At 70.1% G+C, this 57,671-nt stretch carries 38 protein-coding genes (1 of these 38 cut by a window edge); 16 read left to right on the top strand and 22 right to left on the bottom strand.

Translation table 11 applies throughout. From position 1 onward, the window contains the following. Together AB0M73_RS23225 and AB0M73_RS23220 are read left to right on the top strand one after the other, a co-directional pair. Nucleotides 1-340 carry the 3' end of an arabinofuranosidase catalytic domain-containing protein gene (locus tag AB0M73_RS23225; RefSeq protein ID WP_363893739.1) on the top strand. 1,118 nt of this gene lie to the left of the window's left edge, so the window shows 340 of its 1,458 coding nt (coding positions 1,119-1,458); its start codon lies off the left edge, out of view; it ends in the stop codon at nucleotides 338-340. A 71-nt stretch (nucleotides 341-411) separates the two neighbouring features. After that, nucleotides 412-1,689 (top strand): ricin-type beta-trefoil lectin domain protein, encoded by a 1,278-nt coding sequence (locus AB0M73_RS23220; protein WP_363893766.1) that lies wholly within the window; start codon nucleotides 412-414, stop codon nucleotides 1,687-1,689. Between the two features lie 49 nt (nucleotides 1,690-1,738). On the opposite strand, the gene AB0M73_RS23215 is transcribed toward AB0M73_RS23220, so the two are convergent. Beyond that, complete coding sequence (locus tag AB0M73_RS23215) at nucleotides 1,739-3,841, bottom strand: cellulose binding domain-containing protein (protein WP_363893736.1); 2,103 nt, start codon at nucleotides 3,839-3,841, stop codon at nucleotides 1,739-1,741. 260 nt (nucleotides 3,842-4,101) lie between these two features. Here AB0M73_RS23215 and AB0M73_RS23210 point away from each other — a divergent pair, with 260 nt between their 5' ends. From AB0M73_RS23210 to AB0M73_RS23200, 3 genes are all read left to right on the top strand, one after another. Beyond that, nucleotides 4,102-5,514, top strand: coding sequence for an RICIN domain-containing protein (locus tag AB0M73_RS23210; protein ID WP_363893733.1), 1,413 nt, complete (start codon nucleotides 4,102-4,104; stop codon nucleotides 5,512-5,514). 25 nt (nucleotides 5,515-5,539) lie between these two features. Next, nucleotides 5,540-8,212, top strand: a complete 2,673-nt coding sequence (locus AB0M73_RS23205) for an RICIN domain-containing protein (protein WP_363893730.1) — start codon at nucleotides 5,540-5,542, stop codon at nucleotides 8,210-8,212. Nucleotides 8,213-8,384: 172 nt separating this feature from the next. Continuing rightward, entirely contained in the window at nucleotides 8,385-9,128 is a 744-nt protein-coding gene (locus tag AB0M73_RS23200) for a ricin-type beta-trefoil lectin domain protein (RefSeq protein ID WP_363893727.1), read from the top strand. A gap of 8 nt (nucleotides 9,129-9,136) precedes the next feature. Here the strand turns inward: AB0M73_RS23200 and AB0M73_RS23195 are convergent, their stop codons facing one another. Together AB0M73_RS23195 and AB0M73_RS23190 are read right to left on the bottom strand one after the other, a co-directional pair. Next, nucleotides 9,137-11,512: a ricin-type beta-trefoil lectin domain protein gene (locus AB0M73_RS23195; protein ID WP_363893724.1), complete on the bottom strand. Its 2,376-nt coding sequence runs from the start codon at nucleotides 11,510-11,512 to the stop codon at nucleotides 9,137-9,139. Nucleotides 11,513-11,532: 20 nt separating this feature from the next. Then, on the bottom strand, nucleotides 11,533-12,939 hold the full coding sequence (locus AB0M73_RS23190; RefSeq protein WP_363893763.1) for an endo-1,4-beta-xylanase: 1,407 nt from the start codon (nucleotides 12,937-12,939) through the stop codon (nucleotides 11,533-11,535). A gap of 500 nt (nucleotides 12,940-13,439) precedes the next feature. Here AB0M73_RS23190 and AB0M73_RS23185 point away from each other — a divergent pair, with 500 nt between their 5' ends. Genes AB0M73_RS23185 through AB0M73_RS23165 form a run of 5 tightly spaced genes read left to right on the top strand, consistent with a single transcriptional unit; the run spans nucleotide 13,440 to nucleotide 22,623 of the window. Beyond that, the gene (locus tag AB0M73_RS23185; protein ID WP_363893721.1) at nucleotides 13,440-15,278 is read left to right on the top strand and encodes an RICIN domain-containing protein; all 1,839 of its coding nucleotides are present in this window, start codon (nucleotides 13,440-13,442) and stop codon (nucleotides 15,276-15,278) included. A 35-nt stretch (nucleotides 15,279-15,313) separates the two neighbouring features. After that, on the top strand, nucleotides 15,314-17,695 hold the full coding sequence (locus AB0M73_RS23180) for a ricin-type beta-trefoil lectin domain protein (RefSeq protein WP_363893718.1): 2,382 nt from the start codon (nucleotides 15,314-15,316) through the stop codon (nucleotides 17,693-17,695). 12 nt (nucleotides 17,696-17,707) lie between these two features. Then, on the top strand, nucleotides 17,708-19,153 hold the full coding sequence (locus AB0M73_RS23175; protein WP_363893715.1) for an arabinofuranosidase catalytic domain-containing protein: 1,446 nt from the start codon (nucleotides 17,708-17,710) through the stop codon (nucleotides 19,151-19,153). 11 nt (nucleotides 19,154-19,164) lie between these two features. After that, nucleotides 19,165-21,144, top strand: coding sequence for an alpha-L-fucosidase (locus tag AB0M73_RS23170; protein WP_363893712.1), 1,980 nt, complete (start codon nucleotides 19,165-19,167; stop codon nucleotides 21,142-21,144). 12 nt (nucleotides 21,145-21,156) lie between these two features. Next, on the top strand, nucleotides 21,157-22,623 hold the full coding sequence (locus AB0M73_RS23165) for an arabinofuranosidase catalytic domain-containing protein (protein WP_363893709.1): 1,467 nt from the start codon (nucleotides 21,157-21,159) through the stop codon (nucleotides 22,621-22,623). A gap of 186 nt (nucleotides 22,624-22,809) precedes the next feature. Here AB0M73_RS23165 and AB0M73_RS23160 read toward each other — a convergent pair whose 3' ends face one another. The 6 genes from AB0M73_RS23160 to AB0M73_RS23135 form a co-directional block, all read right to left on the bottom strand. Beyond that, nucleotides 22,810-24,120: a PHB depolymerase family esterase gene (locus tag AB0M73_RS23160; protein WP_363893706.1), complete on the bottom strand. Its 1,311-nt coding sequence runs from the start codon at nucleotides 24,118-24,120 to the stop codon at nucleotides 22,810-22,812. A gap of 25 nt (nucleotides 24,121-24,145) precedes the next feature. Further along, complete coding sequence (locus AB0M73_RS23155) at nucleotides 24,146-25,471, bottom strand: ricin-type beta-trefoil lectin domain protein (protein WP_363893703.1); 1,326 nt, start codon at nucleotides 25,469-25,471, stop codon at nucleotides 24,146-24,148. Nucleotides 25,472-25,690: 219 nt separating this feature from the next. Next, nucleotides 25,691-27,613 carry a hypothetical protein gene (locus tag AB0M73_RS23150; RefSeq protein WP_363893700.1) on the bottom strand — a complete coding sequence of 641 codons (1,923 nt, stop codon included), beginning with the start codon at nucleotides 27,611-27,613 and terminating at the stop codon, nucleotides 25,691-25,693. Nucleotides 27,614-27,617: 4 nt separating this feature from the next. Continuing rightward, the gene (locus AB0M73_RS23145; RefSeq protein ID WP_363893697.1) at nucleotides 27,618-28,493 is read right to left on the bottom strand and encodes a carbohydrate ABC transporter permease; all 876 of its coding nucleotides are present in this window, start codon (nucleotides 28,491-28,493) and stop codon (nucleotides 27,618-27,620) included. Continuing rightward, the gene (locus tag AB0M73_RS23140) at nucleotides 28,483-29,364 is read right to left on the bottom strand and encodes a sugar ABC transporter permease (protein ID WP_043714876.1); all 882 of its coding nucleotides are present in this window, start codon (nucleotides 29,362-29,364) and stop codon (nucleotides 28,483-28,485) included. Before AB0M73_RS23140 ends, AB0M73_RS23145 begins: the two co-directional genes overlap by 11 nt. Continuing rightward, entirely contained in the window at nucleotides 29,361-30,692 is a 1,332-nt protein-coding gene (locus tag AB0M73_RS23135; protein ID WP_363893693.1) for an extracellular solute-binding protein, read from the bottom strand. The genes AB0M73_RS23140 and AB0M73_RS23135 overlap by 4 nt, the downstream gene beginning before the upstream one ends. Nucleotides 30,693-30,978: 286 nt before the next feature. On the opposite strand from AB0M73_RS23135, the gene AB0M73_RS23130 reads away from it, so the two are divergent. Beyond that, nucleotides 30,979-31,749 carry a FadR/GntR family transcriptional regulator gene (locus AB0M73_RS23130; protein ID WP_363893690.1) on the top strand — a complete coding sequence of 257 codons (771 nt, stop codon included), beginning with the start codon at nucleotides 30,979-30,981 and terminating at the stop codon, nucleotides 31,747-31,749. Here AB0M73_RS23130 and AB0M73_RS23125 read toward each other — a convergent pair. Beyond that, on the bottom strand, nucleotides 31,746-32,516 hold the full coding sequence (locus AB0M73_RS23125; RefSeq protein ID WP_363893686.1) for an AraC family transcriptional regulator: 771 nt from the start codon (nucleotides 32,514-32,516) through the stop codon (nucleotides 31,746-31,748). The genes AB0M73_RS23130 and AB0M73_RS23125 overlap by 4 nt on opposite strands. A gap of 70 nt (nucleotides 32,517-32,586) precedes the next feature. Between AB0M73_RS23125 and AB0M73_RS23120 the strand changes: the two genes are divergently transcribed. From AB0M73_RS23120 to AB0M73_RS23110, 3 genes are all read left to right on the top strand, one after another. Continuing rightward, the gene (locus AB0M73_RS23120) at nucleotides 32,587-33,405 is read left to right on the top strand and encodes a phytanoyl-CoA dioxygenase family protein (protein WP_363893683.1); all 819 of its coding nucleotides are present in this window, start codon (nucleotides 32,587-32,589) and stop codon (nucleotides 33,403-33,405) included. Then, entirely contained in the window at nucleotides 33,402-33,668 is a 267-nt protein-coding gene (locus AB0M73_RS23115) for a hypothetical protein (RefSeq protein ID WP_043714881.1), read from the top strand. Before AB0M73_RS23120 ends, AB0M73_RS23115 begins: the two co-directional genes overlap by 4 nt. A gap of 322 nt (nucleotides 33,669-33,990) precedes the next feature. After that, nucleotides 33,991-35,022, top strand: a complete 1,032-nt coding sequence (locus tag AB0M73_RS23110) for a LacI family DNA-binding transcriptional regulator (protein ID WP_363893679.1) — start codon at nucleotides 33,991-33,993, stop codon at nucleotides 35,020-35,022. A 6-nt stretch (nucleotides 35,023-35,028) separates the two neighbouring features. Here AB0M73_RS23110 and AB0M73_RS23105 read toward each other — a convergent pair whose 3' ends face one another. From AB0M73_RS23105 to AB0M73_RS23060, 10 genes are all read right to left on the bottom strand, one after another. Continuing rightward, nucleotides 35,029-37,104 carry a beta-galactosidase gene (locus AB0M73_RS23105; RefSeq protein WP_363893676.1) on the bottom strand — a complete coding sequence of 692 codons (2,076 nt, stop codon included), beginning with the start codon at nucleotides 37,102-37,104 and terminating at the stop codon, nucleotides 35,029-35,031. A 55-nt stretch (nucleotides 37,105-37,159) separates the two neighbouring features. Beyond that, the gene (locus tag AB0M73_RS23100) at nucleotides 37,160-38,860 is read right to left on the bottom strand and encodes a cellulase family glycosylhydrolase (protein ID WP_363893673.1); all 1,701 of its coding nucleotides are present in this window, start codon (nucleotides 38,858-38,860) and stop codon (nucleotides 37,160-37,162) included. A gap of 13 nt (nucleotides 38,861-38,873) precedes the next feature. Further along, nucleotides 38,874-40,322, bottom strand: coding sequence for a glycoside hydrolase family 43 protein (locus tag AB0M73_RS23095; protein ID WP_363893670.1), 1,449 nt, complete (start codon nucleotides 40,320-40,322; stop codon nucleotides 38,874-38,876). A 20-nt stretch (nucleotides 40,323-40,342) separates the two neighbouring features. Further along, nucleotides 40,343-42,403 (bottom strand): glycoside hydrolase family 36 protein, encoded by a 2,061-nt coding sequence (locus AB0M73_RS23090; protein ID WP_363893667.1) that lies wholly within the window; start codon nucleotides 42,401-42,403, stop codon nucleotides 40,343-40,345. 32 nt (nucleotides 42,404-42,435) lie between these two features. Next, nucleotides 42,436-44,421, bottom strand: a complete 1,986-nt coding sequence (locus AB0M73_RS23085) for a beta-galactosidase (RefSeq protein ID WP_363893664.1) — start codon at nucleotides 44,419-44,421, stop codon at nucleotides 42,436-42,438. After that, entirely contained in the window at nucleotides 44,418-46,448 is a 2,031-nt protein-coding gene (locus AB0M73_RS23080; protein ID WP_363893661.1) for a glycoside hydrolase family 31 protein, read from the bottom strand. The genes AB0M73_RS23085 and AB0M73_RS23080 overlap by 4 nt, the downstream gene beginning before the upstream one ends. A gap of 66 nt (nucleotides 46,449-46,514) precedes the next feature. Continuing rightward, entirely contained in the window at nucleotides 46,515-47,537 is a 1,023-nt protein-coding gene (locus AB0M73_RS23075; protein ID WP_363893658.1) for a LacI family DNA-binding transcriptional regulator, read from the bottom strand. A 24-nt stretch (nucleotides 47,538-47,561) separates the two neighbouring features. After that, the gene (locus AB0M73_RS23070; protein WP_363893655.1) at nucleotides 47,562-48,515 is read right to left on the bottom strand and encodes a carbohydrate ABC transporter permease; all 954 of its coding nucleotides are present in this window, start codon (nucleotides 48,513-48,515) and stop codon (nucleotides 47,562-47,564) included. A 2-nt stretch (nucleotides 48,516-48,517) separates the two neighbouring features. After that, nucleotides 48,518-49,462, bottom strand: coding sequence for an ABC transporter permease subunit (locus AB0M73_RS23065; RefSeq protein ID WP_363893652.1), 945 nt, complete (start codon nucleotides 49,460-49,462; stop codon nucleotides 48,518-48,520). Then, nucleotides 49,459-51,138 carry a twin-arginine translocation signal domain-containing protein gene (locus tag AB0M73_RS23060; protein WP_363893649.1) on the bottom strand — a complete coding sequence of 560 codons (1,680 nt, stop codon included), beginning with the start codon at nucleotides 51,136-51,138 and terminating at the stop codon, nucleotides 49,459-49,461. Before AB0M73_RS23060 ends, AB0M73_RS23065 begins: the two co-directional genes overlap by 4 nt. 191 nt (nucleotides 51,139-51,329) lie before the next feature. Between AB0M73_RS23060 and AB0M73_RS23055 the strand changes: the two genes are divergently transcribed. Both AB0M73_RS23055 and AB0M73_RS23050 read left to right on the top strand, forming a co-directional pair. Continuing rightward, a complete protein-coding gene (locus AB0M73_RS23055; protein ID WP_363893646.1) occupies nucleotides 51,330-54,116 on the top strand; it encodes a glycoside hydrolase family 3 C-terminal domain-containing protein in 2,787 nt (928 codons plus the stop codon). Nucleotides 54,117-54,130: 14 nt separating this feature from the next. Then, nucleotides 54,131-55,105: an alpha/beta fold hydrolase gene (locus AB0M73_RS23050; RefSeq protein WP_363893643.1), complete on the top strand. Its 975-nt coding sequence runs from the start codon at nucleotides 54,131-54,133 to the stop codon at nucleotides 55,103-55,105. A gap of 49 nt (nucleotides 55,106-55,154) precedes the next feature. Here AB0M73_RS23050 and AB0M73_RS23045 read toward each other — a convergent pair whose 3' ends face one another. Further along, nucleotides 55,155-56,174 carry a lytic polysaccharide monooxygenase gene (locus AB0M73_RS23045; protein WP_363893760.1) on the bottom strand — a complete coding sequence of 340 codons (1,020 nt, stop codon included), beginning with the start codon at nucleotides 56,172-56,174 and terminating at the stop codon, nucleotides 55,155-55,157. 7 nt (nucleotides 56,175-56,181) lie between these two features. Then, entirely contained in the window at nucleotides 56,182-57,663 is a 1,482-nt protein-coding gene (locus tag AB0M73_RS23040) for a cellulase family glycosylhydrolase (RefSeq protein WP_363893757.1), read from the bottom strand. Nucleotides 57,664-57,671 lie beyond the last annotated feature (8 nt).

Here is a 57,671-nt window from a genome sequence, read left to right as displayed (position 1 = left end):
GTCTGCCACCCCCGGCACGCAACTGCAGATCCGCAGCTGCACGGGCCAGCCCAACCAGACCTGGACGCGCACGTCGTCCAACCAGCTGACGGTCGCGCTCGGCGGCACGACGCTGTGCATGGACGCCAGCGGCAACCAGACCAGTCCGGGGACCAAGGTGGAGACCTGGTCGTGCAACGGCCAGGCCAACCAGCAGTGGACCGCCAACTCCGACGGCACGATCACCGGCGTCCAGTCGGGGCTCTGCCTTGACGTGACGGGCGCGTCCACCGCCGACGGCGCACTGGCCGAACTGTGGACATGCAACGGCGGCAGCAACCAGCAGTGGACTCTCGGCTAGGGAGACGCGTGATGTCGAAATGTAGGACCCTGCTCGGGACAGTCGCGGCCGCGGCGGCACTGCTCCTGACCATGACCGGCGCCGCGCAGGCCGCGTCGGCGACCACCACCGGCCCGGCCGCCCACCCGGCGGCGTCGACCGCCGGCTGCGGCAAGGCCCCGACCTTGGCCAGCGGCACGCACACCATCCAGAGCAGCGGCCAGAACCGCAGCTACATCCTGCGGGTCCCGGCCAACTACGACAACAACCACCCCTACCGGCTGGTCTTCGGCTTCCACTGGGTCGGCGGCACCGCCAACGACGTGGACTCGGGCGGCACCGACGGCTACAACTGGTCCTACTACGGCCTGCGGCGGCTGGCCGACAGCGCCGGCAACGGCACGATCTTCGTCGCGCCGCAGGGCATCGGCAACGGCTGGGGCAACTCCGGCGGCCAGGACGTGACCTTCGTCGACGACATGATCAGGCAGCTGGAGGGCGGCCTGTGCGTCGACACCGCCCAGCTGTTCTCGGCCGGCTTCAGCTACGGCGGCGCGATGACCTACGCCCTGGCCTGCGCCCGGGCGACCGTCTTCCGCGCGGTCGCGGTGTACTCCGGCGCGAACCTCAGCGGCTGCAGCGGCGGCACCCAGCCCATCGCCTACATGGGGCTGCACGGCCTGCGCGACAACGTGCTGCCGATCTCCAACGGCCGGGCGCTGCGCGACACCTTCGTCCGCAACAACGGCTGCACGCCACAGAATCCGCCGGAGCCGGCCCAGGGCAGCCTGACCCACATCGTCACCGCCTACTCCGGCTGCAAGGCCGGCTATCCGGTCGTCTGGGCGGCATTCGACGGGGCCGGCCACGACCCCGGCCCGATCGACGGATCCACCGGTGACGGCTGGCACACCTGGACCTCCGGCGAGGTCTGGAAGTTCTTCAGCCAGTTCGACTCCAACCAGCCCCCGCCCCCGCCGCCGCCCGCCGGCAAGCAGCTCGTGGGCACGCAGTCGGGGCGGTGCCTGGACGTGTCCAACACCAACGGCGCCCAGGCGCAGCTGGCCGACTGCGCCAAGCAGGACAGTCAACTGTGGACGGTCACGTCCAGCGGGCAGTTGACGGCCTACGGCAACAAGTGCCTCGACGCGTCCGGCCGGGGCACGGCCAACGGCACCCAGGTGATCACCTGGGACTGCAACGGCCAGACCAACCAGCAGTGGACCGTCAACGCCAACGGCACGATCACCGGCGTGCAGTCGGGCCTGTGCCTCGACGCGACGGGCCAGGGCACGACCAGCGGCACGAAGATCCAGCTGTGGTCGTGCAACGGGCAGGCCAACCAGCAGTGGAGTCTGCGCACCCCGTGACGACCGTGGGAACGGCCGGCGCTCCGATCGCGGAGCGCCGGCCGTTCTGCTACACCGAGGAGCACACGGCTCCGTTGAGGGAGAACACGGTCGGCGCCGGGGCCGCGCCGGTGTTCGTCCCGTTGAAACCGAGCGCCGCCGAGCCGCCGGCGGCGATGGTGCGGTTCCAGTCGGCGTTGGTGACAGTCACCTGCTGACCGGTCTGGCTCCAGGTTCCGTTCCAGCCGGACTGCACCGCCTCCCCCGCGTCCGGCCAGGCGAACGTGAGGCGCCACCCGTCCACCGCCGTCGAACCCCGGTTGGTGACGGTGATGCTGCCGCCGAAGCCGCCGGGCCAACTGCTCGTGACGTCGTAGTGCACGGCACAACTGCTGTCGGCCGGCGGTGGCACGGTGAAGGTCACCGGCGCGGACGGCAGCGATGCGTTGCCGTGGGTGTCCACGGCGACGACGTTGTCGGTGTAGGTGGCGCCGATGGTCAGCCCGGCCAGGGTGACCGAGGTGCCGGTGGTCGTGGTGACCAGCGAACCGCCCGCGTACACGTCGTAGCGCGCGACCGGGTAGCTGCCCGCGGTCGCCGCCGGCCAGCTCAGCACGGCGCCGGTGGAGGTCAGGTTCGACACCGTCGGTTGGCCGGGAGCACCCGGCGCCGTGGTGCCGGTTCCGCCGCTGCCCGGCACCTGCACGACCGTCAGCGAGTACGGCGCGACGGTGACCGAGGTCGCCGAGGACTGGGTGGTGCTGGTGATCGCGGTGCCGTTGTTGGCCAGTGTGAACACCGTCGGCGATCCCGAAGGCGTGAAGTTGTTGTAGTTCAGATTGACCGTGTACGTGGTGCTCGGATCCTCGTTGTCTATCAGCACGTCCAGGCTGCCGTTCGCCCGGCGCACCGCATGCGTGCGCACCAACGCGTTGGCCGACGAGGAGGTGACCATCTGGTCGCCCGGAGAACCCAGCCTGGACAACATCTGGATCGCGTAGTACGGCGAGAACGGCGTGTTCACCGCCGGCTCGGTGACGCCGCTTCCGTTGGCGCCGCTGGAGAAGATGCCCTGGTCGCCGTAGTCCTGCGCGCCGTTGACCACGCTCGGCGTGCCGGGGCCGTTGTGCTCGTTCCACCAGTCCACATTGGTGACGCCGTGCTCCAGCCAGCTCATGTACATGTCCGCGCCGAACAGGGCGGCCGGCTGGGTGTCGAGGTCGATGGTGGAGTTGGTCTCGGTGACGACGATCTTCACCCCGGCCGGGTCGACCTTGGCGTACTGGCTGATCTGCGACCGCAGCGTGGACATGACGCCGGGGATGTCGTTGGGATCGGTCAGCATCCCGGCCGTGGTCGACCCGCCCGGGTAGTAGTGCACGATCACGCAGTCGGTCCTGGCGCCCAGCGCGGTCAACACGGTCTGGTTCCACGGCTGCGGGCTGGTCGTCGGGTTGGTCACGCCGTCCGGCCAGTACCCGGGCGTGGTCAGCACCGCGCAGACGTGGATGTTCGGGCTCGCCGCCTTCATCGCCGTGCTGTACTTCAGCACGTTGGCCGCGTACGTGGCCGGCCCGCAGTTGTAGGTCTGGGCCGGCGCGCTGCCGACGGTCACCGGCTTGCCCGCCGCATCGGTGCAGCGGCTGTCGGCCTCCCAGTTCGCCCCGTAGGTTCCGTTGCCGTAGACCTCGTTGCCCACCTCCCAGTACGAGATCCCGTAGTTGTTGGTGACATCGGCTTCGCGCACCCACGCCTGCGCCAGCGCGTCGGTGCCGGTGCCGTAGTTGACCGTGATGATCGGGTTCGTCCCAGTGGCCTGCGCCGTCTTCATGAAGTCGGCGAAGCTGGTGTTCGGCGCGTCGTATCCGCCCTGGGCCACATTGGTCTGCCAGTTGTAGATGTCCGCGTAGGAGCCGCCGGGATAGCGCAGCGCCGTGATGCCGGCGGCCTTGACTAGGCCGGGAATCGCCGGGTCGTTCATGTGTCCGTCGTAGACGGCGGTGTTGAGGCCGATCGCGTTCGATGGTATGGAACCGAGTCCGCCGGCCGCGTTGACGGAGACCGTGGCGCCGGCCGTGGTCGCGGCAACGGCCGGCCCGGTGAGGCCGGCGGCGGCGAGCGCCATCACGGCGATCCCGGTGACACCGCGGATCCATCGTTCGTTTCTGTCCATTCGATCATTCCCCTTCCGTCGTTCGCCTCGAATTACAAACCCTGCGCGGAGGTGTCCACCGCGACGGCCGACGCAGTGTCGTCGAATCGAGTCGAAGTCGCATGTCAGTCCGGACCAGCCGGCCCAAGGGGCCATGAAACTTACATGCGGCAACGGAAGCCGACCGCGCGAGGCGTGCGCTGCGACCGATGTCCCTGCTACGGTCCGGACGGATCATCGTTGTCCACCAAGGAAATAATGCCGGCGTGGGAGGAATGACCATGAGATCAATCGTGTCGAGGATGGTGGCGGTGTTCGTGCTCGCCGCGGGAACCCTCGTCGCCGGCCAGCACTCGGCCTTCGCGTCCACGAGTCAGTTCCGCGGCGTGAACTGGGCCGACCAGCGGGACAACTTCGTCAACGGCGTGCTGTACGTGTCCGGACTGGGCGCCTCGGACACCTACTCCTCCGCCGCCACCGTGGCCGACCGCGTCGTCGGGCAGCTGGACTCGATCACCGGCGCCAACACGGTCCGGATGCCGATCAACGAGCCGACCGTCGCCAACTACTGGGGCACCTACACCGGCGCGATCGACACCGCGCTGACCAAGGGCCGGGTGATCCTCGCCTACTGGGCCTACACCGGCGGAAAACCGACCAGCACCACCGGGTTCAACCAGATGTGGGACAAGGTCGTCGCCCGGTACGCCGGCAACGCCAACGCCTACTTCGAGGTCATCAACGAACCCTACGGCTACAGCGCCGCATCCCTCGACAACGCCTACAACGACTGGCTGTCCCGCTACTCCAACGTGCCGCGCGGCCGGGTGATCCTCGACGGCACCGGGGACGCCCAGAACGTCGCCGCCGTCGGCAACGACCACCGCCTCGACAACACCCTGCTGGCCGTGCACGACTACTCCTTCTTCGCCGGCTACGAGGACGAGACCGAGTGGGCGAACCACATCGCCAACTCCATCGGCGGCTACGCCAGCCGCACCGTGGCCACCGAATGGGGCGGCCCGATGGGTCCGGGCAGCAAGAACGGCGTCCACTACGACCCCATCGACTACAGCATCCCCAGCGGCTCCTTCTTCGCCGACTACATCCGCGGCGTCAGCAGCGAACTGCGCAACCTCGGCATGGGCAGCGTCTTCTGGCCCGGCCTGCGTGACGGGGACTGGTACAGCCTCACCACCAAGACCGGCGCCGGCGCCAACATCGCGCTGTCACTGGTGAACCCGTCCGGACTGACCCGACTTCAGTACGCGTGGGGTATCGGCAACGGGGGCGGCACGTACGTGCGGATCGTCAACGCCGCCAACGGCCTGTACGTCGACGCCGCCGGCGGCGCCGAGGCCGTCGAGCGCAGCGGCGACAACAGCCGTTACGAGCAGCAGTGGGTCGTCGAGAACGACGGGAACTACGTCCGCGTCAAGAACCGCGCCTCCGGCCTCTACCTCGACGGCCAGGGCAACACGACCGACGGCGCGGTGGTGGGCCAGCGCGGCGACACCAACGCCACCAGTCAACAGTGGACAGTGCTGACCGACGCCAACAACGTGCGGATCAAGAACCGCGCCACCGGCAAGTTCGTCGACGGCATGGGCCGCACCGGCAGCGGCGGCGACCTGGGCCAGTGGAGCGACACCAACAGCGCCAACCAGCAGTGGCGGATCGTCGCCGCCGGCTAGCGACACCCGCGAAAGGGGTTTCTTGATGCGTGAGAACAGCCCTCGCCGGCTATCGCAGCGCTTCGCCCACGCGGCGCTGGCCGGCGCCACACTCCTCGCGATCATCGACACGGCACAACCCGCCGCCGCAGCACAGCCGGCCGTCGCAACACAGCCAGCCCCCGCGGCCGCAGCTGCCGGCGCCGCCGCGATCGCCTCGGTCGACCTGGCCGGGACGTGGAGTTTCACGCCGACGGGTCGAGGGGCGACCTCGATCACCGTGCCCGGCGGCGGCTGGTACAAGCAGGGCTTCACCGACGTGAACGAGGCGGTGTACTCGCGCGACATCACCGTGCCCGACTCGGGTCAGCCGCAGTCGACGTGGATCGAGTTCGGGGCGGTCAATCACCAGGCGACGCTGTCGGTCGACGGCCGGGTGGTGGCGACGCAGACCACGGCGTTCACGCCGTCGAACTTCGACATCACCGCCTACGCGGCCCCCGGCAGCACCCACACGATCAGCGTCGACGTGAAGGGCCGCGGCGCGTTGAAGGCATCCAACGGCCGGTACCTGGTGCCCGACGCCGCCGAGTGGTCCGAGGCGGTCCCCCAGGGGATCTACCGCTCGGCGTTCCTGCGGACGTACCCGGCGGTGGACGTCAGTGACACATTCGTGCGTACGTCGGTGGCGAACAAGACGTTGAGCTACGACGTGTCGGTGCGTAACACGTCGGGCAGTTCCCGGTCGGTGACGTTGACCGGATCGCTGTCCTCCAACAACGCAACGGCTTTCAGCTACCCGGAACTGCCCAGCCGCACGGTCACCGTGGCAGCCCACTCGACCGCGACCGTGACCGTCGGGCCGGTCGCGTGGAACCTCGACAGCACCTCGTACTGGTGGCCCAACGTGCCGTACCGGTCGGGGTACCAGGCGCAGCTGCACCGGCTGACGGTGCATGCCGTCACCGATGACGGGCACACCAGCGACGCCACGTACCGGTTCGGGTTCCGGGAGGCCACCCAGAACGGTGACTACTACTACCTCAACGGCGTGCGCGTGAACTTCCGCGGCGACAACCTCCAGGGTGCCGACTACGACCGGATCAACAACGGCGGCAAGGGCGACGCCTACGACACCCTGCCCGGCTTCCTGCCCCCTTCGTCGAACAACGGCGGCTGGCCCCAGACGGTGGACAACTACCAGCGGCTGAACTTCACCGTGCTGCGCATCCACCAGGAGCCCGCCAGCCCGTACATGCTGGATGTCGCCGACGAGATGGGCCTGATGATCATCGACGAGACCGCGATCCGCGGCTCCCAATCCGGGCAGGACTGGAACGCCGGGCACGACAACATGGTCAACCACGCCCGTGCGCTGGTCCTGCGCGACCGCAACCACCCCGCGGTCATCCGCTGGAGCCAGGTCAACGAGCCGAACCAGAGCGGCCAGGATTCCGAACAGTTCGAGAAGGACCTGTACGCGGCGATCAACGGCGCCGACGGCACCCGGCCGGTCATTGTCGAGCTGGGCAGCGGCGGGAATCTCAACGGGTATCCCGGCATGACGTACGCCAACTTCGCGGTGTTCCCGCACTACGTCGACGGCTTCGGCCGGTACGGGGAGGGCCTGATCACCGTGAATGGGCGGCCCGACGGCGAGGGCGAGTACATCTGGCCGGCATGCGACACCAAGCAGGGCTTCGAGTGGTTCGCCACGGCAACCCTGGCCAAGCGCGGCAAGAACGCCACCGACCTGCGTCCGTACACGCTGCTGTCCGCCTGGGCCAGCGTCGTGCCGGGAGTGCGGACCACCGACTTCACCCCGGAGGAGGGCGGTCGCCCCATCTACGGCGCGGACAACCTGCCGGACCCCTGGAGCAACCCGCAGATCCAGCGCGTGCAGGCGGCGTTCAACCCGGTGGCCGCGGTCGACCTGCCGTTCTGGTCGGCCTCCGGCGTCTCGGACTCCAACGGCGCCTTCCCTCTGCCGCAGGCCGTGCCCAACTACGCCCGGAACTCCACGGTCACCCGCAACATCACCGTCTTCAACGACGACCTCGCCGACACCTCGGTCGGCTTCACCTGGACGGCGCGGCTCGACGCGCCGGACGGCGCGGTCGTGGCGTCCGGAAGCACGACCCTGACCGTCCCGCTCGGCTCGCGGGTCACCCAGCCGGTGTCCTTCACCGCCCCGGCCACCGGCAACCGCGTGTACCTGCAGCTGTCGACCACGAAGTCCGGCAGCCCCGTCTTCACCGACGCGGTGGAGTACTTCACCCTCGCCGGAAGCGGCGGAGACGGACCCGCAGCGGGCAACTACCACATCGTCAACCGCAACAGCGGCAAGCCGCTCGCTGTCGCGGGCAACTCCACCGCGGACGGTGCCAAGGTGGTCCAGCAGAGCGGCACCGCCACCTGGACCATCGCCACGACCTCCGACGGCTCCTACACCCTCCAGTACGTCCCGAGCGGAAAGGTGCTCGACGTCAACGCCAACAGCAGCACGGCCGGGCTGCAACTGCAGCAGTGGACGGCCAACGGCGGCGCCAACCAGATGTGGTATCTGCGGTCCACCGGCAACGGCTACTACACCATCGTCAGCCACGACAGCGGACTGGTGGCGGACGTCAACGGTGCGGCGACGAGCGACGGGGCGCAGGTCGTGCAGTGGGCCGCCAACGGCGGGGCCAACCAGCAGTGGCAACTGAACCGGGCCTGACCGGACGACCCGGTTCGCGCAGCGTCGCCGGCCCAGGTGGCCGCGTCGGCGTCGAAAGGATCGAATACAGCCGATTCGGCTTCCGTCGCGGCAGACTTCCGTTGCGGTAGAACAAAACCAACGGCCCCGCCGGCGTAAGGCCGGCGGGGTCGTCGCGTAAGCTGCGCGCGCTATGGAGCCCTTCGACGATCAGCCACGACACCGCGGCCGGCAGCGGCTCGACGCGGCGGTGGTGTGGACGGCCACGGCCGGCGCGTTGGTCTGCTCGGTGGTGATCTTCCTGGCGACCAACTGGCCGTCGCCGGAGCCCGTGGCCGTGCCGGCGCCCTCGTCGGAATGGCGGTTCCCGGTCACGCCGTCGTCCACGGTCGACACCGACACACCCGGCTCCCCCTTCGACGTGGTGGCGCCGCCGCAGGCCATGCCCACCGTCTCTTCACCGCCGCGCGTGGGCACATCCGCCATCACGACGGCGAACCCGCCGCAGCCCCGACCTCAACCGGGGAACACCACGACCGCGCCGCGGCCCGCCGGCACCCAGGTCCGGGCCGCCGGCAAGTGCCTGGACGTGCCGAACTCCACCACGCCCGGCACGCAGCTCCAGATCTGGTCCTGCAGCGGGCGTCCCAACCAGGCCTGGGCCCGCACGCCGTCCGGTCAGCTGACGGTCACGCTCAACGGCGTCACGCAGTGCGTGGACGCCTACCAGCACGGCACGACGCCGGGCACACCGGTCACGGTCTGGCCCTGCAACGGACGGGCCAACCAGCAGTGGCTGGTCGGCCCGGACGGCACGATCACCGGTGTCCAGTCGGGACTGTGCCTGGACGTGACGGGAGGGTCCACCGCCGATGGGGCCCAGGTCGAGTTGTGGACCTGCAACGGCCGGACCAATCAGCGGTGGACCCTCGGTTAGCCGGTTCCTCAGTCGCGGCTCCATCGCTGGTTGCCGCCGCCGTTGCACGTCCACAGCTCGATCAGCGTGCCGTTGCCGGTGCCCGCCCCGGTGGCGTCGAGGCAGAGCGCGGACTGGGCTCCGGTGATCGTGCCGTCGTCGTTGACGGCCCACTTCTGGTTGGCGCCGCCGGTGCACGTGGCGATGTCGACCTTGGCGCCCGTGCCCTGACCGGCGGCGTCGAGGCAGGCGCTGCCGTACACCCGCAGCTCACCGGCGGCGGTCGCCGTCCACTGCTGGTTCGCGCCGCCGTTGCAGTCCCACAGCTCCACCTGGGTGCCGGGGGTCTGGCTGGCGCCGGGCACGTCCACGCAGCGTCCCGAGTCGGCCCCGACGATCGTCGCGGTCGCGCCGCCGGTGCCGCCGCCGCTGCCGGGAGTGATGGACAGGTTGTCGAACTGCGCCGTCTCCCCCTGGCTGGTGGCGTAGCCGGCCTGGCCCGCGCCCCACGTGGAGTCGTTGGCCGAGCCGACCGTCACGCCGTCGATGCTGGCCGTGATGGTGCTGCCGGCGAACGTGAGGGCCAGGCTGTGCCAGCGGTTGGTGCCCAGCGCCGCCACGGTGCCGTGGGCCAGCGTGGTGACGTTGGCCCCGGTGTTCGTACGCAGGACGGACCAGGCGCCGTTGTCGCTGACCCGCAGGTGGTAGGCGTTGATCCCGCCGGCGCCGGAGTAGTCCTGCGAACCGGCTCGGCCCATCAGTTCGGCGTACCCGGACTTCTCCAGCAGCACGTCCGACGAGACGGTGTAGTTGCTCCAGCCCGTGTTCCCGAGCAGGGCATGCGGATCCGAGAGCGCGTCCCAGGTGATCGGGGCCTGCGCGCTCATCTGCCGCACGCACTGCCCCGCCCGCCCGGCGCCGCAGCCCGCGACCTCGAAGGCGCCCTGCCAGTCCATCAGGTACTTTGCCTCGGCGCCGGTGGCGTAGCTGTCGAAGTTGTCGGCGTACGGCAGGCTCAAGCCGCCGGAGGCGGGACCGGCCGCGGTTCCCTTGCCCTGCCCGGTCGTGGTGCTGATGGTGTAGACCCTGCCGGGCTGCAAGGTGACGCTGTAGCTGCCGCCGGACGGCGTGATGTCGGACTCGTGCACGAAGTAGTCGGCCTGGTTGTTGGAGTTCAGGTTGGTGGACCACACATGCACCGCGCCGGTGGACAGCCCGCCGGTCACGGACAAGTTCACCGTCTGCGCGCTGCCCGCGTCGACTGTTTCGATGACCGTGCTGTAGTCGCTGTTGTTGGTGGACTTCAGCGTCACGTAGCTGCCGTTGTTGCGGTTGCCGCCGAGATAGCCGCTGGAGCTGTCGAGGTAGTGCCAGCCGGGCGCGGTGAACTGGGTGGTCTGCGCCTGCACCCAGGCGTTCTTGCCCACCGAGTAGTGCCCGGACCACGGCTGCGAAGCCAGCACCAGGCCCATGGTGGGCCAGGGCAGGTTCGGCGTGATCGCGGCGACGATCGGCCAGTTCAGGTACGCGGTCATCTTGCCGTCGATGTAGCCGCGGTTGATGCCGCGAGCCATCGCCTGCGACCCGGAGTTGTAGTCGTCCGAGCCGTTCTCGCTGGCCCACAACGTCTTTCCGGAGTTCGTGGCGGCGGCCGGCACGCCACAGTTGCTCTGCGCGGAGCGGTAGCCGCACGGGTAGTGCGTGCCGATGACGCTGATCGCCGACGCGAAGGCCGGGTTGGAGTTGATGTCGTTGGCGATCCCCCAGTCGGAGTCGGCGCCCACGATCTTCACCGCGGAGTAGCCGCTGGAGTTGAGGGTGGAGCGCAGGTTCTCGTACCAGCCGATGTTGTAGCCGCGCTCGTTCCAGCCGCCGAGGTAGTCGATGGACAGGTTGTGCTGCTTGGCGCAGCCCAGCCAGGACGACAGGTAGCCGATCATGTCTGTGGACCAGAAGTTGCCGTTGCCGATCCAGCCGGGCGCGCCCCAGGCCAGCCCGTACAGCTTGATGTCGGGATTGCGGGCCTTGGCCTGCTGGGCCAGCCAGAACTCGTAGCCGACGTCGCAGTTGACCGCGCCGCGGGTGTGCTCGATGCTCGGCTCCGCGCCGGAGGTCGAGTTGGTGTCGCCGCCGATCTCGATCTTGAGCATCTGCACCGCGGCGCCGTAGCCCGGCTTGAACAGGTAGTCCAGGATCTGGCTGCGCTGGGGTTCCGGGTAGTCGAACAACAGCCGCGAGTTGCCCCCGCCGCCGCTGATCGCGCCGACCCCGTCGAACGTGCGCCCGCCCGACGAGCCGTTGAGCGTGATCGAGGTCGCGGCCTGGGCCGGCGTGGCGGTGATACCCACCAGGCCACCCACGAGCAGGACGAGGATGCCGAGCAGCACCGGCCAGCGACTCTCCACAGTGGACCTCCCGTGCGCGCTCATCCGAAGGTCCAGTGCTGGTTGCTGCCGCCGCTGCACGTCCACAGCTGCACCAGCGCGCCGTCGGCTGTGCCGGCGCCGCTCACGTCGAGGCACAGACCGGACTGCACGCCGGTGACGGTGCCGTTGGAGTTGAGGTTCCACTGCTGGTTGGCCTGCCCGTTGCAGGACCAGATGATCACCTTGGTGCCGGCGCTGGTGCCCTTGCCGTTGGCGTCCAGGCAGTCCGCGCCGTTGTAGACCGACAGCTGGCCCGAGGAGCTCAGGGTGAAGTTCTGGTTGCTGCCGCCGGTGCAGGAGTGGATCTGCAACTGCGTGCCGGGCGTGGTGGACGAGTTGGGCACGTCCAGGCACTTGCCCGCGCCGACCGCGTGCAACGGCCCGGTGGTGCCGCCGCCTCCGCCGCCGGAGCCGCCCAGTGCCGTCGCGGTGGAGTTGTAGGCCGGTTTGGGCTGGTAGTTGTTGTCGTACATGGTCGGCGTGCCCCAGCCCGGGAAGGTGCCGGGGATCCAGGAGTCGGCGTCGCCGACACCCCACTGCGAGACGCCGGGGCAGCGGGTGACCGCGAGGCAGTCGTTGATGACGGTGGCGTAGTCGGTGGCCTGCTGCTGGAGGCTGCCCCCGGAGGCGGGCTGCTGGATGCGGTCGTCCAACTCGGTGACCGCGACGTCCAGGCCCAGCGCGGCGAACCGCTGCATGTTGGCCAGCATGGACGACGGCACCTGGCCGACGATGAAGTGCCCCTCCAGGCCGATGCCGCCGAGCGGCACGCCCTGGGCCAGCATCGACTGCGCGAGGCTGTAGAGGCCGTTGCTCTTGGCGTTCTCGCCCTCGATGTTGTAGTCGTTGATGTACAGCACGGCGCTCGGGTCAGCGGCGTGCGCGGTGCGGATCGCGTCGGCCAGGTAGCCCGAGCCCATCGCGTTGTAGAAGGCGTCGGCGCGCAGGCTGCCGTCCTCGTTGAACGGCTCGTTGATCACGTCCCAGGCGTAGATCTTGCCCTTGTAGTGGTTCACCTCCGTGGTGATGTGGGCCTCCATCGCGCCCTGCACCTGGTTGCGCGGCAGGCCGTTGACCCAGCCCGGCAGCTGGCTGTGCCAGACCAGGTTGTGGCCCCGCACCCGCATGGAGTGGGACTGGGCGAAGTTCACGATGGTGTCGCCGGGACCGAAGTTGTACGAGCCGTTGCCCGGCTCGGTGGTGTCCCACTTCATCTCGTTGCCGGGCGTGACCATGTCGAACTGCGCACCGGCCAGCGAGGTGATCGTCGAGTTGTTGACCATGTTGCCGGTCAGCTCGGTGCCGATGTACTTGCTCTTGGCCTCGGCCAGCGACCGCAGCGGCGAGGCGGCGTGGGCGAGCGGGGCCGCGACGAAGGTGAGGACCGTCGCGGCGACGACGGCCATCACCGCGGCCAGTCGTGGGTGTCGTGGTCGAAACGGGCGAACGCAGGGGGACATGACAGACCTCCGAGATCGTCTCGACGGACGCGGTGGTCGCGACGGAAAGCCCGCGCACGGTCGAGGAGGAACAGCGCATCGCGGGCGGGCCGGCACCCGATCCCCGGGAAGGCAGTGCGATGTACGTAACGCCCGGCCGCCACCGGCGTCAAGGTCGGCCGCGGTGACGCTGCCGGAATCGTCCGCGGCCGGTTGAAACTTTCACCCGCCGCCGGCGCGTCCCAGCAGGGCCACGCATGAGTACGAAACATGCCGTTGACCCCCGGTCGCCCCCGTCCGTAGCATCCGGCCGCGCCGGCGAACCGATTCGACCGGCCGTCTGTGCGGCTACAGGGAAGGAATCGGCCGGGGCCCGGCAGCCCGAGGTCGGTTCCGCCCCGACAGGTCACATCGTCAGCTCGCCCGATGAGTTCTACACATCGTCGTGCGGTACCCAGGAGGAGCCGATGAGAATAAAACCCTGGCCCGGTCGGTTGCTGGTGGCCGCGGGCGCGGCCCTCGCCCTGGCCGTCCCGCTGCTGACACCCACTGCCGGCCACGCGGCCCCGGCCGCGTCCCTGAGCGTGGACCTCGCCACCACGCGGGGGCCGTCCACCGGCGTGGGCGAGGGCTTCCTCTACGGCATCAGCTCGGACGGCACACAGCCGGTCGACCAGTACCTCAAGCCGTTGGGCATCACCGCCTTCCGCGGCGGCGGCTGGTTCTCCGGCGGCTGGATCAAGGACGGCTACCGGTACGGCTCGGCCACCCAGGCCGACCTCGACTCGATGATCGCCGAGGCCAAGCGGCTGACCCAGCCGCCGTACCACGCCCAGTACCAGGCACTGCTCACCGACATCTACGGCCTCAACGGCGGCCAGCCGTCGAACACCACCTACCCGTGCGACAACGGCAACTGCGCCAACTGGGTCAGCTTCATCGACGCCACGGTGGGCGCGTTGCAGGCGTCGGGGCTGAAGTTCGCCTACGACATCGACAACGAGCCGGACATCTCGGTGTTCTGGACCCGCGGCGTGAACAGCGCCCAGTACTTCCAGATGTGGGACACCGCCTACCGCGAGATCCGGCGGCTCGCGCCGGGGGCGCAGATCGTCGGCCCCTCGTTCGCGTTCACGCCGCAGGCCCGGTCCGCCCAGTGGCAGACCTGGCTGTCCCACGTGAAGGCGGCCGGCACGGTGCCGGACATGATCACCAATCACGACGAGGGCGACGTCGACGACCCGGTCACCGTCTCCCAGTCCCTCAACAACGCCCTGTCCGCGGCCGGTGTGGGCCCGGTTCCGTTGTCCGCCAACGAGTACCAGCCGGCCGACCGGCAGACCGCCGGCGTGACCGCGTGGTACCTGGCCCGCTTCGCGCAGTCCGGCTACACCAACGCCATGCGCGGCAACTGGGTCTGCTGCATCACCCCCAACCTCACCGGGGTCCTCACCCAGAGCGGCGGGACCTGGCAGCCGACCGGCAACTGGTGGGCGCTGCGCGACTACGCCGACATGACCGGCACCCTGGTCGCCACCTCGGGACAGGTCGGCTCCACGGCGATCTCGGCCTCGGAGGACGCCACCGCCAAGCGCGCGGTGGCGATCATCGGCGACTCCAACGGAACCACCGGCTCCTCGTCCGTCACCTTCAACGGTCTGTCGGCGGTCCCCTGGCTGGCCAACAACGGCTCCGTGAACGTCACCGTGCAACGGATCCCGGATCAGGCGCCGCTGTCCGCGCCGCAGGTCGTCTACAACCAGAACGTCAGCGCCGCCGGCGGTTCCATCACCGTGCCGGTCAACTTCCAGGCGTCGCACGACGCGTTCGCCGTCTACCTGACGCCGGCCTCCTCGGGCGGCGGCGGTGGCGGCTTCCCCAGCGGCAACCACCAGCTCGTGGTGGCCAACGACAACCTGTGCCTGGACGTGTCCGGCGCCGGCTCGAACGCGGGCGCGCTGATCGACCAGTGGACCTGCAACGGGCAGTCCAACCAGCAGTTCCAGTTCGTGTCGGCCAGCGGTGGCTACGGCGAACTCCGGGCGCAGAACTCCAGCCAGGACGTGACGGTCGCCGGCGGCTCCACCGCCCAGGGCACCCCCGACATCGTCCAGGGATCGCCGGGCGCGACCGCCGCCAACCTCTGGCAGCCACTCCAACAGTCCGACGGCTCCTACGAGTTCCGCAACCAGAACAGCGGCCTGTGCCTCGACGTGTACGGCGCCGGCAGCACCGTCGGCCAGCAGCTTGACCAGTGGCCGTGCAAGAACGCGCCCGGCACCAACCAGGACTTCATGCTCCGCTGACCGCCCGTTTCCCTGCACCGGAAGGCACCGAAGCCATGTCCAGCCGCACCACGACGGTGCTCGTGGCGGCCTGCGCCGCCCTCACTGGGGCCGTGTTAGTCACGGCCCCGGCGCACGCCGCCACCACCGTCACCATCTCCGTCTCCCCCACCGGCAACGACAGCAACCCCGGCACTGCCGACCAACCCGTCGCTACCCCGTCCAGAGCGCAGCAGCTGGCCCGCGCCCAGTCCGCGAGCAACGACGTGACCGTGCAACTCGCCGGCGGCACCTACCGTCTCACCTCTCCCCTGACGTTCACCGGCGCGGACTCCCCCGGCGCCGGGCACCAGGTCACCTGGCAGGCGGCGGCCGGCCAGACCCCGATCCTGTCCGGCGGACAGCAGGTCACGGGCTGGTCCGTACGGGACGCCGCGGCCAACATCTACGTCGCGTCCGTGCCCAAGGGCATCGACTCCCGGCAGCTGTTCGTGGACGGCTCGCTGGCCCCGCGCGCGGCGATCTCGCTGTCCCGCAACGATGTGCAGATCACCACGGCCGGCATGACCATCGTGAACTCCGGGCTCAACTACCTGGCCACGCTGCCCGAGCAGAACCGGATCGAGGTGGAGAGCCAGAACTCCTTCACCGACCGGTTCGCGCCGGTCGACCACATCAGCGGCAACGTGATCACCATGCAGCAGCCCGCGTGGAACAACAACAACTGGGGCTACGACACGCTGGCCAAGCCGTTCGGCGGCGGTCAGATGTTCCTGGAGAACTCGTACTCCTTCCTCAGCAGCGCCGGGCAGTGGTTCCTCGACCCGGCGGCCGGGCAGCTGTTCTACAAGGCGCCGGCCGGCAAGAACCCGGCACAGAGCGACATCGAGCTGCCACGCCTGACCTCCCTGCTCGACATCGGCGGCAGCTACAGCGCCCCGGCGCATGACATCGCCTTCACGGGCCTTCACTTCGAGCACACCACGTGGCTCACCCCCAGCACCTCCGTCGGCTACGCGGACCAGCAGAGCGGCACGTTCTTCCCGAGGGCCGAGCAGCAGCCGTCCGACTTCCTGAGCTCCTGCCAGTCGGGCTGCCAGCTGTTCGAGGGCGCACGCAACGACTGGGCCCAGGCCCCCGCCGCCGTGCAGGTCTCGGCGGCCAGCGGGATCACCTTCTCCGGCAACACCTTCACCAACCTCGGCGAGGTCGCGCTCGGCATCGGCAACGACGCCGACGCGCACACGTCCGGCGTCGGGCTCGGCGCCTCGTCGATCACCGTCGACCACAACACGTTCACCGAGGACTCCGGCGCGGGCATCGTCGTCGGCGGCGTGCGGCCCGACGCCCACCACCCGTCCAACCCGGCCATGGTGGACAAGGACATCACGCTGACGAACAACACGGTCACCGGCGTGGCCAAGGACTACAAGGACATGGCCGGCATCCTGTCCACCTACGTCACGCACGCCGTCGTCACCCACAACGAGGTGTCCAACCTCGCCTATGACGGCATCGACATCGGCTGGGGCTGGGGCGCCAACGACGCCGGCGGCAGCCAGGACTACCGCAACCGCGGCCTGTACAACTACCAGCCCGTCTACACGACCGCGACGACGCTGCGGGACACCGTCGTCAGCTACAACCGCGTGCACGGCACCAAGCGGATCTTCCACGACGGCGGCAGCCTCTACAACCTGTCCGCCAACCCGGGCAGCTCCTTCGACCACAACTACGTCTACGACAACCAGCACTCCGTCGGGCTCTATCTGGACGAGGGCTCGCGGTACGTGAACCTGTCGAACAACGTGGTGCAGGACTCCGGCGTGTGGGCGTTCACCAACGCCAACGGCAACAACAACACCAACGACAACACGTTCTCGACCAACTGGTACAACGGCGGCTCGACCAACGTGGCCACCGGGCCGCCGCACAACAACGTGCTGAGCGGGAACGTCCAGGTGAGCGGGACCAACTGGCCGTCGGGCGCGCAGCAGGTGATCTCCGCCGCCGGGGTCGGCGGCAGCGGCGGCGGCGGATCGACGACGGGTGCGGTGCGCAACACCGGAGCCAACCGCTGCCTCGACGTCAACAACAACAGCACCACCGCCGGCACCCAGCTCCAGATCTGGGACTGCAACAGCGGGACCAACCAGACCTGGACCCACACGGCCGCCGGGGCACTGACCGTCTACAGCGGCGACAGCATGCGCTGCATCGACGCCAACGGGCAGGGCACCACGCCCGGCACCAAGGTCATCATCTGGAACTGCAACGGCCAGGTGAACCAGCAGTGGACCATCAACTCCGACGGCACCATCAAGGGTGTCCAATCAGGACTGTGCCTCGACCTGACCAACTCCGGCACCGCCAACGGCACCCTGGTCCAACTGTCGACCTGCAACGGCCAAGCCACCCAGAAGTGGTCCACCAGCTGACGGGAGCGGACAATGTGGTCTCGTATCGCGATAGCGCTCGCCCTGCTGGCGGCCGCAGTGACGTGGTCGGCGCCGGCATCGGCGGCCGCCACCGGCCCCTGTGACATCTACGCCGCCGGCGGCACGCCGTGCGTGGCCGCGCACAGCACAGTGCGCGCGCTGTACGGCTCGTACAACGGCAGCCTCTACCAGGTCCGGCGTTCGTCGGACAACACCACCAGGAACATCGGGGTCCTGACGCCGGGCGGCGTCGCGGACGCCGCCGCACAGGATTCGTTCTGCGCCGGCACCTCCTGCGTCATCACCGTGCTCTACGACCAGTCCAGTCACGGCAATGACATGTGGTACCAGGGATCGAGCGCCGTTCCCGGCTCGAACCAGAGCAGCCCCACGAACGCGACGGCCGAGTCGCTGACGGTCGGCGGGGACAAGGCCTACGCGCTGCACACGAACCCCGGCAACAGCTACTGGCGGGACGGCCATCTCACGGGAATTCCCACCGGCGCCGCGCCCGAAGGCATGTACATGATCACCAGTGGCACCCATGTCAACGGCGGCTGCTGCTTCGACTACGGCAACAGCGAAACCACCAGGAAGGCCGACGCGGCGGGCGCGATGGACGCCATCAACTTCAGCACCTCGTGCTGGTTCGGCGGCTGCACCGGAAGCGGCCCGTGGGTCCAGGCCGACCTCGAATGGGGGCTTTACCCCGGCGGAAGCCAACAGTGGAACCCCAACCAGCGCGCCTTCACCAACAAGTACGTCACGGCGATGCTGAAGAACAACGGCACCTCCCGCTTCGCGCTCAAGGGCGCCAACGCGCAGGCCGGCAGCCTGACGACCCTCTGGGACGGCTCGCTGCCGCCCGGCTACAGCCCGATGAAGAAGCAGGGCGCCATCGTGCTGGGCAGTGGCGGCGACTGCTGCAAGCCCGGCGGCGGGGCGAACCTGAGCGCGGGCACCTTCTACGAGGGCGCGATGGTGGCCGGCTACCCGTCCGACGCGACGGAGAACGCGGTGCAGGCCAACATCGTCGCGGCCGGGTTGGGCGGCGGAGCCAGCACCGGTTCGACCGGCCCGATGCACGCGGTCGGCGCCGGCAAGTGCCTTGACGTCAACAACAACAGCACCACCGCCGGCACTCAGCTCCAGATCTGGGACTGCAACGGCGGCACCAACCAGGCGTGGACCCGGACCGCGAGCGGACAGCTGACCGTCTACAGCGGCAGCAGCACGATGTGCATGACCGCTGCGAACACCACTGCCGGCACGCCGGTCGCGATTCAACCCTGCGGCAGCGCGACGAACCAGCAGTGGCACTTCAACGACGACGGCACGGCCACCGGCGTCCAGTCCGGGCTGTGCCTGGACGTGAGCGGCGCCTCGACCGCCAACGGCGCCAAGGTCCAGCTCTGGACGTGCAACCACGGCAGCAACCAACAGTGGACCCTCGGCTGAAAGGTGCCACCATGTCCTTGTCCTCCCGCCGGATCAGCCGGCGCACGCTGCTGAGCGTCGCCGGGTTCACCGGCATCGCCGCGGCCGGCGGCCTGGTGCGCCCCGGCATCGTCTGGGCCACCGCCGGACCCACCAGCTACAGCCCGACCTGGGCGTCCGTCGACCAGCACCCGCCCGCGCCGGAGTGGTACCAGGACGCCAAGTTCGGCATCTACTACCACTGGGGCGTGTTCAGCGTCCCCGCGTTCGGCAACGAGTGGTACCCGCGCAACATGTACAACAACGGGTCGGCCGAGAACAACCACCACAAGGCCGTCTACGGCGACCCGTCGGTGTGGCCGTACCAGAACTTCATCCTGGGCGCGTCGGACAAGGCCGGCAACCGGGTGCAGTTCGCGCCGAAGCTGGCCTCGGCGGGCGGCAACTTCGACCCCGACTCGTGGGCAAAGCTGTTCGCGGCCGCCGGCGCGAAGTTCGCCGGGCCGGTCGCCGAGCACCACGACGGCTACTCGATGTGGAACAGCGGCGTGAACGAGTGGAACTCCGTCAAGACCGGTCCCAAGCTCGACCTGCTGCGGCTGCACGCCGACGCGATCCGCGGCCAGGGGTTGAAGCTGGTGGCGGCCCTGCACCACGCCTACCACTTCAACGGCTACTACCAGTACGTGCCGTACCAGTCGACCGAGTCGCTGCGCCGGCTGTTCGGCCAGAACGGCTCGGCCGCCGAGAACCAGCTGTGGTACGACAAGCTCCAGGAGGTCATCGACGGCTACCAGCCCGACCTCGTCTACCAGGACTTCGACCTGGGCCTGGTGGACGAGTCGAGGCGGCTGGCCTTCCTCGCCCACTACTACAACCAGGCGGTGGCCTGGAACCGGGACGTGGTCGCCACCTACAAGGACGGCCTGGACAACAAGGGCGAGGTCTACGACTTCGAACGCGGCGGCCCGACCAGCCTGCAGTTCCCGTACTGGCAGACCGACGACAGCATCTCCCCCACCAGCTGGTGCTACACCGTCGGCCTGAGCTACTACTCGGCGAAGTCGCTGCTGCACTCGCTGGTCGACCGGGTCTGCAAGAACGGCAACCTCCAGCTCAACATCGCCCCGATGGCCGACGGCACCATTCCCGACCAGCAGCGCACGATCCTGCTCAGCATCGGGAACCACCTCAAGCGCTTCGGCGAGTCGATCTACGCCACCCGGGCCTGGACCGTCTACGGCGAAGGCCCGACGCAGATGGGCGGCGGCGGCCCGAAGGAGGGCACGAGCCGGGACATCCGGTTCACCCGCAGCAAGGACAACACCGTCCTGTACGCCACGGTGCTGGGTTGGCAGGGCAGCACCCTGACCATCACCAGCCTTGGCTCCAACCAGGTCAGCCTGGCCAACCTGAAATCCGCACAGCTGCTCGGCCCCACCGCCGGCACGTACGTCGACCTGCCGACCCGCACCCAGGACGGCGGCGGGCTGCACCTCACCATGCCCTCGTCCAATCCCCCGTTCGACGCGTTGGCCTACGTGGTCAAGCTGACCTTCACCGGCCAGATCCCCACGCCCGGCTCGGGCCCGCTGCCCACCGGCTGGGCGCGGATCGCCAACGGCACCACCGGTCTGGTGCTCGACGGCGGTGGCAGCGTCGCCGCCGGCTCCCGGGTCAAGCAGTGGAACTGGGACGGCAGCAACAACCTCCAGTGGCAGCTGGTCGACGCCGGCGGCGGCTACTACCGCATCGTCAACCGCACCGACGGCCTGGTCATCGACAGCGGCGGCAACACGGCCAACGGCGCCACCCCCGTCCAGTCGTCGTGGAACGGCGGCAACAACCAGCAGTGGCGGCTCAACAGCATGGGCAACGGTCTCTACCAGATCATCAACCGGGGCACCGGCACCGCCCTGGACGGCGCGGGCGACCGCACCGTCGGCGACCCCGTCGTTCTGTGGGCTCCGAACAACAGCACCAACAACCAGTGGACCATCACCGCCGTCTGACCAGGGAGACACATGGGAAGCAAGCTGCTCCTACGGGCCGGCCTGGCCGCCGCGCTCGTGCTCGGCGCACTGTTCGCGACCAACACCACCACACCCGCCCCGGCCCAGGCTGCCACCAGCCTGGCCTGTGACATCTACGCGGCCGGCGGCACGCCCTGCGTCGCGGCCCACAGCACCACCCGGGCGTTGTTCGCGGCCTACAACGGCCCGCTGTACCAGATCCAGCGCAACTCCGACAAGAAGACCCTCGACATCGGCGTGCTGGCGGCCGGCGGCGTCGCCGACTCCGCGCCGCAAGTCACCTTCTGCGCCAGCACCTCCTGCACCATCACGAAGATCTACGACCAGAGCACCAACCACAACGACCTGCCCATCTCCTGGGGCGGCTTCTGGCACGGCCCCGGCCCCAACGGCTCGGACATCGGGGCCAACGCGATGGCGCTGCCGGTCACCGTGGGCGGCCATCCGGCGTACGGCATCAAGAACACGCCCGGCACCGGGTACCGGATCGACGTCGCCAAGAACGCGCCGACCGGCTCCCACCCCGAGGGCGTCTACATGGTGACGTCGTCGAACTACGTCAACGGCCAGTGCTGCTTCGACTACGGCAGCGGCGAGACCTCGCACAACGACACCGGCAACGCCACCATGAACGCCATCGAGTGGGGCACCGCGTGCTGGTTCGGCAGCTGCGTCGGCAGCGGCCCGTGGGTCGAGGCCGACCTGGAGAACGGCATGTACCACACCGGAACCGGCTCCAACAAGGACCCGAACAATCCCGGCGTGCACTTCCCGTTCGTCAGCGCGTGGGAGAAGAACAACGGCACCAGCAACTTCACCCTCAAGTACGGCAACGCCACCAGTGGCGGACTGACCACGCCGTACTCGGGCGCGCTGCCCAAGGGCTACTCGCCGATGAAGACCGAGGCCTCGATCCTGCTCGGCACCGGCGGCGACAACAGCAACGGCGGCGTCGGCGAGTTCTTCGAAGGCGCTGTGGTCTCGGGCTTTCCCTCTGACGCCACGGAAAACGCGGTGCAGGCCGACATCGCCGCCGCCGGCTACGCCAGCGGCAGTGGCGGGGCCACCGGCGCGTTGCGCAACACCGCGTCGAGCCGCTGCCTCGACGTCAACAACAACACCACGACGCCGGGAACGCAGGTCCAGATCTGGGACTGCAACAGCGGCGCCAACCAGACCTGGACGCGTACGCCCGCCGGTGAACTGTCCGTCTACTCCGGCGACACGATGCGCTGCCTTGACGCCAACGCCCAGGGCACCAGCCCCGGCACCAAGGCGATCATCTGGAACTGCAACGGCCAGAACAACCAACAGTGGACGGTCAACGCCGACGGCACCGTCAAGGGCGTCCAATCCGGGCTCTGCCTCGACGTGACCAACTCCGGCACCGGCAACGGCGCGCTGGTCCAACTGTCCACCTGCAACGGTCAGCCGAGCCAGAAGTGGGCTCTCGGCTGATCCCCTGACCGGTCGCCCCGGGAGCTCCGGGCGGTCCTCCCCCGGCGACCGAAACCGGGCACGGCACGCGAAGCGTGCCGTGCCCGGTCCTTTGTGTGCGGGGCGGTCAGCGGGTGGCGTTGGTCCGGGACACCAGGCCCAGCCGCCACGGCAGGTGGTTGTGAGTGGCGTCGGACTTCGGCCCGATCAGCTGCTCAGTGTCCACTGCTGGTTGGAACCGCCGTTGCACGTCCACAGCTGGACGAGCGCGCCGCTGGCCGTGGAGCGCCCGGAGACGTCGAGGCACAGTCCCGACTGGACGCCGGTGATGGTGCCGTTGGCGTTGACCTGCCACTGCTGGTTGGCCTGCCCGTTGCACGACCAGAGCACGACCTTCGTTCCGGTCGCGGTTCCGTTGCCGTAGGCGTCCAGGCACGTCGAGCCGCCGGACTGGATCGCGAGCCCGTTACGCGTCCAGCTCTGGCTGGCCGCGCCCGAGCAGTCCTGGATCTGCACCTGGGTGCCGGCCGAGGTCGAGCCGTCCAAGCACTTGCTCGCGCCCACCGCGCGCAGTTGGCCGGCCGTCTGGCCGCCACCGCCGCCGCTGTCCAGCCCGAGGAAGTGGATCGCGTAGGCCGCCATCCCGTTCTGGGGCAGGGCATGTCCGACGCCGGCGATGCTGTACGCCTCGACGTCGACGGTCCCGCTGCCGTCCGCATAGCGGGTGCGGGTCCACCCCGACTGCGGGGTGTCGGTGGCGGTCGGCGTCTGACTCAGGCCGAAGACGTTGGTCCACTGCTTGATCTCTTCACCGAAGTTGTGGTAGTTGAGCGTGGTGTCCGCGGTGCCGTGCCACAACTGCATCCGCGGCCGCGGCCCGCTGTAGCCCGGGTACGCCCCACGCACCAGGTCACCCCACTGCTGCGGGGTCTTGGTCAACTGGCCCTGAGCGCACTGGGAGTTCCACTGAGAGCCGTCGGTCGTGGCGAAACAGCCGAAGGGCACGCCCATGAAAGCGGCGCCGGCCTTGAACACGTTCGGGTAGTCGCCGAGCATGACGTCGGTCATCATCGCGCCGGAGGACTCGCCGGTCACGTAGACCCGGCCGGCGTCGGCGCCGTTGTGCTGCTCGACGTACTGGATCATGGACACCAGGCCGGCCGGGTCGTTGTTCCCGTTGTGGGTCAACGAACTCGGCGAGGACACGTCCCAGCAGTCGTAGCTGCGGGTCACCGACGGGTAGATGACGATGAAGCCGTACTGGTCGGCGAGGGACGCGAACTGGGTGCTCGAGTAGAGGTACGGGCCCGACCCCTGACAGCCGTGCAGCGCGAGCAGGATCGCCGGGTGCGCCTGGACGTTGTTGGGCACGTACTCGTACATCTGGAGGTTGGACGGGTTGTTGCCGAAGTTGGTGACCTGGGTCAGCGTCGCCGCCGACGCCTGAGGCGCGATCACCGTCATGGCGACGCACACGGCCATCGCGGTCGCCGCCGTGAGCAGGGATTTCAGTCTCATGCCAAGTCGCTCCCTCGCGACGCGCTCAACCGAGCCGCCACTGCTGGTTGGGTTGCCCGTTGCAGGTCCACAGTTGGACCAGTGCGCCGTTGGTGGTGGCGCCGGCGCTGACATCCAGACACAGCCCGGACTGGACGCCGGTCACGCTGCCATCGGCGTTGAGGCGCCACTGCTGGTTGGCCTGGCCGTTACAGGCCCAGGTGATCACCCTGGTGCCCGGACTCGTGCCCTGCCCGTAGGCGTCCAGGCACAGCTGCGAGCCACTGGTCACACTGAGCCGGTTGGCGTCGGTGTGGGTCCAGACCTGGCTCGCCCCACCGGTGCAGTCCTGGATCTGCGCCTGGCCGCCCGAGGATCCGGCGTTCAGGCACTTGCCGGCGCCCACGGCGTGCAGGGGTCCCGTGTTGGCCGGGGGCGGCGTCGTGCCCCCGCCCGGCACGTACGGGCACTTGGGCCGGTAGGCCGAGATGGTGCCGGGGTCAGGCAACGTCGGGCAGAGGAACTGGGTGTAGCGGGTGTCGTTGTCCACGAAGGTCTTGAGCCACGGGATCAGGACCTTCATCTCGATGTTGTTGGGGTGCGTGTAGTAGACGTGGTCGGCCCCGGCGATCTGCGCGAAGTCGCTCGGCGTGCCGGCCGGCATGGTGGCGTAGAGGCTGTCGACGTAGGACGGCGTCACCACGGTGTCGTTCTGCCCGCCGAGCACCATGGTGGGCACGGTGTCGGTCGACATGTTCTGCGACGGGGAGAACGGCGCGAGCGCGACGGCGGCCTTGAGCGACGGGCGGTGCTCGGTGGCGTAGACGACCCCGCCGCCGCCCATGGAGTGGCCGAGCACCGACAGCCGGTTCGGGTCCACGCGGTCACGCACCGGGCTCTTGGTCGTCAGGTAGTCCAGCGCGGCCAGCAGCTGCGTGCCTCGTGCGGTGTCGTAGTCGGTGCGACTGTTGGTCTCGACGCCGATCACCACGAACCCGAAGGACGCGAGCCAGGGGCCCATCCAGGCTTCCTCGTTGGCGAACAGCGCGGTGTAGCCGGGCACGATGGCGAGCGCGCCCCAGGTGCCCAGGCTGGTGTCGGTCGGGTAGTAGATCATCCCGCCGTTGAAGCCGTTGCCCGGCGCCACGCTGACCGCCGCGGTCGCGAACGGGCCGTGGCTGGACTCGACCATGCCGATGGTCGGGTCCGGCCCCCGCTGGTACGGATTGTCGGCGGCGACGTGCGGAACCGGCGCCGCCACGGCCGGCAGGGTCGGGGCGATCAGCGCGACCACCGCCGCGAGTGCCGCCGCGGCGAGCCTGGCCAATCGCGTCCAACCGGGATCCCGTGCCGATGAGCGATGTCGTCGCATGCCCAGCCTCCTTGTCACCGTGGGAAACCACCCGCCGATCGGCGGGGCGCGGAATGTGTCGGGCACATCGTTGCCGCTGTGGTCCGACACATGCTCTGCGTTGTATCCCATCGGTTTCACGCCGGTCCAGGCCGCCGGGTGAATGTTTCACGCGCGGTGCGAGTCACCCTCGACGACGCCGTGCGGCCGTCACCGCCGATCGTGAAACTTACATCTGCCCTAACCGTCGACGCGCTCGTCGAAAGGTGTTCGATAGCTGGCGGTGTTGGCGCGCAACGTGAGCGCGAGGGACAGGCGAACACGGGTGGAGGCCGGCAGCTCGACGGTCAGCCATGGGCCGTCGACGATCATCGACTCCTCGGTGACCTGTGGCCGGCCGTGCCCATAGTCGTAGAGGCCGCCGATCCACGCCTCGTCCCGGCACACGGTGTGGCGCACCCGGCGAATGGTGTGCTCGGCGAACGCGCCGGCCTGGACGATCACCTTGTGCCGCTGCTGCGCATCGAGATTGACCAGCTCGACGACGGTCGCCTCGGGCTCGATGCCGGAGACCAGCGCCGCGACCGCGGGCGGCAGTCCGGGGCGCCGCGCATCGGCGTCGTAGTAACGCAATCGGGCCTGGGGAAGGCCGCCGTTGTAGATCACCTGTGGTGCGCCCCACGTCAGCTGCACCAGCGCCTCGGTGACCACGGGATTGGACTGCTGCCACAGGTGGATGTCCGCCTCCGGCACGTCCCGGTCCTTGTACAGCGCCATCCGCGCCAGCCGGTGGCGCACCTGCGCCTGCGCGGCGGCCAGGATCCGTTCCGGGTAGTCGGGATTGTCGCCGCCGACGTAGGCCAGCCAGGGTTCTTCGTGTCCCGCCTCCTCCTTGCCCCGGAACGAGCGCACCGCACACCAGTCGTGGCCGCTGGCCGCACGCAGCCGCAACAGCCGCCAACGGTCGGCGTCGCTCGCGCTGTGGTGCCACAGCGCGGCGGGCACGGCCATCAGCATCGGGTTGTGGTCGAACCAGCCCCGGTCGTCGTGGCGGAAGGGCACGTGCAGCGTTGGCGTGCTGACCTCGTCGCCCAGCTGGACAGTCCACCTGGAACGCAGGCTGGAGTCCGACTCGGTGAACGCGATCGTCTTGCCGTTGGCGATGATCACGTCCAACGCCGGCCGCACGAGGTCCAGGTGGGTCTCGTCACCGGTCGCGGCGACAGCGGCGACAGCGGCGACGAGCGCGGCCTGCCCGACGCTGTACCAGCCGTGCGGCCAGGACCAGCCGTAGTGACCGCCGTACCAGCGGCCCTCCAGCAGACCGCCGACCGTGCCGTCCGGCGCGACGTTGTCGGGCAGCACACCGCCGTTGGCCGCGGCGCGCTCCCGCCAGGCGCCGACATACTCCGCGATCCACTCGCGGTACTTCCGTTCCCCCGACAGGAGCAGGGCGTTGTGCACGAGCCCGGTCGCGGCCAGGTTGACCGCGGTGTCGCCGACGCCCAGCCGCTCGGACATCTCGCGGCCCAGCCTCGGATCCTGGTCGCGCGGCGGCTCGTCGGCGCCCGGCGGCAGCAGCCAGGTGAGCGGAAAGCCGTACGTCGTCGCCTCCTGCGGCAGCCACGGATACGAGGCTCCGTCGAACAGGCCGCCCCGTTCGGCGTCGGATCCGTTGTGCGGGCGGGTGATGATGCGGTGTTTCGGATCGTAGTTGCCGTGGGCCGGGTCGACGTACAGGTCGGCGAAGCGCACCGCGCGCCCTCGCCACCGGTCGGGCGCGGCCATGCACAGGAAGTAGAGCAGCAGCAGGCTTTCACCCTGGTGGAACCAGTCGTATCCGCGTTCGTACTCGTCCTTGAGCATGCCGAGCTCGGTGAGCTGCCGGGTCACGCCGTGCCAGTGGCGTTCGGACTCGGCCAGCAGGTCGTCGGCTCCGCCGAGCAGGTAGAGCTGCGGCCAGTTGAAGAAGGACTCGTAGAAGTCGTCCACGCCGTCCCGGGAGGTGAGCCGGTCCCGGTAGGCCAGGCGGCCGTCCGGCCCGGTGAAGTCGCGGGCGAACTGTCGCCACGCCTGGTCGAGCAGATCGAACAGGCCCCGCTGGGCGACCGCCCAGCCGGGCGGTTCGAGCAGCGGCACGGAAGCGGTGATCACGGGATGCATGAGGTCAGTCCTTCGTCGCGCCGGCGAGCAGGCCCGCCACCAGGAAACGTTGGGAGAACAGGAAGACCAGCAGCACCGGGGTGATCGCCAGCAGGGTGGCCAGCGCCACCTCGGGCCGCTGCACCGCGAGCTCGCCGGCCGTCGGGTTGAACTGCGGCACGTTGTCCAACAGCGTGCCCAGGCCGACCTGGACCGGGACCTGGTCGCTGCCGGGCAGCAGCACGTACGGCAGGAAGTAGTTAGTCCAGTTCGCCACGAAGCTGAAGAAGCCGACCAGCGCCACCACCGGGGCGGCCAGCGGCAGGGCGATGTGCCGGAAGGCCGCGAACGCCGAGCAGCCGTCGAGTTCGGCCGCGTCCAGCAACTCCCGGGGCAACGCGGCGCCGAAGTAGATGTAGGCCAGGTACACCCCGAAGGGATAGAACGAGTACGGCAGGATGATCGACCACATCGAGCCGATCAGGTGCACCGCGTTGACTTCGAGGAACAGCGGCACGACCAGGGTCGCGTTGGGCATCAGCATGACCACCAGCGTGGCGACCAGCAGCGTGCGCCGGCCGCGGAACTCGGTCACCGCCAGGGCGTAGCCGGCCGGGATGGCCACGCACAGGGTGATCGCCAGCGCCAGGAACGCGTACACGGCGGAGTTGCGCAGCCACACCAGGATCGCGCCGCTCTGGTAGCCGGTCAGCGCGTCCCAGTTGGCCCGCAGCGCCTGCCACGACCCGAACGACAACGGGTTGCCGTGCACGAGCTGGTCGTCGGTCTTCGTGGCCGCCAGCACCAGCCAGATCACCGGCAGCACGAAGAAGACCGCGAACAGCAGGAGCACCAGCGCCGCGAGTGGGTTCGGAATCGCCCGTCGGTTCTCAGTCCGCATCGAAGAACCCCGACCGCACCACGAAGACGGCGGCGACCACCAGCCCGACGACCAGCAGCTCGACCGAGATCGCCGCCGCGGTGTTGACATCGTCGTTCTGGAAGGCGAAGTCGTAGGACAGCTGGTTGGGCGAGTAGTCCCGGCCGGCCACGCCGACGCTGGCCTGTGAGAGCAGCTGGGGCTCGACGAACAGCTGCGTGCCGCCGGCGAACGCGAGGATGACCATGTACACGATCCACTTGCGCAGCAACGGGATCTGGATGCGTCGCGCGGTCTGCCAGGCGCCCGCCCCGTCGATCCGCGCCGCCTCCAGCACCTCGGGGGAGATGGTGTTCAGCGCCCCGTACATCACCACGATCCAGCCGCCGGCGCCCGTCCAGAAGGCGATCATGGCGAACAGCACCGGCAGGTTGCCCGGCGCGATCACCTGGCCGAACGTCTGATACCCGACGGCTCTCAACAGAAAGCCGACCGGGCTGACCGCCGGGTCCAGCACGAACAGCCAGACCAGCACGCTGGCCGCCCCCGCGAGCGCGCCGGGCAGGTAGTACAGCAGGCGCAGCGCCCGGCCGACGCCGCGCGCGCCGAGCCGGTGCAGCAGCAGGGCCAGGCCGACCACGAACACGACGAGGGCGGCCAGCCAGCACACCAGGTACAGGGCGACGTGGCCGATCGACGGCAGGAAGCGGAAGTCGGCCGCGGCGACGGCGAAGTTGGACAGGCCCGCGAACGCGCCGCCGGAGTCGGTGAAGGCGTAGTAGATCGCGTAGACCGTGGGCACGACCCCGAACGCCGCCAGCAGAATCACGTAGCCGGCGACGAAACCCGGCGCGGACCGGCTCCGGCGCGGCCGCGATGCGGCAGTGGTCACCGGGTCACCTGGTAGCCGTCGGAGTGGGCGTAGTCGGCGATCGCCTGCTGCCACGCGGGCAGCATCGACACGAGGGACTTGCCGGCGGTCAGTCCGGGGGTGACGGTGGCGGCCCAGATCGCCTCCTGGCTGAACTGGCCGTAGCCCCAGTCCGGCCACACCTGGCCGGCCGCGGCCTGCAACGGCGCGGTGATGTCGTTCGCGTAGTAGCCGGCGGCGGTCTGGGCGGCCAGCCAGGTCTTCGCCGCCGGGGCGTAGGCCGGGTAGCCGACGGCGACCTTGCCCTGGTAGTCGTCCGAGGTGGTGACCCAGGTCAGGAAGTCGGTGGCCGCCTTGAGATGCGCCGAGTGCGCCGACAGCAGCCAGGTGCCGCCGCCGACGTTGCCGACGGCCGGGCTCGGGTCGTCCGACCACTGCGGCGTCGGCGCGACCGCGATCCGGCCCTTCGGCGTCTTGAACGTGCCCTGGAACAGGGAGCCACCGTACCAGGACGGGCCGGGCATCATGAGGATCTTGTCGGCCTCGTTCTTGTCGAAGTCCGAGGAGAAGACGCTGCCGGGCGACATGCTCCTGGCCGCGATCAGGCTGTCCAGCAACGAGGCCATGCGCGTGCAGGCGGGGCTGGTGGTGTTCACCGTGACCGCCTTCGGCCCGGTGATGTGGTTGGCGCCGCACTTGCTCGCCCACAGGTAGATCTCCGGCGTGAAGGTGTCGCCGGCCGCGCCGACCAGATAGCCCGGGTGCTCGGCGGCGACCTTCTTGCCCAGTGCCTCGTACTGTTCCCACGTGGTGGGGACCTGGTAACCCCACTGGGCCATCAGCGTGGCGTCGTACCACAGCACGGTCTGCGCCAGGTCGTTGCGCAGGCAGTAGACCGTGCCGTCCACAGTGCACGGTTGGTTCGCGTTGCGGGCCCAGCCGTCCAGGAGGGACTGCGGCAGCAGGCCCTTGTTCAGCGGGGCGGCGAACTTGGCCGTGACCGCCCAGGTCGCCTCGTTGTTCTGGGAGCTGAACACCACGTCGGGCCAGCCGTTGCCGGTGCGGTTGAACAGGCTCACCTTGGTCTGCAGGTAGTTCGACCCGTTGGCGTCGCCGTCGTAGGTGACGATGTCCATCTTCACGGCGGGATGCTGCTTCTGGTACAGCTGGGCGGCGGGCAGCCGGGTCGAGTCCACCCACACGGTCAGCGGGCCGTCGGACTGCGGCGCCTGTGTGAAGCCGTCCCTGGCCCCTGCGGTCGAGTCGGCGGCGCCACCACACGCGGTGGCGGCCAGTGTCAGTGCGGCGCCGGCGGCTAACAGGGCGACTGTCCGGATCCTTCGGATCATGGCTGCTCCACGGCGGTGTGGCGCCCGACCGGACGGGCGGGGCGGCGGGTGAGCCCGGCTGAAGAAGCCCCAGATTAGGCTCCTCATCACGGCCCGCGTCAAGAGCATGAGCCCACCTATTCACGGCAAGCGCCAAGGTTCACCCTGGTGAAGGCCGTTCGGCTCAGCCGCATAGGCCCAAAATAAGTCGTACACATATGGCGGCTAGTCGTGGTGGAGTACGCTCATCACGGTGGTCTGGACCGGCCATGCGGTGCCCTCTTGCCCACGACCACGGAGGTACGCGGTGGACGCACTGCCCGGGGAGCCGGTAGCCGTCGGAAAGGCCGGGACCGACCGTGCGGTGACCGCCTACCGTCCCGGCTACGAGCTCGTGGCCGAGCAGATCCTGCAGCTGATCGCCGACCTCCGGCTGCGGCCGGGCGACCGGATGCCGACCGAGAACGAGCTCGCGGCCCGGCTGGGCACCAGCCGCACCGTGGTCCGCGAGGCCGTCAAGATCCTCTCCGCGATCGGCCGGGTGCGGGCGCAGAAGGGCCGCGGCCTCTACGTCGCCGACGACGAGGGCATGCTCGGCACCGCCCGCTGGGGCGGCTTCTTCCTGCCGACCGACCTCGACCACGTCTACATGCTCTTCGAGTTCCGGCGGATCCAGGAGATGGAGGCCAGCCGACTGGCCGCCACCCGGGCCACCCCGACCGAGCTGCGGGCCCTCGAGGCCGCGGTGGAGACCTGTCGCCACGGCCATCTCACCGGGCAGGCGGCGGTGTTCGAGCAGGGCGACGACGAGTTCCACGTCGGGATCGCCACCGCGTCGCACAACCCGCTGCTGGTCATCGCCGTCCGCGAGGCGCGCCGGCTCCAGCACCAGTCCAGCGTGATCGGGCTCAACGGCACCGTCGGCGGGCACGCCGAGGACGCCGTCGCCGAGCACGCCGCCATCTACCAGGCGATCAGGGACGGCGCGCCGGAGGCCGCCGCGCAGGCGGCCGCGCTGCACATCGACAACACGCTTGAGGACTACCGCCGCGAGATCCAACGCCGCGTGTTCGGCTAGCCGGCCGCGCGCACGGCCCGCGGGGACGCGCCCAGTTCCTTGCGGCAGACCTTGTTGAACGCCTGGAGGTCCGGGATGCCGACGGTGGCCGCGATCGCCGGGATGGCCAGCGTGGAGGCCACGAGCAGGTGATGGGCCCGCTCCATCCGGCGCCGCCGAATGTGGCCCACCACGGTGCGTCCGGTGCCGTCGCGGAACAGCCGGGTGAGGTGGCTGTGCGAGACGCCGGCGACGGCGGCGATCGCCGGGACGCTCAACGGCGCGGCCAGATTCTCCTCGATGTGGGCCAGCGCGGCGCGCAGGGCCGGGTGGCCGGGGCCGCGTTCGGCGCCCGGCAGCCCGGTGGCGCGCCACAGCGCGGTCCACAGCTCGGCGGAGGCCCGGGCCGGCGACCGGTCGTTCGCGGCGATCGTGTGCCGCAACAGCCCGCGCAGCACGGTCATCTCGGCGCCCGCGCTCTGCATCACCGGCAGTCGATGGCGGTCGTCGTTGCCGGGCAACCGGAAATGGGCGTACAGGTGCTCGCAGCGCGGCCCGTCGTAGTCGAAATGCACCTCGGTGTCCGGCGGGACGAGGCTGACGTGCCCGGGACGGATCGGGTGCGAGTCGCCGTCGAACGCCAGCGTGCCCGAGTAGTTGTACACGTGCAGCTGCCAGAGCTCGGGAAGCCGGAACACCTCGTGTGCGGCAACGAACCCGTGCACCCCGACGCCCGCGTTGACCACCTGCGGCGGCCGGTCGAGCGCCAGCTCCACGAACGGGGCCATGGCGAAAAGCTACCAGTAGTCGCGGATTCCGGCCCACGACGCCGGCGCCGCGGCTTCCTAGGGTTGCGGCATGCCAACCACCCGACAGCTGCTGGACTCCGGCCAGGTGGCGCGGTTCGTGACGCACGGTTTCCTCCGTCTGGACGGGGTCGTGCCACCGGAGATGAACGCGGAGGCGCTCGGCGTGTTCGCCGCCGGGCTGCCGGCCGTGCCGTACGGCACTCCCCTGTCCGCGGCGTTCCCCGTCGGCAGCTTCGCCCGCCGGCTGGTCGAGCTGCCGGCGATCGCCGGCGCCCTGGACAGCCTGGTGGGGCCCGAACCCACCGTGGACCACCACTTCGTGCACACCCGGCAGCCGCGTGAGGGCAGCGCTCAGGCGTTGCACGCCGATGCCCTGATCGACCTGCGATTCGATGCTTTCGACGTGCAGGTCATGTACTTCCCGCAGGACGTCACCGAGGACATGGGCGGCACGCTGCTCGTGCCCGGCAGCCATCTGCGCCGCACCAACGAGTCCGACACCGGCCGCTACCAGAACCTGCTCGGCCAGGTCCGGCTCGTCTGCCCGGCCGGCACGGTCCTGGTGCTGCACCACGGGATCTGGCACGGCGGACGGCGCAACGACAGCGACACCGTCCGCCACATGTACAAGATCCGCCTCAATCCGACCGTGCCGCAGGTTCGGCTCTGGGACACCGCCGACCTGGCCGACCCGGCGGTCCACGAGGAACTGCGCAGGCGGTTCCCCTGGTACGAGGAGGCGTCCGGCCGGCTGGAGATCCACAACCGGATCCGGGTGTGGCGGGCGCTGACCGCCGACCCGGAGTTCGACGTCGACCACTGGGCCACCCGCATCAGCAACCGACCCACGCACAGGAGCCACCCATGAGGCAGCAGGTTCTCGTCCTTTACCTGAACAACTCCAGCCTCGACTCGCCGGTCGTCGGCTGGGCCCGCTACGACGGCACCGGCCGGACCCGTCCCACCACCGGGGACGGCGACGAACCGCCGTACCGGACGGGCGTGGCCGCCCTCGCGGACGGGTGGCGGCTGTTCCAGGCGGCCCAGCTCATACCCCCGTTTCCCGGCGCGGAGCATGAGACCTCCTTCCTGAAGCACGAGTTCTTCTTCGACAAACTCGACGGTCCGTAAGGGTCGCGACACCGTCGAGCCGGCCGGCCGGGGCAACCGTTCTGCCGCAATGGGGTCGTGGGTGTCCGACGGGAGTGACGGAGCGACGCTCACCGCCCCGACCGGCATGCCGCCGTCGCAGGGCACGCAGTACGAGGTCCGGGTCGTCGATCCTGTCGACACACCGCTGAACGGCGGCCGACGGCTGCGGACCGGCCTGTGCCGCGGTCACGCCCACGACGTCATGAGTGAACGTTCCTTCCTTGCCCACAACGAATGTTTGCGGTAACACTGAGGTCACGTGTGGTCCTCCGCTGGACAACGCCGTCTTGTGAGGTGGAGCGTGATCGCAGTGCTGCCGTGCCCTGCTCGCCCGACGCTCGCGGACGTGGCGCGGGCGGCCGGGGTTTCCTCGGCGACCGCGTCCCGTGTGCTCAACGGTTTTCCACGGGTGCGGGCCGAGACCCGGCAACAGGTCGAGTCGGCGATGGTCGCGCTGGGCTACGAACGCCAGCGCGCCGCCCGCACGGCCAGCGCGCCACGCACCCGGTCGATCGCGTTCGTGGTGTGCGAGGAGGGCCTGCGGCTGTTCTCCGATCCCTACTTCGGCCGGATCGTGGCCGGCGTCAGCCGCGAGGTGTCCGCCGCCGGGATGCAACTGCTGCTGTTACCGGTTCCGTCCACAAGGGACTGTCAGGAACCGGCGATGAACTATCTGAGCAACGGTCATGTCGACGGCGCGCTGTTCGTCAGCATGCACGGCCGCAGTCCGCTGGACATGGACCGGATCGACGTCCCCGTGGTCATCGGCGGCCGGCCGGTGCACGGCAGCGAGGACGACCAGTTCTCCTACGTCGACGCGGACAACTTCGGCGGGGCGGCGCGGGCCGTTCGACACCTCGTCGACAGCGGCCGCTCGCTGATCGCGACGGTGGCGGGGCCGCGGGACATGACCGTGGGACTGGACCGGCTCGCCGGCTACCGCCGCGTCATGGTCGACGCGGAGCGGTCCGATCACGGCCTGGTGTTCTTCGGCGACTTCGGCCAGGCCTCCGGCGAGCACGCGACGGCCCGGCTGCTGGAGCGCCGGCCGGACGTGGACGCCATCTTCACCGCGTCGGACCTGATGGCCGTCGGGGTGCTGCGCGCCCTGCGCCGGGCCGGCCGGCGGGTGCCCGACGACGTCGCCGTGATCGGCTTCGACGACCTGCCCATCGGCCGGCACACCGATCCCCCGCTGACCACCGTCCGCCAGCCGGTCGAGGAGATGGGCGCACGGATGACCCGCGAACTGCTCGGCCTCATTTTCGACGGGCCGTCCGCGCCCCGACGGATCGTGCTCGACACGGAACTGGTGCTGCGCGCCTCGGCGTGACGGCGCTCAGGTGGCCACGAAGATCCGCACGTCCCAGGCCCCCAGCCGCACCACGGCGCCGCTGGGCACCCAACTGCCGTCCAGCACGTCCGTCAGGCTGGTCGGGGCCGGAGCCTGGACGGGCTGCCAGCTCCAGTTGTGCACCACATGCACGCGCCGGCCGTCCGTGCCGGTCCCCGTCATCACGGTCACGGACTCGGGCCGCTCCCACCAGCCGCTGACCGGTTCCGGCGCCAGCCAGGCGGCCAACGCCCGGGCCAGGCCGGGTCCGGGCACGGTGCCGACGCAGGTGATCCGGCCGGCTTCGTGACGGTGGGTGGTGGCCGCCGGCCAGCGGCCGAAGTGCGGATGGTCGTACTCGGCCAGCACTTCGGCCCCGTCGACGGTCAGACCGTCCACCCAGCGGGTCGCGGTGGCGTCCGCCGGCGCCTTGAGCGGACTGCCGGGCGCCGCCCGGACCGGCAGGTCGGCGGCGAGGTTGCTGAACTCGTCGTACCAGGCGCCCGCGGCCTCGGCCAACCGCGACTCACGACGGGCCCGCGCCTCCTGATCGGCGTAACCGGTGCGTGGCCCCAGAACCAGGTGGCCGCCGGCGGCCGCGTAGGCCACCAGCCAGTCGAGCATGGCGTCGTCGGCGAGGTACAGGCCGGCCGCGATCAGCGCCGGATGGCGGCGCGCGGCCAGGTCGGGCGGAATCTCGCCGAGCTGGCGGGCGTGGTAGATCCGCACCTGGCGGCCGGCGTCGAACGCGCCGCGGTAGAACGGGTCGAAGATGTGGTCGTATGCGGCGGGATCCGGGTCGCCGTCGGGCTTGCCCAGCGGCGGGTACTTCTGCATCAGCCACTTGCTCGGCGCCGAGTGGACCATCGCGATGTCGGCGTCCGGCCGGATGCCGGCGACCAGCGCGCCGGCCGTGTCGAACTCCGCGCCGAGACGGGCGATCTCGGCGTAGACCCGGCCCGGGCGGCCGCTGTGCGGCAGGACCCCGCCCCAGTACGTCTCGGTGCCGAAGTGCAGCGTGTGCCAGTGCCAGTACTCGATCATCCGCGCCCCGCGGGCGACCAGCGCCCAGGCCGCCTGCCGCCATTGGCCGTCGTAGCCGGGCCGGTTGTCCCACGGCGAGCTGATCGCCTGGGCGTTGGTCTCGGTGACCAGGAACGGCTCCTGCCGGGAGGAGAAGATCCGGTCGGCGCTGCGGACCAGCGCCCACACCCCGGTCGACAGCCACTGGTGTTCGCGGCCGCCGGTGGGATCGGGCAGTTCGAGGCCGTCCTGCATGTCGTAGTAGGGGTTTCCGGCGGTCACGTCCAGGCCGGCGGTCAGCTCGTCGTCGGCCAGCGCCGGGTGCCCGTAGGCGATGCAGGTGGTGACGAACTGCTCGGGGCGGGCGTGCTCCCGGACGATGTCCGCCTGCCAGGCCACGAACTCGGTGGTCTGGCGGGCCAGGAACGCCCGCCAGGCCACGTCGTACTGCGGCTGGGCGTTGCCGTCCGGGGTCCACAGGTCGGCCCAGGTGGACAGCCGGTGCGACCAGTAGACCAGGCCCCATTCGCGGTTGAGGGTCTCGACGTCGCCGTACACGGCCCGCAGGTGGTCCACGAAACGCTGGAACACGCCGTGGTTGTGCGGCAGGCGCAGTCCCGGCTCGTTGTCGACCTGGAAACCGATCACCGCTTGGTGCCCGGCGTAGCGGCCGAGGATCGCCCGGGTCACCCGCTCGGCGTGGAAGCGGAACGCCGGGTGGGAGAAGTCGACCTCCTGGCGGGCGCCCCAGCCGATACGCTGCCCGGTGGCGTGCTCGGCGGCGATCTCCGGGCACTGCCGGGAAAGCCAGGGCGGCACCGCGTACGTCGGCGTGCCCAGCACGACCGCGATGCCCCGCTCGTGGGCGCCGTCGAGCACCGGCTCCAGCCAGTCGAGCTCGAACCGCCCGTTGTCCGGTTCCCAGGTGGACCAGACGGACTCGCCGACGCGGATCACGGTGAACCTCGCCGCCGCCATCAGGTCCAGGTCGGTCTTGAGCCGGTCCTCGGGCTGGTACTCGTGGTAGTAGGCGGCGCCGAACAGGACGCGGTCGGCCATGCGGTACCTCCGGAGGGGAAGGCGGCCGGGCCCCCTGGTCCCGGCCGCCGGATCATCAGGACGAGGCGCCGGTCACCGCGCTGCCCGACTTCGTCACGTGGTACGTGACGGTGGCGCCGCTCCAGAAGTGGAAGGTCAGCGTCACCGGCGCGTTGTCGTTGACCGCCTTGAAGAAGTCGGCGGTGAGGACGATGCCGCTGTTGGCGTAGTCGGGTGCGAAGGCGCTGTTGAACTGCTGGTAGGAGGTCCAGTTAGCGGGGCCGGCGTTGGTGCCGTCGGCGTACTTGGCCTCCATGGTGGCCAGCACGTCACCGCGGAACTGGGTGGGCACGGTGAAGGAGCTCGTCGTGCCGGTGGCGGCGGACAGCGCAGGCGGGTCGTTCGTGATCACCTTGAGCTGCCACGGAAGCCCGGCGGAGAACCGAGCCTCGATCGTCGCGTTCACCCCGTACGCCCGGTTGCCGACCAACCGCGTCAGCCCGGCGGCCGTGAGCGTGAGCTGGTCGCCGGAGACCGTGTAGTCCCGGCGCTCGACCAGGCGGGTGTTGCCCTGCCACAGGCCACGGAAGGTCGTGCCGTTGAGGTTCAGTGTCAGCTTCTCGTCGCCGATCGGGCTCGACTTCGGCACGAAGACCAGGTCCGAGGAGGCGGTGGCGGAGCGCGTGCACCAGCTCGACCTGATCTGCGCGACCAGGGCGGGGTCCCGCCACTGCAAGGTGTCGCGGTTGAGGAAGTTGGCGTCGTCCCACAGCTCGCTCGTGACCCCGGCCAGCCGCGCCTGGTAGCCCAGTTCCTCGTAGTACTTGAGCATCTCGCCCCGCTCGACCGTGTCGCTGGTCGGCTCGCTGAGCAGGCCGTACTCGCCGAGGTAGACGGCAATTCCCTTGGCCACGAACGTGTCGTGCATCCGGGCGAACGCGTCGGTCATGTCCTTCTTGACCTGCGCGTCGAACGTGGTGCCGCCGGCGATGTTCACGCTGAACGGCCAGTAGCCGTAGTAGTGCACGGTGGCGACCAGGTAGCGGTCGTGCAGCGAGCTGATCGTGGCGGCCAGGTCGTCCATGAGCTTCTGGTCCGGCGTGCAGCCCAGGGTGGGCAGCACGAGCAGGCGCGTGGCGTTGTTGCCGCCGGACTGGCGCACGATGGTGTGGAACGAGGTGTTCAGCTCGTTCATGAACTGCGTCTTCTGCGCGTCGGTGGCGTTGTTGAACTGCGGCTCGTTGACGCTCTCGAACAGCAGTTTGCTCGACTCGTCGCGGAACTCGGCGGTGATCTGCTGCCAGGTCGCGTCGAAGCGGGCCAGCACCTGGTCGTGCTGGGTGGTCATGTCGGCGATCCACTGCCACGAGTCGTGGTGGACGTTGATCTCGACGTAGAGGCCGTCGGCCAGCGCCCAGTCGACGACCTGCTTGACCCGGCCCAGGAACTTCGGGTCGATCGTGTACGGCGCGGTCGCCGAGGCGTGGCCGCTCCAGGTCACCGGGATCCGGACGCTGTGGAAGCCCTGCGCCCGGATCGTGTCGAACAGGGCCTTGGTGGCGAGCGGGTTGCCCCAGGACGTCTCGTCCGGAATGGCGTCCAGGGTGTTGCCCAGGTTCCAGCCGGGCTGCATGGCCGCCACGGCCTTCATCGGATCCGCGGGCGCCGACTGCGCCGCCGGCGGCGAGGCCGCGCTCGTGCCGGCCGTGAGGCCGGCGGCGGCCAGCGCCAGCAGGACGCTGACCGACATCCGTAACCAGCGTGGTGTCTTCGGCATGGGGTTCCCCTTCTCAGAAGTCGTAGTCGAACCAGTCGAAGTGGACGGTGCCGGCCGTCGCGTACATGCCGAGGACCCGGCCGGTGAAGCCGCCGGCGACCTCGGTCGACAGGTACTTGCCGTCGAGTTCGGCCAGCGCGGTGAGAACCCCGTCGGACTCCACCCCGAGGCGGATCGTGTCGGGTCCGGTGCGTGCGTCCCGCGCGGCCCGGGGCGCGATCTCGATGGCCAGAACCACCGGACCCGCGGGCAGGGGTTGGGACGCCACAATGCTTCTCAGCGGGCCGATGCGGGCGATGACCCGCACTTCGCCGGTGGCGGCCTCGATCTCGTAGTGGTGTTCCTCGTCGAGCCGGACGGCCAGTCCGCCGCGTCCGGTCGAGACGTCGACCAGGGCGCGGGCCTGGCAGGCCGGGTGTTGCTGTCGGCGGCCGACGAACACCACGTCCGGCTGGTTGAGGGAGACGCCGCGTGCGCGCAAGGTCAGCCAGCCCGGCCGGTCCTTGGTGGTGCAGTGTTCGGTAGGACGGTCGCGCAGCGAGATCCAGCACGGCGACAACTCGCCGTGCTCGAAGTCGTCCCGGTGCGAACCGGTGACCTCCGGCCCGGACACCAGGTCGCCGACGACCGGCCAGCCGTCCGTCCACGTCACCGGCGCGAGGAAGGTCTCCCGGCCGAGCACGTGCCAGCCCGGGGTGCCGCCGCCCGGCCGCACCCCGAGCAGCACCAGCCACCACGAACCGTCCTGCGCCTGGACGAGATCGGCGTGGCCGGTGTTCTGGACGGGGTGATCGGTGCTGCGATGGGTGAGGATCGGGTTGGCCGGACACGGCTCGAAGGGGCCGCTGGGCGCGGGACCGCGCGCGATCGACACGCCGTGACCACGCTCGGTGCCGCCCTCGGCGATGAGCAGGTACCAGTAGTCCCCGATCTGGTACAGGTGCGGTGCTTCCGGGGCCTTCGCGCCGGGCGCGCCGGACCAGAGTTGTCGCGGCGGGCCGAAAACCTCGCCCGTGTGCGGGTCGATGCGCACCTGGTGCACGCCGGCGACGGTGCACCAGCAGGCGCCGTCGGCGTCCCAGGCCAGATCCGGGTCGATGCCCGGGACATCGGGCAGCCGCACCGGGTCCGACCAGGGGCCGGCCGGATCCGTCGCGGTGCACAGCAGGTTGCCGCCGTCGCTGACGTTCGTCACGATCAGCCAGAACCGGCCGTCGTGGTGGCGCAGCGTCGGCGCGTAGATGCCGCCGGACGAGGGCGTGTCGAGCGGCAGGCGGAGCTGGCTCGGCCGGTCGAGGGCGTTGCCGATCTGCGTCCAGTGCAGCAGGTCACGGCTGTGGAAGACCGGCACCCCGGGGAAGTACTCGAAACTGGAGCACACGAGGTAGTAGTCCTCGCCCACCCGGCAGATGCTCGGATCCGGGTGAAACCCCGGAATCACTGGACAGTACTGCTCCTCCATCGGGTCAACTCCTTTCGTGGTCAGGTGATGCGGAGCAGCACCGCCGACGGGGCGTCGACGAGGGTCAGCGTGAGTTCGGCCGAGTCCGGATCCCACGTCGGGACGGTGCGGCTCGCGGCCGGGTAGAGCACGTCCACGGTCGTGCCGCGAACCTGGGGCAGGCGCAGGGTTGTCGTGGGTTCGCCGCCACGCCGCCAAGCGGTGACGTAGGTGGTCGTGGGCACGCTCAGGGCGAGCGCGAGCCAGGGGTCGTTCCATGCCGGGAGGCCGAGCGGCCAGGACGGAACGGCCTGCGGCAGGTCGGCGCGGATGGCCTTGTACACGGCCACGGCCTCGTGCACGAGGGCGCGGGCATCGGGCCGGAGATCGGGCAGCAGCCCGGAAAGGTGGATACGGCCGAGCAGCGCGCTGGCCATCGTGAACGCCACCTCGTCGAGGGAGTCCTCGGGCTGCGGATACGCCCAGACCGCGCCTTGCTCGGGTGTGACGGCGGTGGGCGCGGCGGCGGCGATTGCCGCGTAGTGCCGGAGGTTCTGTTGGTCGCTGGTGGAATGCAGCTGCAAGCGGGACAGCAGTGCGTGGTCCGAACGCATGCCGCCGGAGGCGCAGTTCTCCAGCACCAGCCGGGGATGGCGATCGAGCACACCGTCCAGCCAGTCGAGGTGGGCCCGATTGTGGCCCAGCAGCCCAGCTCCCGGTGTCTCGCCGGGGTGGCTGCTCGTGCCGCTGCCGGCGTCGACGTTGTAGTCGAGCTTGAGGTAGCCGACGCCGCACTCGCCGACGAGGCGGTCCACCACCTCGTCGAGATGGGCACGGGCGGCGGGGTGGCGCAGGTCCAGGTGGTGACGGCCGGTTTCGGTCACGCGCACCCCGTCGCGGCGGAAGAACGCCTCGTCGGGCAGGGACTTGGCGACGGGGCTCCGGACGCCCACCACCTCCGGTTCGAGCCACAGCCCGGGGACCATGCCACGCTCCCGGATCCGGTCCAGGACCTCCTGAATGCCGCGCGGTCCGGGAAAGCGGGTGACGGACGGTTCCCAGGCGCCGACGCTGTCCCACCAGCCGTCGCTGTCGTCGTACCAGCCGGCGTCGATCACGAAGTACTCCGCGCCGGCCTCGGCGGCCGCCTCGATCAACGGCAGCAGTGCGGCGGTGGTGGGATCGCCCATCAGGCAGTTCATGTAGTCGTTGAAGACGACCGGGAGGTGACGATGGTCGTCGTGCGGACGGCGGGCGGCCCGGCGGTAGCGGGTCAGCGCGCCGAAGGCGGCGTCGAGTCCCTCCTCCACCGCGACAGCGACGGGCACGGTGCGGAACGCGGCGCCGGGTTCGAGCGGGTGCCGCCAGCCGTGCTCCCGGTCGCCGGGTCCAGACAACGCGAGGTAGACGCGATCCTCGCGGTCGCCGCACTCCCAGCGCCAGGCGCCGCTGTTGTGCTCGACCTGCCACAGCCACGTCCGGCCCGACCGGCGGTCGGTCAGGCCGCCCATCGGCAGCGATCCGGCGCTGGACCAGGTCCCCCGTCCGGTCCGGGCCACGCATCCCTTTCCGTTGGGGTAGCGGACGCGGTCGCTCAGCTCGGGCGATGCCTGCCGGAGCGACCGGCGCTGCCAACGGTATTCGGCAAGCCAGTCGTTCTCCGCCCACAGCACGTTCGTGGTGTCCACGTCCGCGGTGAGGCCGTCGAGGACGAGGGAGGTGACGGACTCCAGGTGCAGGGTGGATTCCCCCTCGTTGCGCAGCACGACCTCGCCGCGCAGCACGGGAATCCCGTCCGGGGACCGGAACACCACCTGTGCCGCCAGGCCCGTGAGCGGGTCGTGGAGATCGACCGTCAGCACATGCCAGTCGCCGTCACGGAAGGCGCGGTGCGTCCGGTACCGCAGCCGTGCGCCGATGGCCGTGTCCACCAGGCGATCGCTCGACCAGCGCCGCCCGTGGCCGGCCGCCGTGACCTCCACCAACGGCAACGGCGCGGCTGCCTGTTCGCCGCCCGGCAGGCTGAGGCGCACGGCGTTGTCCTCGTCGATGCCGAGCTCGACTTCCAGGGCGTTGTGGCCCCAGTGGATCGTGTTGGTCACGGCAGCCTTTCTCGCGAGCCGGGCCGGAGAACTCAGGGCAGACTCAGCACGACGCAACCGCCGGGCGGCAGCTCATGCGCGGTCGTATCGGTGAGCAGGTCGTGGCCAGGCGCCGGCAGGGGCATGACATCGGCGGTGTGGTTGAGCACGATCAGCCACCGCCGGCCGTCCTCGGCGTGCCTGGTGACGGCTTCGACGCCGAACGGCAGGTCCGGCAGATCCGGCCCGACGCCGGTCCCGGCCAGCAGCCGGTCGACCAGCACGGCGTAGTTCGCGTCGTCGAGCCGGGTGGACAGGTACCAGCCGTGGCCGTCGCCGAAGCGATGCCGGGTGAGCGCCGCGCCGCCGGCGAGCATGCCGCCGGTGTACGTGGCGACGGCCTCCGCCCCGTCGAGGCGCACGGATTCGCTCCACACCGTGCCGTGCGAGCCGTCGGAGAGGACGACCTGCTCGCCACTGCCCAGAGGACGGTACTCATCGACGCGGATGCCCAACGCCGCACGCAGTGGCGCGGCGGGATAGCCACCGAGGCGGGCGTGCAGGCGGGCGTCGACAACGCCGCTGAAGTGCTGGACCAGCAGCGTGCCGCCGCCGGCGACGTAGCGGCGCAGGTTTTCCGCGCTGGCATCGGAAAGCAGGAACAACGCCGGCGCCAGCACCAGTCGGTACCGGCTCAGGTCGTCGTCGGGCCGGGCGAAATCCGTGGTGACGCCGGCATCCCACAGCGCTCGGTGCGCCCGGCGCAGCGGGCCGAGGTAGTCGAGCTCCGCCGATGGCAGGCCGTCGCCGTTCATGGCCCACCACGAGTCGGAATCGTGCAGCACGGCCACTTCCGCCCGCACGGTCGACCCGGCCAGCTCCCCGAGCCGGCCGAGGGCCGCACCCAGCGCCGTCACCTCACGGAAGACGCGGCTGTCCGCGCCGGCGTGCGGCACCATCGCCGAATGCCACATCTCGGCGCCGGCACGGGACTGCCGCCACTGGAAGAACAGCGCCCCGTCCGAGCCGTGCGCGACGTGGCCGAGGCTGTGCCGCAGGATCTCGCCCGGTTCCTTGGCCAGCACCCGATCGCCGGCGTAGACGGTGTTCGTGCCCTGCTCCATCAACAGCCACGGCCGGCCGCCGCCGAACGACCGGGCGCGGTCTCCCCCGAACGCGGTGTCGGCGGCCGCGTCGACGCCGGGCGCGATCGGATAGTGGTCGATGGTCACGACGTCGACCTCCCGGCCGAACGCCCACAGGTCGAGGTTCTGATAGCCGGGCACCATGAGGTTGGTGGTCACCGGCCGGTCGCTGTGGGCCCGGATGGCGTCGCGCTGGTCGACGTAGGCCGCGAGGGCCTCGTCGGACCAGAACCGGCTGAAGTCCAGTGCCTGCGCGGGGTTGTGGTGCCACTGCGTCGCACGCGGCGGGAGCACCTGGTCCCAGCTCGTGTAGTGCTGGCTCCAGAAGGCCGTGCCCCACGCCTCGTTCAGCGCGTCGAGCGAGCCGTGTCGGGTGTGCAGCCACACGCGGAACGACGCCGCGACGTGGTCGCACCAGCACAGGGTCATGTACTCGTTGTGGACGTGCCACATCGCCACCGCGGGGTGGTCGCCGTAGCGCTCGGCGAGCGCCAGGGCGACCCGCCGGGCGGCGCCGCGGTAGGCCGGGGCGGCCAGGCAGTAGGTGTCACGGCTGCCGTGCACCAGCTTCGTGCCGTCGGAACGCACCGGCAGCGCGTCCGGGTGGGCCAGCGTGAACCACGGTGGCGGGGATGCCGTGGGCGTGGCGAGGTCGACGGCAATCCCGTTGGCGTGCAGGCGATCCAGGTGGGCGTCGAGCCAGCCGAAGTCGAAGTGGCCCTCCTTCGGCTCCAGCAGGGCCCAGGAGAAGACGCCGACCGTGGCCAGGTTGACCCCGGCCCGGCGCATCAGCTCGTCGTCCTCCTCCCACACGGACTTGTCCCACTGCTCGGGGTTGTAGTCCCCGCCGAACGCCAGTCCGCCGAGCCGCCGCACCAGACGCCGCGTCGTCATGACTCCACCCGAATCGGCAGCCGGGCGTCATCGCGCAGGAACAACGGGATCCGGTCGATCGGAGCGGCCACGGTGACCATCTGGCCGCCCTCGTGCTCCGCCCCCGTCCACGCGTCCGTCCAGCGCGCGCCGCCGGGCAGATACACGGCCCGGTCCCGGACGCCGGCCGCCGTGACCGGCGCGACGAGCAGGTCGGGGCCGAGCAGGAAGGCGTCCTCAACGAGCCATGCCCCCGGGTCGTCGGGGAATTCCAGGAACAGCGGGCGCATCGGTGGGAGGCCGGTTTCGGCGGCGGCCCGCATCTGGGCCGTGACGTACGGGAGAAGACGCTCGCGCAGCCTCATGTGCTCGGCGAGGATCTCGTAGGCCTCGTCGCCGTAGGACCAGACCTCGTTGGGCAGGCCGGTCATCGCCGGTTCGAGGACCTGGGACGGGCCGCGGAAGCCGTGCAGGCGGAACAGCGGGCAGAAGGCTCCGTACTGGAACCACCGCACCAGCACCTCACGGTAGGCCGGGTCGTCCGGGTCGCCGCCGTGGAAGCCGCCGATGTCCGTTGTCCACCAGGGGATCCCGGACATCATCACGTTCAGTCCGGCCTTGATCTGCGTGCGCAGCGACGCGAAGTCCGTGCCGATGTCGCCGGACCACAGCGCCGCCCCGTAGCGCTGTGCGCCCGCCCATGACGAGCGGTTGAGCGAGACGATCTCGGTCTCCCCCGCCGCCCGCAGGCCGTCGTGCACCATGCGGGCGTTCTCCCGCGGGTAGAGGTTGCCCACCTCCAGGCCGGGACCGGCGTGGTAGCGCAGGCCGTTCTGGTGGCCGGGCTTGAGTTCCGGCTCGGACGCGTCCAGCCAGAAGACCTTGACGCCGAGCTCGTGGTAGCCGCGGCGGATCTGCTCCCAGACGTAGTCCCGGGCCTCGGGGTTGGTGGCGTCGTAGAAGGCGACCTGCGCGGAGTAGGCGCCGAGGCCCTTGTCCGGCCAGTCGGCGTGCGCGACCGGGCCGTACTCGGAGCCGATGAACAGGCCCTGGTCCAGCATCGGGTGGAAGTTGTCGCTGCCCGGCGAGACCGACGGCCACACCGACACCATCAGCTTCACGCCCAGCTCGTCCAGCTCGCGGACCATGGCCGCCGGGTCGGGCCATTCGGCCGGGTCGAAGCGCCACTCGCCCAGGTGCGTCCAGTGGAAGAAATCGCTGACGATCACCGACAGCGGCAGGCCGCGGCGCTTGTACTCGCGGGCTACCTCCAGCAGCTCCTCCTGCGTGCGGTAACGGAGCTTGCACTGCCAGAACCCGGCGGCCCACTCGGGGAGCTCGGGGGCGTGGCCGGTCGCGTCGGCGTAGCGGCGGAGCACGTCGGCGGGCCGGCCGGCGGTGATCCAGTAGTCGATCTGGCGGGCGCTGTCGGAGACCCAGCGGGTGCCGGTCTCGGCCAGCTCCACGCGGCCGATGGCCGGCGAGTTCCACAGCAGCCCGTAGCCGCGGTCGGAAACCAGCAGCGGGATGGTCACTTCCCCGTTGCGCTGGACGAGGTCGACGACCGCGCCCTTCTGGTCGAGCCGGCCGTGGGTGTGCTGGCCCAGCCCGTAGAGCCGCTCGCCGGGGTAGGCCTGGAAGCGCTGTTCGAGGCGGTGGTAGCCGTTGCCGGTGGCCGTGGCCAGGCGGGGGCCGGGCCACCAGAAGTGGGCGGGCTGCTCGGCCAGCAGCTCACTGCCGTCCTCGGTGCGCAGGAACGTCAGTCGTCCGGCGGCCGCGGGGAGGTCGGGCGTGAGTCGGCTCTCGGTGCCGGCGTCGACGCACACGGCGATGGCGCCGTTGGCCAGCGTCGCGTAGTGCTCGTTGACGGAGATCTCCGCCTTGCCGCCGTGAGGTGGGGCGGCCAGCAGGGCGCCGGGTAGGTCGTCGACGAGCGGTCCGCCGTAGGCGACCCGGACCCGGATGGCGTCGGGCCCCCAGGGCTCGATGCGCAGGGTCTCGCCGTGGGCCCGCCATTCGAGGGCGTCGCCGAGGTCGCGGAAGTGCATGTGGTGCTCCTTGTTCAGGGCGCGCGGAACCAGACCGTGCGGCCGGCACGGTCTTGCGGTGCGGCTCTAGCGCGGGGCGGGGCCGGTGCTCTCGCGGACGGTCAGGACGGGGGTGAGCAGGACGAGTTCGTCGCCGGGCCGGTCGCCGCGGCCGGCGGCGGCGATCCGGCCCAGCACCTGTTCGACGGCGACGCGGCCGAGTTGCTTGGTCGGCCCGGTCACCGCGGTGAGCCGGGGCGAGTACTGCTCCGCCAGCTGCTCCGGGCACAGCGCCACCACCGAGGCGTCCTCCGGCACCGTGCGACCCATTCCGCGCAGCAGGTTGAGCAGTGGGCCGATCGCGCCTTCGTTCTGCACCACGAAACCGGTGGTGTCCGGACGGTCGGCCAGGATCCGGGCCAGCGTGCCGGCCGTGCTCTCATACGTGCCCTCGCAGGACCGGTGCAGGAACCGCAGGCCGCGCTGATCGGCCCGGGCGCGGAAGCCGGTCAGCGTGCGTTCGGCGTAGCCGGCATGCCGGTGGTAGACGCCCGCGCCGTAGCCGATGAACGCGATCTCGCGGTGGCCGAGGTCGGCCAGGTGATCCGCGCACATCGCCCCGGCGGCGGTGAAGTCGTGATCCACACAGGAAAGGCCGGCCGTGTTGTCGGGCAGTCCGATGAGCGCGGCCTGCGTGCCCTGCGCGCGTAATGCCGGAATGCGCTCATCGTCCAGCTCGACGTCCATCAGGATCACGCCGTCGGCCAGCCCGCTGGCCGCGACCCGCCGCACCCCGTCGACGCCCTCGTCGTTGGTGATCAGCAGCACGTCGTAGCCGTGCCGGCGGGCGGCCATGGTGACCGAGATGGCGATCTCCATCATGATCGGCACGTACACGTCCGCACGCAGCGGCACCACCAGGGCGACGATGTGCGAGCGGCGGGCGGCCAGCGCGCGGGCGCCGGCGTTGGGGTGGTAGCCCAGCTCGATGACGGACTGCTCGACCCGGCGGCGGGTCTGCTCGGAGATCGAGCGCTTGCCGCTGAGCACGTAGCTGACGGTGCTGGCCGAGACGCCCGCGTGCTTGGCCACATCGGCGAGTGTCGCCATCGGTGGTGCTCCTGCTTCCTCGGGTCAGCCTTTGATCGCGCCGGTGAGCACACCGGCGCGGAAGTGCTTCTGCACGAATGGATACACGATCAGCAGCGGCACCAGGGTCAACACCACCACCGCCATCTGCAGCGACAGCGGCGCGGTCTGGGCGTGGGTGCTGCCGAAACCGGAGTTGACCGAGCCCGGCAGCCCGTTGCCCCGGTTGACGAACGTCAGCAGCACGTACTGCAGCGGCCACTTGGCGCTGTCGGTCGGCATGTACAGCATCACGTTGAAGAACGAGTTCCAGTAGCCGACCGCGTAGAACAGGGCGATCACCGCGGTCACCGCCCGCGACGTGGGCAGCACCACCGACCACAGGATCCGCCACTCCCCCGCGCCGTCCATCCGCGCCGCGTCGACCAGGTCGGCCGAGGTGCTCGAGTAGAACGACCGCAGCACCAGGATGTTGAACACCGACACCGCGCTGGGCAGGATCAGCGCCCACCACTGGTCGTAGCCGCCGAGGCCGGTCACCACCAGGAAGCTGGGGATCAGGCCACCGCTGACGAACATGGTGACGATCAGCAGGAACAACAGGAACCGGTGCCCCAGCGAGCGGGGCCGCGACAGGCCGTAGGCGCACAGCACCGACACCACCATCGACACCAGGGTGCCGACCAGCGTGATGCCCAGGCTGACCAGCAGCGATGTCCGCACGGTCGGGTCGCCGAGCATCTCCCGGTACGGCTCCAGCGTCAGCCCGTCCGGCCAGATCACCAGACCGCCGGCCCGGTTGACCGCGCCCGGCGTGGACAGGCTGGTCACCACGATGATCCACAGCGGCACCACGACCACCGCCAGCATCGTGCCGAGGGTCAGCCCCTTGGCGGCCTGGCCGACCGTGGTCGGCGGTTCCTCCCACGGCGCCCGGTTCCCGCGCCGCGCAGCGGCCCGGGGCGGGGCGGACGTCGTCGGACCGCGTTCGATCGTCATCGTCATTTTCGGTACAACCCGTCCTCGCCGAAGGCGTGCGCCAGCTTGTTCGCGCCCCAGATGAGCAGCAGCGAGATGATGCTCTTGAACAGGCCCGCCGCCGCGCCGTAGCTGTAGTTGCCGGTGGCGATGCCGTAGTAGAAGGAGAAGGTGTCCAGCACGTCGGCCGCGTCGTGGCCCACGGCGTCGCGCTGGACGAGGAACTGCTCGAAGCCCACCGACAGGGCGTTGCCCAGCCGCAGCACCAGCATCAGCACGACCACGCCGCGCAGGCCCGGCAGGGTGATGTGCCACATCCGCCGCCACCGCCCCGCCCCGTCCGCCGCGGCCGCCTCGTACAGGTCGGTGTTGATCGCGGCCAGCGCGGCCAGGAACACGATGATGCTCCAGCCGGCCTCCTTCCAGATCGCCTGGGAGGTGACCAACAGCGCGAAGGTGTGCGGGTTGGTCATGACATCCCAGGTGCCGATGTCGTGGCCGCGCAGGAACTGGTTGAGCACGCCCGCGCCGCCCAGCATCTGCTGGAAGATCGTGATGGCCAGCACCCACGAGAAGAAGTGCGGCAGGTAGACCACGGACTGCACGAAGTTGCGCAGCCGCTCGGACAACACCGAGTTGAGCAGCAGGGCCAACGCGATCGGGATCGGGAAGAACAACACCAGCTGCACGAAGCTCAGGTAGAGCGTGTTGACCGTCGACTCCCAGAACAGCGGGTCGCCGAGCAGCTGGCCGAACTGCTCCAGCCCGACCCAGCCGCTGTGCCAGACGCCGATCAGCGGGTCGTACTCCTGGAACGCCGTGACCAGCCCGAACAGCGGCGCGTAGTTGAACACCAGCAGCAGCACGACCGCGGGCACGGTCATCAGCAGCAGCGACCGGTCGCGCCGCAGCCGGGTCAGCCAGCTCAACCGCGGCGGCCGGCCGGTGCTCATCGACCCGGTGCTCATTGGCCGGTGCCGTACTTGTTCAGCACGTTGTCGGTCATCCACTGCTTGAGCCGCTCGCCGCCGTTGGACTTCCAGGTGGTGATGGCCGCCTGCACGTCGGAGACCTTCTTCTTGCCGTGATAGCAGTCCTTGATGGTGTCCTCGACGGCCTGCGCGGCGTCGGCGGTGGACGCCCACTGCGGCATGCTGATGTTCATGCTCCAGAACACCGGCTTGGTCAGCGCCTTCACGTTGGCGACCTGCCAGGAGGTGTAGTCCTTGGTGATGGCATCGACACCCGGGCTGCTGACCACCGCCGGCGGGGCGGCCAGGAACGGGAAGGTCTGCGCCTGCACGTTCTTCTTGCCCTCGTCGGTGGCCGTGGGCACGCCGTTCTGCCGGGTGTAGTGCACGCCCTCCACGCCGAAGTTGACCATCGTGTACTCGGCCGTGCCGTACGGGGCGGCCAGATAGTTCGCGACCGCCAGCAGCTCCTCGATCTGCTCGGGCTTCAGGCTCGCGTTCAGGTAGCTCAACTCGCTGGTGGCGGCGCTGAGGTACATGCGCGGCGTGGACTTGCCGTCGGCGGTCAGCGCGTTGAACGCGCCGCGCCGGTAGTTCGGGTTCGCCGCGACGCCGGACTGGTGGTCGGCGAGATTCCACGCGCCGGTCCCATCGCCCCCGATCAGCGTCTTGCCGGCGTAGAACCGGGTGGTGGCGTTGGCGTTGTCGCCGGAGATGACGTCCGGGTGCAGGTACCCGGACGTCGCCAGCTTGTAGTGCCACTCCAGCGCGTCCAGGAACGCCGGCATCTCGTACTTGTGGACCAGCTTGCCGCCGTCGACCCCCCACTTGAACGGGAGCGCCCACGACGTGAAGTTGTAGGTCCACACGTCACCGAAGGCCCACACGCCGCGCTTGGCGTCGGTCAGCTCCTTGCCCAGGTTCATCAGGTCGTCGACGGAGCGCACCTGGCCGGCGGTGATGCCCTTGGCCTCCAGCACGTCGCGGCGATAGAAGATCGCGCCGGCGACGGCGAAGCCGCTGGAGAACGACGGGATGCCGTACAGCTTGTCGCCCCAGGCGCCGGCCCGCCACGCGCCGGTCGGGATGGCGGCGAGGTTCGGGTACTTCTTGATCTTGTCGCCGGCCAGGTACGGCGTCAGGTCGGCCAGCTGCGTGCCGGCCAGCTCGCCGACGTTGAAGTTCGGGTTCCACCAGCTCGGCAGCTGGATCCAGTCCGGCAGCTTCCGGGCCGCCGTCATGGTCGGGATGATCGTGGCGTAGTTGTTGCCGTCGGCCGGCTTCATCGCGAGGGTGACGCCCAGCGCCGCGTTCATGGCCTGGTAGAAGGAGTTGTCGGCGGTCGGCACGGTGCCCCACAGCGGCGTGACCGCGGTGTAGCTGCCGCCCTTGCCCGGCTTGCCGGAGACGGTGGCGACCGGGTTGGCCGGGTAGCTGAGGAAGCCGGGATCGGTCAGCACGTCCGGTCCGCCCGCAACCGACGGGATGTCCGGCTTGACCGGTGTGCTCGGCACGTAGGCGGGCAACGCGGCCTTCAGGCCGGCCTCGCTGTTCGCGCCGGTGGTCTGCTGCGCGCCGTCGCCACAGGCGGACAGCAGCGGCGTCGCCGCCGCGGTCCCCGCGATGGCGGCGGCGGCACCCAGGAAGTGTCTGCGGCTCAACTCGTTACCCATGGTGGCGGCGATCCTTCTGCGTTGAAGTGTCGAAGCGCTTGAATTGACGGTGAGACTAGCGACACACATCCGCGTTCGACAAACATTTCGATGAGTCCGAAAAACCCACTACCAGCGGCGTTGACAGCCTCGCGACCGCATGTCACGGTTCGAACCGCTTAAATTCCAGTTTGCGACGAGGGGTTTGCCACGTGAGTTCCCCGGCCGTGCCCACTACCGACCGCCTGCTTTTCCGTGACTCGGCGCTACCGCTGGACAAGCGCATCGACGATCTCGTCGACCGGCTCACGCCCGACGAGCGGATCGCGATGCTGCACCAGTACGCGCCGGCGGTGCCCCGGCTCGGGCTCGGTGCGTTCCGCACCGGGACCGAGGCCCTGCACGGCGTCGCCTGGCTCGGACCGGCGACGGTGTTCCCGCAGGCCGTCGGCCTGGGCGCGACCTGGGACGAGGAGCTGCTGCGCGCCGTCGCCGAAGCCGTGTCGGTCGAGCAGCGGGCTTTCCACCACCACCGCCCACCGCTGGTCGGCGATGGGCCGCACAGCCTGCAGGCATGGGCGCCGGTGGTGAACCTGCTGCGTGACCCGCGCTGGGGACGCAACGAAGAGGGCTACTCCGAGGACCCTGTGCACACCGCGCGGCTGGCGATCGCCTACTGCCGCGGCCTCACCGGCGACGACCCGCGGTACCTGCGCACCGCGCCGGTGCTCAAGCACTTCCTGGCCTACAACAACGAAGACGACCGCTGCACCACGTCCTCCGGCGTGCGGCCGCGGGTGCTGCACGAGTACGACCTCGCCGCGTTCCGGCCGGTCGTGGAATCCGGTGCGGCCACCGGCGCCATGGCCGCGTACAACCTGGTCAACGGGCGCCCCTGCCACGTCACCCCGCTCATCGAGACCCTCCGCGGCTGGGCCGACCAGGAGCTGTTCGTGGTCAGCGACGCCGAGGCGCCGTCCAACCTGGTCGACCCGGAGCACTACTTCGACGACCACGCCGAGTCCCACGCCGCCGCGCTCAAGGCCGGCATCGACAGCTTCACCGACCACGGCGACGACAGCGGCGTCCCGATCGGGCGGCTGCGTGAGGCGTTGCGACGCGGCCTGATCGACGAGTCCGATGTGGACCGAGCCGTGCGGCGACAGCTGTCGATCCGGTTCCGGCTCGGCGAGTTCGACCCCGACCTCGACCCGTACGCGGGCATCGGGCCGGAGGTGATCGACTGCGCCGAGCACCGGGACCTGGCTCGGCGGTCGACGGTCGAATCCATCGTGCTGCTGCGCAATGACGGCCTGCTGCCCCTTGCCGCGCCACGGGTCGCGGTGATCGGCCCACTCGCGGACATGCTGTGCGAGGACTGGTACAGCGGCACCCTGCCGTACCGGATCACGGTGGCCGACGGCCTGCGCGCGGAGCTCGACGATGTGTCCTGTGTGGACGGATCGGACCGGATCACGTTGCGGTCGAGCACGTCCGGCGAGCCGCTCGGCACCTTCGACGTCGTCGACTGGGGCGGTGAGGCGCTGACCCTGCGTGACGCCGACACGGGCCGCTACCTGAGCCTCCAGGACGACTCCACGCTCGCCGCCGACAAGGAGCTGCTCAAGAGCTGGGAGGTGCGCGAAACCTTCCGTCTGGAGCGGGATGGCGACTCCGTGTTGCTGCGCAGTGTCCTCACCGGACGCTATGCCACCGTGGACGCCGACGGTCGGATCATCGTCACGGCCGAGACGGCGGCGGATGCCGAGCGCTGGCACCGTGAACTGCTGCGCGACGGCATCGCGGAGGCACGGGCCGCGGCGGAGGCGGCCGATGTCGCGGTGGTCGTGCTGGGCAACCACCCGCTCGTCAACGGCCGTGAGACGCAGGACCGCGCGGGGATCGCCCTGCCCGCCGGTCAGGAGGCGCTGCTGCGCGCCGTGGCCGAGGTGCGCCCGGAAACGGCGCTGGTCGTGATGAGCAGCTACCCCTTCGCCCTGGACTGGGCCCACGAGCACCTGCCCGCCGTGGTGTGGATGTCCCACGGCGGGCAGGAATCAGGCAGCGCGCTGGCCGCCGTCCTGCTGGGCCAGGCCGACCCGGCCGGCCGGCTGCCGCAGACCTGGTACCGGGGCGACGACGAGCTCCCGGCCCCCCTCGACTACGACATCGTCAAGGCGGGCTGGACGTACCAGTACCACCGGGCGACCCCGCTGTACCCCTTCGGCCACGGCCTGTCCTACACCGACTTCGCCTACCGCGATCTCCGCCTGTCCAGCGAAGTCATGGGGCAGCACGGTTCCGTGGACGTCGCGGTGACGCTGGCCAACGCCGGTTCCCGGGCCGGCAGCGAGGTCGTCCAGCTCTACGTCCGTGCCCTGGATGCCCGCTACCAGGCGCCACACCTGCGGCTGGCCGACTTCCGCAAGGTCCAGCTCGACCCCGGCCAGAGCCGGGAGCTGACCTTCCACCTGCCGGCCGAGGCGTTGGCCCACTGGGACGTCACCACTAACGCCTTCACGGCCGATCCCGGCGGGTACGAGGTGCTGGTCGCCCGTTCCGCCGGCGATGTCGTGCTCACCGCGCCGCTCGCGGTGAGCGGCCCGGCCCCCGGGCCCCGGCGCGTCGTGGATCGCCGCATCCTGGGCGTCGACTTCGACGACTACGCGGACATCACCATCGTCGACGCCACTCGCGAAACCGGCGACGCGGTCGCCGGAGCCGGGACGCTGTGGTTCCACACCGCCGATCTGTCGGGTGCGGTGCGGGTCGAGGCCGAGGTCAGCCGCGAAGATGGCGAATCGGGCCCGGCTTGCTTGGAGTTCCGGGCCGGCGACCGGCTCCTGGCGGAGATCCCGGTGCCGGCGACCGGGGGCCGCTACGCGTGGACGACCGTGGCCGCCGAGTTCTCGGCGCCGCCGGCCGGCGTTCACGACCTGAGCCTGACCCTGCGCGGCGACTTCCGGCTCGCCGCCTTCCGGTTCACTTCGGCCAACTGAGGAACTCAATGCCTTTGACCGACTCCCCTCTCGGTGAACTCGTGGACTACCGCCCCACGATCCCGACACCGGCGGACTTCGACGCCTTCTGGGAACGCACCCTCGCCGAGGCGCGCCTCCACGGCGGGGCCGTGACGGCCGAACGGGTCACCGACCAGCATCGGCTGCGCACCGTCGAGGTGCACGACGTGCGTTTCCCGGGCTGGAACGGCGAACCGGTGGCGGCATGGCTGCTGCGTCCCCGCGACGCCGACGGTCCGCTGCCGGTCATCGTCACGTGTATCGGTTACAGCGGCGGCCGTGGGCTGCCGACCGACCACCTGCTGTGGTCCGCCGCCGGGTACGCCCAGCTCGTCGTCGACAGCCGCGGACAGGGCCACGACACCCCGGACCGTGGCGAGGGCGACGGCACACAGTGGGCCGGGGGCTTCATGACCCGCGGCATCGACTCCCCCGACCACTACTACTACCGGCGCCTGATGACCGACTGCGTGCGCGCCGCGGACGCGGTCCCGCAACTGCCGGGCCTGGATTCGGATCGGGTGATCATCGCGGGCGGCAGCCAGGGCGGCGGTCTCGCACTCGCCGTCGCCGGGTTGGCGCCGGACCGCGTGGCGGCGGTGATGCCGGATGTGCCGTTCCTGTGCCACTTCCGCCGTGCGGTGGAGATCACCGGCGAGGGGCCGTATGTTGAGCTGGCCAAGTACCTGCGTTGGCACAGCCGACACAACGTGGGGCCGGCCTTCGCCACACTGTCCTATTTCGACGGTGTGCACTTCGCGGCGCGGGCGACGGCGCCGGCGTTGTTCAGCGTCGGCCTGATGGACCCGATCTGCCCGCCCTCCACCGTTTACGCCGCCTTCAACAACTACATGGGCGCGGATCGCACCATGACCGTCTGGCCCTTCGCCGACCACGGCGGCGGCTACGGCTCCAACCCGGCCGCGCAGCTGGCCTGGCTGCACGACCAGGGCCTGAACCCGAAGTAGCCGCGTCGAGGTGACGCCCCCGGCCGGGGTGCCGGGGGCGTCGGTCTCGTCACGGCGAGGAGCAGCTCACCGTGGGCTGCGCGGGATTGGACCCGGTCACGTTCATGGTGAGCCCGAACGTGGTCGAGCCGTCGGCCGGCACGGTCCGGTTCCAGTCCGCGTTGCGGACCACCGTGAGCGACCCGGCCTGCGTCATCGTCCCGTTCCACACGCTGCCCACCGTCTGCCCCGCCGGCTGCGTCCAGCTGACGGTCCAGCCGTTGATCGGCGCGGTGCCGTGGTTCATCACCTGGACGGTGGCCTGGTAGCCGCCGCTCCACTGGTTGGTGATGTCGAACTCGGCCATGCAGCCGTGGTCGCCGTCGCCGGGCGGCGGTGGCGGTGGCGCGTCCTTGACGCCGGTGACCTCGCCGTGGCCGCCGTCGAAGGTGACGTCCGAGCAGCCGTAGAAGGTCTCGGCGCTGTCGGACCGCTTCCACACCGAGTAGATGATGTGCCGGCCGGTCTTGTTCGCCGGCAGGGCCCCGGACCAGTCGTACTGGCCGTTCACGGTGCCGACCTGCCCGGTCACCGGCGGGTGGTCGACGCTGAGGAACGGCTGGTCCTCCAACTCGTCCCAGGTCAGCGGCTTGCTCGGATCCCAGCCGTCCTTGGTGACGTAGGTGTAGAACCAGCCGGGATGGGCCGCCCAGGCGTTGTAGGCGAAGTCGAAGTTCGCGCCGGCCGTGAGATGGGTGATCGGCCAGTCGCCGACCTGGTCGAAGCCGGCGTAGTTGGGGTTGCCGCCGCTGCACAGCTTGCCGTCGGGGATGAAGCCGCGGGTGCGGCCGGCCCCGTCGGAACGCAGCACGGCGAACCAGTTGTACAGGGAGTTCGCGCCGCTGACGGACACGGCCGCCGAGCAGGCGGGGTTCTGCGGCACGATCTGGCCGGTCGAGCTGAGCCCGTCCTGCCAGCACAGGAACGTGCGGCTGCCCGGTTTCATCATCGCGCCGTGCGCCGAGGCGGGTCCCGCCCCCAGCAGCACCAGGCCCAGGCTCGCCGCCAGCACGGCGAGCGACTTCCACATCTTCACGTCAGCTCACCTCGCAGGTGGTTCCGTCGACGGCGTAACCGGTCGGTTGTGCCGAGGAGGACCCGTTGGCCTGGAAGCCGATCGACGCGCTGGCCCCGGCGGCCAGGGTCGGCGCCCACGCCGGCGCCTTCGCGGTGACGGTCGAGCCGCTCTGGCTCACCGTCGCGTTCCAGCCGTTGACGATCTGCACGCCGCCGGGCTCGGTCCAGCTCAGGCTCCAGTTGGTCAGCGGCGAGCTGCCGGTGTCCTTCAGCGTGACGGTGGCGTTGAAGCCGGTGCTCCAACTGCTGTCCACGTGATAGGCCACGGTGCAGGAGGCCGGTGGCGGCGGCGGGGTGGTGCCGCCTCCGCCCCCGACCGGCGGGATCAGGTACGGCTGGAGGATCGACTGCTTGTTCTGGTCGACGGTCTTCCAGTCGTCCTTCAGGATCCCGCCGGTGTCGCCGGAGTCCGGGTTCCACGACCAGTACGTGAAGCTCATCCCGGTCGGCCCGGTTCCCATGTACGCCAACAGGTTCTGCAGCCACACCTTGTCCTTCGGATCGGACAGGGTGCTGCCGAACTCGCCGACCAGCACCGGCGCGATGTGCTGCTTGACCAGGTAGCCGAAGAAGTGGTCCCACAGCGCCGGCATGTTCGCCGGGAACGTCGGGTCGTCGAACCAGGTCTGATGGAACACCGACGTGGCGTACTCGTGCGCCGAGTAGACCAGCTTGTCCGATTTGGACAGTCGAACGGGGTACTGGGCGGCGGCCGAGAGGTTGCCGCCCCACCAGCCGCACTGCGGATCGCCCGTGCCGGACACGCAGTCGATGCCCTCGACGATGATCAGCACGTCCGGGTTGACCGCGAGGATGGCGTTGCCGCCCCGCTCGGCGGCCAGCCGCCAGTCCGCGGCGGTGGCGCCGCACCCCCAGCAGGCGCCGCCACCACCCTGGATCGTGTGCGGCTCGTTGTGCAGATCCATGCCGACCACGGTCGGATTTCCCTTGTACCGCTGGGCGAGCATGGTCCAGTCGGACAGCCAGCGGCTCTCCGGGTACTGCGCGGTGTACCACAGCGCCGACTGCGCGCCGCTGTCCGGACGGTGCTGGTCGAGCACCACCCGCATGCCCTTGCGGCCGATGTAGTCGATCACCTTGTCCAGCACCTGGATGCCGGACAGGCCGATCAGCTCCGGGTTGGAGTTGGCGTCGATGCTGTTGGGCGTGGAGCCGGGGTCGAACAGCTGGTCGGAGTACGGCACCCGGACGGTGTTGTAGCCCAGGGACGCCATCTGGTCGACCATGTCCTTGTAGTTGCGGGACCACAGGCCGTGGAAGGTGTAGTTGGCGGTCTCCGCGCCGAACCAGTTCAGGCCGGTCATCCGGACCGGCGTGCCGGTCGAGTCGACGATCTGCGAGCCGACGGTGTGGTAGTAGCCACTACCGGTGCCGGCGTCAGTGCTGCTGGGCGCCGCTGGGGCCGGGCTCGCCGTCGTCACGGCGAGCC

Origin of the sequence: Kutzneria sp. NPDC051319 (assembly GCF_040682195.1) — a bacterium.
Lineage (GTDB): Bacteria > Actinomycetota > Actinomycetes > Mycobacteriales > Pseudonocardiaceae > Kutzneria.
The sequence above is the reverse complement of the archived record's forward strand: the minus strand, read 5'-3'. Positions and strand labels throughout refer to the sequence as shown.

Excerpts from the sequence above, each read along its gene's own strand:
- AB0M73_RS23220 (WP_363893766.1), top strand. The coding sequence starts at position 412 with ATGACCGGCGCCGCGCAGGCCGCGTCGGCGACCACCACCGGCCCGGCC.
- AB0M73_RS23215 (WP_363893736.1), bottom strand. The coding sequence starts at position 3,841 with ATGGACAGAAACGAACGATGGATCCGCGGTGTCACCGGGATCGCCGTG.
- AB0M73_RS23210 (WP_363893733.1), top strand. The coding sequence starts at position 4,102 with ATGAGATCAATCGTGTCGAGGATGGTGGCGGTGTTCGTGCTCGCCGCG.
- AB0M73_RS23205 (WP_363893730.1), top strand. The coding sequence starts at position 5,540 with ATGCGTGAGAACAGCCCTCGCCGGCTATCGCAGCGCTTCGCCCACGCG.
- AB0M73_RS23200 (WP_363893727.1), top strand. The coding sequence starts at position 8,385 with ATGGAGCCCTTCGACGATCAGCCACGACACCGCGGCCGGCAGCGGCTC.
- AB0M73_RS23190 (WP_363893763.1), bottom strand. The coding sequence starts at position 12,939 with ATGGCCGTCGTCGCCGCGACGGTCCTCACCTTCGTCGCGGCCCCGCTC.
- AB0M73_RS23185 (WP_363893721.1), top strand. The coding sequence starts at position 13,440 with ATGAGAATAAAACCCTGGCCCGGTCGGTTGCTGGTGGCCGCGGGCGCG.
- AB0M73_RS23180 (WP_363893718.1), top strand. The coding sequence starts at position 15,314 with ATGTCCAGCCGCACCACGACGGTGCTCGTGGCGGCCTGCGCCGCCCTC.
- AB0M73_RS23175 (WP_363893715.1), top strand. The coding sequence starts at position 17,708 with ATGTGGTCTCGTATCGCGATAGCGCTCGCCCTGCTGGCGGCCGCAGTG.
- AB0M73_RS23170 (WP_363893712.1), top strand. The coding sequence starts at position 19,165 with ATGTCCTTGTCCTCCCGCCGGATCAGCCGGCGCACGCTGCTGAGCGTC.
- AB0M73_RS23165 (WP_363893709.1), top strand. The coding sequence starts at position 21,157 with ATGGGAAGCAAGCTGCTCCTACGGGCCGGCCTGGCCGCCGCGCTCGTG.
- AB0M73_RS23160 (WP_363893706.1), bottom strand. The coding sequence starts at position 24,120 with ATGAGACTGAAATCCCTGCTCACGGCGGCGACCGCGATGGCCGTGTGC.
- AB0M73_RS23155 (WP_363893703.1), bottom strand. The coding sequence starts at position 25,471 with ATGCGACGACATCGCTCATCGGCACGGGATCCCGGTTGGACGCGATTG.
- AB0M73_RS23150 (WP_363893700.1), bottom strand. The coding sequence starts at position 27,613 with ATGCATCCCGTGATCACCGCTTCCGTGCCGCTGCTCGAACCGCCCGGC.
- AB0M73_RS23145 (WP_363893697.1), bottom strand. The coding sequence starts at position 28,493 with ATGCGGACTGAGAACCGACGGGCGATTCCGAACCCACTCGCGGCGCTG.
- AB0M73_RS23135 (WP_363893693.1), bottom strand. The coding sequence starts at position 30,692 with ATGATCCGAAGGATCCGGACAGTCGCCCTGTTAGCCGCCGGCGCCGCA.
- AB0M73_RS23125 (WP_363893686.1), bottom strand. The coding sequence starts at position 32,516 with ATGGCCCCGTTCGTGGAGCTGGCGCTCGACCGGCCGCCGCAGGTGGTC.
- AB0M73_RS23120 (WP_363893683.1), top strand. The coding sequence starts at position 32,587 with ATGCCAACCACCCGACAGCTGCTGGACTCCGGCCAGGTGGCGCGGTTC.
- AB0M73_RS23115 (WP_043714881.1), top strand. The coding sequence starts at position 33,402 with ATGAGGCAGCAGGTTCTCGTCCTTTACCTGAACAACTCCAGCCTCGAC.
- AB0M73_RS23105 (WP_363893676.1), bottom strand. The coding sequence starts at position 37,104 with ATGGCCGACCGCGTCCTGTTCGGCGCCGCCTACTACCACGAGTACCAG.
- AB0M73_RS23100 (WP_363893673.1), bottom strand. The coding sequence starts at position 38,860 with ATGCCGAAGACACCACGCTGGTTACGGATGTCGGTCAGCGTCCTGCTG.
- AB0M73_RS23095 (WP_363893670.1), bottom strand. The coding sequence starts at position 40,322 with ATGGAGGAGCAGTACTGTCCAGTGATTCCGGGGTTTCACCCGGATCCG.
- AB0M73_RS23085 (WP_363893664.1), bottom strand. The coding sequence starts at position 44,421 with ATGACGACGCGGCGTCTGGTGCGGCGGCTCGGCGGACTGGCGTTCGGC.
- AB0M73_RS23080 (WP_363893661.1), bottom strand. The coding sequence starts at position 46,448 with ATGCACTTCCGCGACCTCGGCGACGCCCTCGAATGGCGGGCCCACGGC.
- AB0M73_RS23075 (WP_363893658.1), bottom strand. The coding sequence starts at position 47,537 with ATGGCGACACTCGCCGATGTGGCCAAGCACGCGGGCGTCTCGGCCAGC.
- AB0M73_RS23070 (WP_363893655.1), bottom strand. The coding sequence starts at position 48,515 with ATGACGATCGAACGCGGTCCGACGACGTCCGCCCCGCCCCGGGCCGCT.
- AB0M73_RS23065 (WP_363893652.1), bottom strand. The coding sequence starts at position 49,462 with ATGAGCACCGGGTCGATGAGCACCGGCCGGCCGCCGCGGTTGAGCTGG.
- AB0M73_RS23060 (WP_363893649.1), bottom strand. The coding sequence starts at position 51,138 with ATGGGTAACGAGTTGAGCCGCAGACACTTCCTGGGTGCCGCCGCCGCC.
- AB0M73_RS23045 (WP_363893760.1), bottom strand. The coding sequence starts at position 56,174 with ATGTGGAAGTCGCTCGCCGTGCTGGCGGCGAGCCTGGGCCTGGTGCTG.